The following is a 57,373-nucleotide window of genomic DNA, read 5'->3' on the forward strand; positions in this document are numbered from 1 at the left end:
CAGGACGATCATCCCCAGAATGAAGACACTGGCCATCGCGGCCTTGTTGCGGACAAAACGCATCCGTGCGTCCTGCCAGAGTGAGCGCCCCTGAATGACCGTATAATCGGTGATTTCTTCGGCCAGATGGGCGGCTTTTTGAGATTTTCCAAGCATTGCCTGCCCCTCAGTAACGGATTTTCGGATCGAACCAGGCATAGGCCAGGTCGGTAAGCAGGTTCACGACAACGGTCAGCGCGCCGTACAGGATCGTAACCCCCAGCAGCACGGCATAGTCACGCGACAGGGCCGAACCGACATAGGCCTGACCCAGACCGCCGGTTGAAAAGTAGATGTCGACAAACACCGAACCGGTCAGCACGTAAACAAAGACCGGTCCCAGATAGGACACGACCGGCAGCAGCGTGGGTTTCAGCGCATGGCGCCAGATCACGGTTCTGGTCGGCAGCCCCTTGGCGCGGGCGGTTCGGATGAAGTTCGAGTTCAGAACCTCCAGCATCGATGACCGGGTAATCCGCGCGATCGAGCCCATATAGGACGTCGCCAGCGCGATGACCGGCATGATCAGGTACTGCCACTGACCGCCATTCCAGCCGCCGCCCGGCAGCCAGCCCAGCCACAGGGTAAAGGTCAGGATAAGGATCGGGCCCATGATGAAGTTGGGCAGCGCTTGCGCCGCGATACCCAGACCAACCGCGAAATAATCGATCCAGCTATTGTGCTTGATCGCGGCGGCAATCCCAAGGCTCACACCGACTGCGGTCGCCACAAGAAACGACAGCGAACCATAGGTCAGCGAGATCGGGAAACCCTGCGCGATGATGTCGTTGACGTCCCGGTCCTTGAACTTGAAGGACGGGCCGAAGTCAAAATGCACGACGATGTTGTAGAGGTAGTCCCACAGCTGCTTCCACAGCGGCTGGTCCAACCCGTACCGCGCCTCGATATTGGCCAGAACCTGCGGCGGCAAAGGCCGTTCCGAGGTGAAGGGTCCGCCGGGCGCGAAGTGCATCAGAAAGAAACAGGCGACGATCAGCAACAGGATCGTCGGAATGGCGACGAGCAATCGCCGCAAGCTATAGGCAAGCATTTCATGCCCCCATTTTTATTGGCCCTGCCCCGGATGTGACCGGGACAGGGCGCGGTTCAAAAACGATTATTCAGCGAGCTTGTAGAGGTTTCTCGAGTACCAGTTCTGCTCGACATTGTTCACCGGCCAGTTACCGACGTCACTGTCCATCATGTAGACACCGGCGTAGTGATAGATCGGGATCACAGGGGTTTCCTGCGCGATAATGCGCTCGACTTCCGTGTAAAGCGGTGCCGGATCGTTCGAGGTTTTGGCCTCGGCCAGCAACTCGTCGACGCGCGCGTTATTGTACTTGCCGTCGTTATAACCGGAATCGGATTGCAGCAGGTCAAGGAAAGTGGACGCTTCGTTATAGTCGCCACACCATGCGCCACGAGCCAGATCAAAGTTCTGGTTGCCGCGCTCTTCCAGGAAGACTTTCCACTCCATGTTGGCAAGTTCGACCTGAACACCCAGTTTCTGTTTCCACATCTGGCTCAGTGCCACAGCAACCTTCTTGTGGTCTTCCGAGGTGTTGTAAACCATCTCGAAGCTCAGTGGATTGTCGGGGCCAAAACCTGCTTCGGCCAGCAGTTCCTTGGCCAGCTCGTCCCGTTCTGGCTGGGTCATCGAAGCCATTTCTACAGCCGGAACTGTGAAGCCGGCAGTGGCCTCGGGCGCAAAGGTGTATGCCTGCGGCTGTCCGCCCGCCATGACCTTTTCAGTGATAATTGCGCGGTCGACGGCAAGAGACAAGGCTTGACGGACGTTGGGGTCCTGGAATGATTCAGGGCCACCCTCGGACAGGTTGAACGTGTAATAGTAGTTACACAGACGCGGGAAGCTGATGGCTTCTTCAGGGTGTTCCTCTTTCAGGCGCGGATACTGACCGGCGGGAATTTCGGTGCGGTCAAGTTCACCAGCCAGATACCGGGTCAGGGCGACGTTTTCGTCGTTGATCACCAGCGACACAACCTTGTCGATGATGGTGTTGTCGTTGTCCCAGTACATTTCATTGCGTTCGCGAACCGAACGTTCCTGCGGCAAATGCTCGGTCAGGACATAAGCGCCGTTCGATACGATGTTTCCGGGTTTGGTCCATGCATCGCCGAACTCTTCGATCACTTTCTGCGGGGCAGGGAAGGTGGTCGAATGTGTGGTCATCTGCGGGAAGTATGGCAGTGGGGCGCTCAGGCGGACTTCCAGAGTCTTGTCGTCGATTGCCTTGACGCCCAGTTCATCCACGGGCTTTTCACCGGCAATAATTGCAGCGGCGTTCTCGATCGACATCAGTTCCATGAACCAGGCGTAGGGCGAGGACAGTTCAGGATCGACCGCGCGCTTCCAGGCATAAACGAAATCACCCGCCGTGACCGGATCGCCGTTCGACCACTTTGCATTGTCACGCAGTGTGAAGGTGTAGACGTCCTTGGTGTCATTGACGGAAAATTCCGTAGCCACACCGGGCACCAGGTTGCCGTCTTCGTCCTGGTTCATCAGACCCTCGAACAGGTCGCGAACGATTTCCGCGCCCGAGACATCTTCGACAACCTGCGGATCGACCGAGCTGTGTTCGTCCAGAATGCGATAGGTAAAGGTCTGGTCGTCGGCCAGTGCCTCACCGGTTACAGGATGGGTTCCGGCGGCAAAGGCCGCGCCTGCGATAATGGTCGAGGACAACAGCCCCGCCAGCGACATCCGAATAGTCTTTTTCATGTTATGTACTCCCGTTTTTTGAAGCAAAGGCGCAAAACCCTGGTCGGGGTGGCGCGCGCCTGCCTCGGTTGTCCGACTCCGAACAAAACCGGGAGGGGTCCATATGTCTTGTTACTGATCGCAATGAACACCGCGTCGCAGTCTTTCGGTATGCAGTCGGGAACTGTTTGCGAAAGTCGCCTTTCACTGCGGCAGAAGGTGACATTGTTTTCGAAAAGGTTAAAGCCTTGGTCGTTCGTTTGAACAACCAAAGGTGGATTACTTCCTAAACCGTGGGTGCGTCGGAAATTTTAGGAAGGAACCCCGGGGGGTCCGTGACATTTTCGTGAACCTGCATTCAAAATGCATCTTTGGAAAACCGCCAAGACCTGCGCATCCAAGGCCGGGAGACAGCGAATCGCTATGCCCTTGGTGCCGATCAAATGACGCTCAGCCCCTCAGGTCCGCTTTCATGTGCGCTTGCGGAAAGCAGGTGGGGGACTGACCTGTCGAAGACTGCCAGCGCCCGATTGACCGGCGCGTTTTGAATCCCGGCAATCCGTCCGCTCCACCGACATCGTGCCCCTGTTTCTCCAGCGCCCTTTGCATCGTGGCAACGTCTGATCGATAAAGCCCGCCGACCTTGCCCCAGCGCCCGGTGAAATCGCCGACCCCATATTGAATACGGTCGCCGACGTGGCCCACGAACAGGGCGTAGAGGTCGCTTTTGTTGTACTCTTTGAGCACATAGAAGTTGGGTGTCACGACAAAGGCTGGCCCGAACCGTCCCGCCGGCATCATCAGATACCCAACGCCGTCCCTTTCGTGGGCCGGAAACGGTTTGCCGGAGACGCGGTTGATCCCCATCGCCTCCCATTCATGGATGGGGCGACCCTGATCGGGGCCTTCAAGCGCACAGGAGACCGACCCGGGAACATCAACCTCGAACCCCCAGTCCCGCCCGGAGACCCAGCCATGACGGTGCAGATAGTTCCCGATTGACGCAATTGTGTCTTCCGCCGAGCCCCAGATGTCGGCGCGTCCATCGCCGTTTCCATCAGCTGCATAGGTCAGGAAGTTCGATGGCATGAATTGTGGCTGCCCAAGCGCCCCGGCCCAACTGCTTTTCATGGTGCGCGCAGGCATTTGGCCGGCCTGCGCGATCTGCAGGGCGGCGACCAGTTCGGCTGTGAAGTACTCGGCGCGTGTGCTCATGAACCCCTTGGTGCCAAGAACCCCGAACACGTCGTACCGGATCGGCACCTGACCATACCCGCTTTCACGACCCCATATCGCCAGAATGATCCGGCCTGGCACACCCGTCTGTCTTTCGACCCGGTCCAGTGTGGTGGAATGGCGGGCCGCCATTCTTCGCCCTTCCGATGTGGCGCCGTTTACGGAACCCGCGTTGAAGTAACGTCCCGGGGAGCCGAACTCGGCCTGTTTTTGCTGCCTGGGGGTTTTTGCCTTCGTACCGGGAGGGACGAGGTCGGGCAGATCCCAATTCAGGGTCACGCCCTCAAACGCCGCTTCCATCGTGCGACGCGAAACGCCTTTGGCGCGGGCCTGAGGCCATACCGTGGTGTTCAGCCAGGTTTGAAACTGTTTTTCAACCGTGGCGCGATCCTGCGCCAGCGTTACGGCTGGCAGGCTTAGAAGGCAAAGAACAAAAACAACCAGTTTCATCACCACTCCGGTTTCGACTCTGGCGCAGTGCAAGTCAACAGCCATGGCCTCCGTTTGTCGGCTTTGGTTGAGCCGCCAGCGCGCCGATCAATCTCCGGTACGGTAAAAAACCTTGAGAAAATCTGTGACAGTGTCGATAGTTGGGCGGAAAACAACGGCATGAGAGGACGGGCAGGCGTGACCAGTTTCAGGATCTCTCCTGCGCCAGTTTCTATACTGGCGGCATTGGTGGTTTTGTTTGCCTCGCCCCAATTGGCTGGCGCAAGCGACAGTTTCATGAACCCGCAAGGGCCAATTGCGGCTGTTCAGAAAACCCATCTGCTGCGCGCAACGGTATTGATCATGGTCGCTGTTATTCCTGTCCTCGTGCTGGTTCCCTTGATCGCCCTGCGTTACCGCCGCCACAAGGGCAGCACTGCCGAGTATCGACCAAACTGGGATTTTTCGTTCAGGCTGGAATTCCTGATGTGGGGGGTGCCTGTTGTCATAGTGGCGATACTGTCCTTCTACCTGTGGAAGGCGACCCATCGTCTTGACCCTTATGCCGCGCCTTTCGGTGATGCGCCCGCGTTGGAGGTGCAGGTTGTCGGGCTCGACTGGAAATGGCTGTTCATCTACCCCGACCTGGGCATCGCAAGTGTCGGAGAGCTGGGCATCCCGGTCAAGCAGCAGGTGGCGATGACGCTGACAACCGACACTGTAATGCAGTCCTTCATGATCCCGGCCTTGGCGGGTCAGATCTATGCGATGCCGGGGATGACAACCAAACTGCACCTTGTTGCTGACCATCCTGAACGGATGCAGGGGGAAAACACTCAGTACAATGGTCGGGGTTTTACAAAACAGAAGTTTCAGACTCTGGCGATGCAGCCCGACGACTTCAATGCGTGGGTAGAAGGTGTGCGCTCCAATGGTATCCCGCTTGACCCTGAAACCTATCGGACTTTGGCCAAGCGAACCGATCGGGTTGAGGTTCAGGCGGCGCTTGGCACGGCGCAAATGCCGGAAAACGCACTCTATTTTACATTGAAGGACAAAGATCTGTTCATGTCCATTCTTCACCGATACCACAGCGGCGAACCGTTGCCTCGGGATCAACAGCCGGGAACCGCGCAGTTCGGGCAGGAGGTCAGCCAATGACGACGGTCGGATCAGGGTTCTTTGGCCGCCTCGACTGGGATGCCTTTCCGATCAGCGGTCTGATCCGGGATCCCAACGCCAACGAAATCGTGGCCAATGTGGCGGCGGGCATCGTGATCGTCGGTGCCATTGCGGTTTTGGGCCTGCTGACGTGGTTCCGCCTTTGGGGGCCGTTGTGGCGGGACTGGCTGACCAGCGCGGATCACAAGAAGATCGGCATCATGTATATCGTCTTCGCCATCGTCATGTTGGCGCGCGGCGTGTTGGAGGGCGTTGTCATGCGCGCCCAGCAAGCGGCGGGACCGGGCGACGGATTTCTTGAGGCTGAACATTTCGCAGAACTGTTCAGCACCCATGGTACGATCATGGTGTTTTTTGTCGCCGTTCCGTTTGTCTTTGGGGTCGCAAATTATCTGGTCCCGTTGATGATTGGCGCGCGGGATGTGGCGTTTCCGGTGATGAACCAGATCGGGCTGGGACTGACCGTTTCGGCTGGCATGATGCTGATGGTGTCGTTGGTTGTGGGTGAGTTCTCGACGGGCGGCTGGACGGCCTATCCGCCCTATACGGGTGCGGCCTTCAATCCGGGCGTTGGACCGGATTACTGGATCTGGGCCATTGTCGTCTCGGGCGTCGGCACAACGCTGACGGGCATCAACTTTGCCGTCACGATTTACAAACTACGCGCGCCCGGAATGACGTTCATGCGGCTTCCGATGTACTGCTGGACGATCATCTGTAGTTCGATCCTGATCATCTTCGCCATGCCGCCGCTTGGGGTCGCCGCGCTGTTGCTGGCGGCCGATCGCTATCTCGACTTCCACTTCTTCACCAACGACCTTGGCGGCAACATGATGAACTATGCCAACCTGTTCTGGCTGTTCGGCCACCCCGAGGTCTACCTTTTGGTTCTGCCCGCCTATGGTATCTATTCCGAGATCTTCGCGACCTTTTCGGCCAAACGGTTGTATGGATATAACTCACTGGTCATCGCCACGATGTCGATTGCGGTGCTGTCCTTTACCGTCTGGTTGCACCACTTCTTCACCATGGGCCAAAGCGCCCTGATCAACGCGGTTTTCGGCATCGCGACCATGCTGATTGCCATCCCGACCGGCGTGAAGGTCTATGACTGGATGGCGACTTTGTACCGTGGCCGTATCCGGTTCTCGGTGCCGATGCTGTATGGCCTGTCGTTTCTGATGCTGTTTGTCATCGGCGGGCTTAGCGGCGTGATACTGGCCAATCCCACCGTGGATTATCAGGTACACAACACCCTGTTTCTGGTGGCTCACTTCCACAACGTGCTGTTGCCGGGTGTGCTGTTTGGCCTGTTGGCCGGATACAATTACTGGTTCCCCAAGGCGTTTGGCTTTCGGCTGAGCGAGTTTTGGGGCAGGGTGTCTGTGGCCCTGTGGACCGTTGGCTTCATGCTGACTTTCCTGCCGCTTTACTTTGTTGGCCTGATGGGTATGCCGCGCCGGTCCTTCAGTTGGGAGGATCCGAGCTTCCACCCCTACATGATCGTCGCGGTTGTCGGCTCGCTCGTCATTCTGATGGCGCTGTTGTCAGTGCTGGTGCAACTTTGGGTCAGTATCAGGGATCGCGCAAAGACACGTGTACCAGTTGGCGACCCGTGGGATGCGCGAACGCTGGAATGGGCGACACCGGCACCTCCACCGGCTTACAATTTTGCGGTCATTCCGCAGGTGTCCGACCGGGATGACTTTGCCGTGGCCAAGGAAAACGGAACGGCCTACCCATCCCCGGATGCCTATGAAGACATCGAGATGCCCCGCAATACGGCCATTGGCTTTGCGCTTTGCGTGCTCAGCGGTGTTTGGATGTTCGCTTTGGTCTGGTGGATCTGGTGGCTGGCCATCCTGATGACCGTTCTGATGATCCTGTCGGTCATCATCTGGACTTTTAACACCGACACCGAGGAGGTGATCCCGGCCGAAGTTGTTCGCAAACAGCATGAAGCCTGGCTGGATCTGGTGCGCAAATCCCAACCCGTGAACCGCGATCTGGAAACTGCATCGGAAAACCGCGGTCTTGCCGGCCCCGATCTGGAGGCCGCGACATGAGACGCGCACCCTCACACAGCTATCCGGGTCTGAATCTGGGTGAAAACCACGCCAGCGCCGATAAATCGAGCGAGGTCGTAACATTCGGATTCTGGGTCTTCCTGATGAGCGATCTGGTCTATTTCGGCCTGATGTTCGCGATCTATATCACGATGATCGACGCGCAGGCGGGTGGCCCCGGACCGCATGAACTGTTCGACCTTTACAGCATCTTCGCCCAGACCATGATCCTGCTGACCAGCAGTCTGACGGTTGGTCTGGCCATGCTGGCGTTGAAATACAACCGGCCGCGCGTGCGTGTCATATTCTGGTTCTGTCTGACATTGCTGCTGGGCATCAGCTTTCTGGTGCTTGAGGTTCGCGACTTCATGGCCATGGCGGAAAAGGGTGGGGTGCCACAGCGCAGCGGGTTTCTGTCTGCCTTCTTCGGGTTGGTCCCGCTGCACGGGTTGCATGTGGCCGCTGGCTGTGTCTGGCTCGTCGTGCTGGGCATTCAGCTTCGGGTGATGGGGATGACCGACAAGGTGATCTCGCGCGTCATAAGGCTGGCGCTGTTCTGGCATTTCCTTGACCTGATCTGGATCGGCATTATCACCATCGTCTACTTCGGAGGGCTGACTTATGGATAAGCAGACCGAGATGTTCCGCCGCGAACGCCGCCGTTATCTGATAGGGTATGGCGGGTCGCTGGTGCTGACCCTGGCCGTATTCATGATCGCCTATCGGTACGGTATCGAAACACCCGGGGTCTATCTGACCATTGGCCTTCTGGGTCTGGCGCAGCTGATCGTTCAACTGGTCTATTTTCTGCACATCGACCGTCGCCGCAGCAGTCGCGAGGATCTGGATCTGGTCCTGTTTTCGACATTGGTCCTGCTCATCATCATCCTTGGAACTGTCTGGATTCTGGGCAATCTGTCTGTGCGGATGCACACGATCCCGATGTGACGGACCCTCAACTTCGGCACTCATTTGGAACGGATCATGAAATCCCTGAAAACCGTCGCTGTCATTGCCGTGCTGGGCGCGATTGCCGCCGGACTGCTTTTGTACTGGCGCCATGAGGAGCGTTACCCGTCGACCAAGGACGCCTATATAGGGGCCAACATCATTTATGTTGCTGCGCAGGTCACAGGGCAGGTGTCCGGCCTTTCTGTCGTAGAAAACCAAAAGGTCAAAGCGGGCGATCTTTTGTTTGAAATCGATGCCACACAATTCAGCGCGTCGGTCGATCAGGCCCAGGCCGATCTGGACAGCGCCAGGCAGCAGGCTCAGTCCTATTCAACCCAGATCGCGGCGGCCGAAGCATCAGTGAAGTCAGCACAATCCGCGTTTGAAACAGCGCAGAAGAATTTGGAACGCTCCAAGGCGTTGTTCGCCAGCGGGGATGTCGCGCAGGTCTCGCTGGATCAGGCCACGACCGATGCTGCGCAGGCCTCGGCACGGCTGACGACAAGCCAGTCCAGCCTTCTGGCATTGCGCAGCGGATTGGCGGCGAAAAAGGACGATGTGCTGGCGGCACAGGCGCAGCTTGAAATTGCGAAGGCGAACCTGAACTGGACCAAAGTTTACGCCGCGGCAGACGGCTGGATCGCCAATCTGACCCTACGGCCCGGCTCAGCTGTATCTGCCAACGCCCCGCAATTTTCAATTATCGAGTCTTCCGATTGGTGGGTGGATGCCAATTTCAAGGAAACTGCATTGCCGCGTATTCGTTCCGGCCAACCCGTGACCGTCAGGGTCGATATGTTGCCGGGCATGTCCCTGACCGGCAAGGTCGCCTCGATCGGTCGGGGGTCGGGCGATACATTCTCTCTATTGCCGTCCGAGAATTCCAGCGGGAACTGGGTCAAGGTTACACGCCGGTTTCCCGTGCGCATCGCGCTGGATCCGACCGACGCACCCTTGCGCGTCGGTGGCAGCAGTAAAGTGACCGTGGACACAACGACTGATCAGGCTGAAAAGTGACATTTACGGTCGCCAGCCATGTGAATCCGGTGATCGTTATCGCCGTATTGCTGAGCGCCATCCTTGAGGTGCTGGACAGTACGATCGTCAACGTCGCTCTGCCTCATATTCAGGCGGCATTCGGAGCGACCACCGATCAGGCGACATGGATATTGACCAGCTATATCGTCTCGGCTGTTGTGGTTATGCCTTTGACCGGGTTTGTTGCGCGGCGAGTGGGCCGCCGCCGCCTGATCCTGACCGCTGTTACCGGATTCGCCACCATGTCGGTGATGTGTGGCCTGTCCTGGAGCCTTGAGACCATTGTCGCGTTCCGTCTGGCGCAAGGCATGTTCGGGGCGTTCCTGATCCCCCTGTCGCAATCCATCCTGTTTGATGCGTTTCCAAAGGAAAAACGCGGCAATGCTATGGCTGTATTCGGGTTGGGTGTGGTCGTCGCGCCGGTTCTTGGGCCTACAGTCGGTGCAATCCTGACCGAGTATTTCTCGTGGCGCATGGTGTTCTTCGTCAACCTTCCCGTGGCGGCCATGGCACTGTTGCTGCTGGCCGGGGAACTGCCTGATGACAAGACCGAAGACGTCCGGATTGACTGGAAAGGTCTTGCGCTGCTGGCGGTCGGGATCGGATGCCTTCAATTCATACTCGATCAGGGCGAGACCAAGGATTGGCTGTCCTCTCGGGTCATTCAGGTCGCGTTGATCGCCTCGGTTCTGGGCGCGCTGGGTTTTATTGTTCATGCCCTGTCCGCCAAAAACGCGGTTGTCGACCTGCGGCTGTTTGCGGATCGCAATTTCGCGCTGTGCAATCTGATCATCGCAGGTTTTGCGATTTCCCTGTTCGGAGGGATCGCGATCCTGCCGACCTTTGTCCAGAACCTTCTGGACTTTCCGGTCATCGAGTCCGGGCATTTGTTCATCCCGCGCGGGATTGCGGCGGGATTGTCGATGGTGTTGACGGGGTCCGTGCTGGTTACACGGTTCGATCCCAGGCTTCTGACCGGTCTGGGTTTATTGCTGACAGCCATCGGGAACTTCATGTTGGGCGCGCTCAATCTGAATGCCGGTTTCTGGCAATTGGCCTGGCCAGGTGCGGTCAGCGGATTGGGCATGGGACTGGTTTTTGTACCCATGTCCATTCTTGCCTTCGAAAGCATTAGCAAGGCCCGCCAGGACGAAGCCTCGGGGCTGTTCAACGTGACCCGGCAGTTGGGCTCGTCAGTTGGCATATCGCTGGTTGGTACTTGGGTCGTGCGTGGTCTGCAGACGAATACCGCGACCCTCAGCCAGAACGTGACGCCGTACAATCCCGCCGCACAGGCATATCTGAAGCCGCTTGGCCTGACACCGGACAGCCCGCAAGGGGCGGCAATTCTGGGGCAGGAGATCGCGCGGCAGGCTGAGATGATCTCTTATCTGACTGTATTCAACAACCTTGGGCTACTGGCATTAACCACGATCCCACTGGTATTCTTTTGTCGGGCGCCGAAACCGGGAACGGAAGTCAGCGTTCATGCACATTAGCGCATGACCGTCAGACCCAACCACAAGCTCGCCCAGCACAAAACAAGGCTGAGCAGGATATTCCCGGCTGCCAAAGCGATTGTCCGTTCGCGGTGCAGTTCCAGCGACTGATAGGCGAAGCTGGAAAAGGTCGTGAACCCGCCGCAAAACCCAAAAACCAGCCGTTTTTCTTCTTCGCCCATGTCTGCGGCACCGCCCAGATACCCTATCCACAGGCCCAAAAAGAGACTGCCCAGAATATTCACGATCAGCGTGGACAATGGCAGTTGGTGCGTGACTTTAAGCGCAAGCCAATGTCGCATCACGGCGCCAATACCCCCACCCAGGCCAAACATTGCGTGCAGATACAGGTCGGTCATGTCCGGGAACCACCTGATTGGAACCGCCGCCCCGTCATCTCACCCAGAATTGCGGCTCCCAGACCGACAGCAATTTCCGCCACGGCGGCGACAGCGGCCATCCAGCCGCTGGACATTGCCATGACTTCAAGATCGGCAACGAAGGAGGAAAAGGTCGAAAGCCCCCCGCAAAACCCGACCGCACCCAGATGCAGCACATGTGCATGGACACGGTGGCGTACGGAGTACAGCCAGCCCAGAACAAAGCACGCGACCACGTTGATCCCGAAAGTTGAGGTTAGGTAGGGCAACCCGGGTAAGTTGACGGCAAACACCTCGCGCAGCAGCGACCCTGCCGCTCCGCCTACGAATACGGCAGTGAACATAAGCGCATGGTGCCGGTATGTTGCCTGTTTCGCTCGCTCTGCCAAGGGTCGGGCCTGTTCTGGTGTCTGTTTGGCATACAGACTGGCAGGTGTGGGATCAACCAAAGTCGGGACCCATCGCGGATCATCACATTTCCGTCTGATCAGAATGCAGGACATACAAGGGCTTGCAATCCATAACCAAAAAGCCTCTCGTTAAGCCAAGCAAACCCCGGCCCGCCAAGCGCAAGGAGACCGAAAATGATCGTTCGCAGGCTTTATTTCGTGCTCAGTTGCGTCGTTTTGCCGTTGACCCTGCTGCTGGGATTTTTCTGGTCTCCGATCCATTGGCTGCTGGTCCTGCTGGTGCCCTATGCCGCGGTTGGGGCATATGACTTGATGACAACCCGGCACAATGTGCTGAACAACTATCCGGTCCTTGGGCACTTCCGCTATATGCTGGAATTCGTAAGCCCGGAAATCCGCCAGTATTTCGTGGAAACCAATGAAAGCGGTCGGCCTTACAACCGGATCGTCCGGTCGTTGGTCTATTCCCGCGCCAAGGGTCAGGTGGATACGCAGGCCTTCGGGACACAATACGATATCCTCACTGTTGGCTACACTCGCGCGGCGCATTCACTGGCACCCAAACACGTGCCCGAAAGCGAGGAGAGGGTGACGCTGGGCGGGCCGCAATGTGACCAACCCTACAGCGCGTCCCGACTGAATGTTTCTGCCATGAGCTTTGGGGCCCTCAGCGCCAACGCGATCCGGGCGCTGAACGGCGGAGCCAGGGATGGTGGGTTTGCGCATAACACCGGCGAAGGCGGGCTGTCGCCGCACCATCTGGCCGAAGGTGGGGATATCATCTGGCAGATCGGGACCGGTTATTTCGGATGCCGCACCCCGGAGGGTGGTTTTGACAAGGATCTCTTTGCCGAAAAAGCAAAAAAAGAGGTGGTCAAGGCCATAGAAATCAAGCTGTCACAGGGGGCAAAGCCTTCGCATGGTGGCGTTCTGCCCGCGGCCAAGGTTGATGAAGAGATTGCCGAGATTCGTGGTGTGCCGGTGCACCAGGATGTCATCTCACCCCCCACGCATTCTGCGTTTGAAGGCCCGACGGGCCTGATGCATTTCGTTCAGCACCTGCGGGAAATGTCGGGTGGCAAACCGGTGGGGTTCAAGCTGTGCATCGGCAAACCGTCCGAATTCATGGCGATCTGCAAGGCCATGCTGGAGACCGGTATTCTGCCCGATTTCATTACCGTTGACGGTGCGGAGGGTGGCACCGGGGCGGCCCCGGTCGAGTTTACCAACCGGTTGGGCATGCCTCTGAATGAGGCTCTGATCTTTGTGAACAACTGCCTGCGCGGCGTAGGTTTGCGCGACCAGATACGCGTCATCTGCTCGGGCAAGGTAGCGACTGGTTATGACATGATCGAGAAATTTGCGTTGGGGGCGGACATGTGTAACGCGGCGCGGGCCATGATGTTCGCGGTGGGCTGTATCCAGGCCTTGCACTGCAACACCAACCGCTGTCCTTCGGGCGTGGCGACACAGGATCCGGTCCGGGGTCGGGCCGTGAACGTCCCGCAGAAGCGTCAGCGAGTTCACCGGTATCACGACGCCACGTTGGAGAGCTTTCGCGAATTGCTTGGCGCGATGGGTAAAGAAAAGGTTGCTGACCTGCGTCCTTCGGATATTCACCGCCGCACGGCGGATGAGTGCGAGCGGACATATGCAGAGCTTTATTCGTTCATCGACGACGGTGCTCTGCTGACTGAAGCGATACCCCAGATGTTTGCAGAAGACTGGAAAACAGCCTCGGCCGCTCATTTTTGATTCTTTTTCGGAACGCGCCAAGGATTGACGCCTGGTATCCGTCTTATCAACGTGATGCGGATGACGACGTCTGACGAAAATCTGGCAAAGGCGGCAGCCAAAGGCGACGCGAACGCGTTCGCCACCTTGTTGGCGCGCCACTATGATCTCGTCTTCCGATTGGCATTTCGGCTGACCGGTCAAGCGGACAGGGCCGAGGATCTGACGCAGGATATCTGTGCCGCTCTACCGGTCAAGATCAAGGGGTTTCGGGCGCAGGCAAAGTTCACCACGTGGCTGTACCGCGTTGTGGTCAACGCGGCAGAAGATGCGCGGCGACGCCGGGCAAGCCATGAAAAAGCCGCGGCGGGGTGGGGCGATGTCGAACAGATGCGCCGCGCGGAGTCGGCAGAAACCACAGAAGCCATGGATTGGCTGCAACGGGCTATGCGGTCGCTGCCGCAGGAGCTGCAGGACACATTGGCACTGACGCTTGAGGATGAAATGACCCACGCCGAGGCGGCTCAGGTCCTGGGTGTCTCGGAAGGACGATATCCTGGCGGATGTCGGATGTCCGCAAACGCCTGAAGGCAATGCGGCAAGAGGAGTTGGCGCAATGACCGACGATCTGGATGATCTCAAGGCGCTGATGGATGCGGCAACCCCCGCACCGGATGCCCGGCACCGGGCTGAAAATCTGGCCATGGCCCAAAAAACTTTCTCCCGCGCCCAAGGATCGGGCAATGGGGCGCGTCCCAATGTCAAGCGAGGCCTCTTGGCCCGCATGACTGAAGGAGCGAAATCAATGTTGACTGCCCTCTCCCACCGTGGCGTGCTGACCGCGACCACGGCGATAGCCGCTGTTGCCCTGATCCTGATCGTGCCGCAGGTGCAGGACATCGTGGTCAATCCGTTGTCCCGCGGCGAAAGTGACGGGTCATCTCCACAAGTAGGTTCAAAACCGGAGGCAGATATTGCCCATGCTGTGCCCCAGCCCCTGCCGGAGGAGCCGATTGCCGATATCCCCGAGGCAGAGACCTTAGTGCCGCCGTCTGCAAAACCCGAGAGGGGCATGGCCGAGGCGCTCGTTGGCGGTGTCGTCCTGGGATATGCGACCGGCGCGTCCGAACATTCTGCGAAACGCATGCTTGCACCGGTTGCCGAACAAGAACAAAACACAGAAACCTTTTCCAACACCGAAACCAACCCGTTGAAGATCACCACCGACGATCCGGTCTCTACGTTCTCAATTGATGTGGATACGGCGTCCTATGGCATCGTCCGATCCTCTCTGATGAACGGTCGGCTGCCGTCCAAAGATGCGGTGCGGGTCGAAGAGATGGTGAACTATTTCCCCTACACCTATCCCGCTCCCGAAGGGGATGCGCCTTTCCGGCCGACGATCACGGTGACACCGACGCCCTGGAACGAGGGCACTCAGCTTGTGCATATCGGTATTCAGGGCGAGTTGCCGCAGATTGAAGATCGGCCGCCGCTGAACCTTGTTTTTCTGATCGATACGTCCGGGTCCATGCAGCAGCCGAACAAGTTGCCATTGCTCAAGCAATCCTTTCGCCTGTTGTTGTCTGAGCTTCGTCCCGAAGATCAGGTCTCGATCGTGACATACGCCGGCAGTGCGGGTCAGGTTCTGGAGCCGACCGCAGCGGCGGATCGGACCAAGATCATGAACGCCCTTGATCAGTTGGAGGCGGGTGGATCGACGGCCGGTCAGGCGGGGTTGCAGCAGGCTTATCAGGTTGCCGAGTCCATGGCAGATGACGGGGACGTCACGCGCGTGATCCTGGCGACGGACGGTGATTTCAATGTGGGTCTGTCCGACCCGGACGCGCTGAAGGATTTCATTGCCCGCAAACGGGACAGCGGAGCCTATCTGAGCGTGCTTGGTTTTGGCCGGGGTAATCTGGATGACGCGACCATGCAGGCGCTGGCGCAATATGGAAACGGCCAGGCGGCCTATATCGATACGCTGGGCGAGGCGCGTAAAGTTCTGGTCGATCAACTGATCGGGGCGCTGTTCCCCATTGCCAATGACGTCAAGATACAGGTCGAGTTTAATCCTGCACAAATCGCTGAATACCGCCTGATCGGCTATGAAACCCGCGCCCTGCGACGCGAGGATTTCTCGAACGATAAGGTGGACGCCGGAGACATCGGTGCGGGCCATAGCGTGACCGCGATCTACGAGGTGACGCCCACAGGCTCGGACGCCATTCGAAACGGACCGCTGCGCTATCCAAATGAAACCGCGCCGGACGGCTTGGATGAGATCGGGTTTTTCAAGTTGCGCTACAAGGTCCCGGGTGCCAGCCAAAGCCAGCTGATTGAACAGCCAATTCTGCCGGGGCAGGGGGTGCCGACCGATGATGCACGCTTTTCAACTGCGATTGCCGGGTTTGGCCAGTTGTTGCACGGCGGCGAATATTTGGGCACCTGGTCCTACGACGACGCCATTTCACTGGCAAACGCAGCCAAGGGCGATGACCCGTTCGGCTACCGTGCGGAAGCCGTGACGCTGATGCGGCTGTCCGAGTCGCTGTCCGAGTAGTCTTTGGTGCAGGATCAGAATGCGCGGGGGTTGCTGGCCGCGTGATTGTTGATCCTGCGGACACTCCATTCCACGGCGTCGCGCATGGTTTTTCCCAGTGCGACGTCAAAAGCCTCGACCAGATCTGGCGTCTGGTCGCTGGCTGAGACGACAAATTCCTGGAACGAGTTCGAAGCGATGATCTTGTCGTCGAAATCATCGATGATCTTGATGTTCATCCGCACTTCGACACGCACGGTTTTGGTGTTTTCGGTATCGGCGACCACGATCCCCTGAAACTCGCGCAGATCAGGCACAATCACATAATCAGCGCGCAGACCGACTGTGGACCGACCCACTGCGGCTACCTTGTTGCTGTTTTCAAAGCTCTCCACCAAAAGGGCCTGAACGATCAACGGCGCACGGTCGACCCATCTGGCACGTGGAAGGTATTGGACCTGCAACGGGTTAGGCTGCACCGCAATCTGGTCGGTGTTGACGGCCGCCGTTGCCGTTGGCTCCTCGACGACGATCTGCTTGCTGATGCGCGGCAGCGATGACGAAAACGTGCTTTTGGGCGTCAGCAGATATAGATCGTTCGGCTTCGACGCCTGTTTCAGCGTGCCCAACCCCGTGCAACCGCCAAGCGCCCCGATCATCAGAGCCAGAGAGAGGCGTTTAATCATTGGCGAAACTCCGAAGCTTGTGTGCCCAGCAGGAAGCGCGCCGGGTCACGCTCGACCTTGTCGACCAGGCGATCCAGACTGATGACCAGACGCTGGGATTCCTCGATGAAGCGGACGAATTGCGGCAATCCGACCCGCAGGAAATCCGAGACCTGCCGGCGGTTGTCCTGCACGATGCCATCGATCGTTTCCAGCAATTCGGATGCGGATTTCGAGGCATTGAGAATGTCGTCAGATATCTTGTCGATCCGCTCCGTGACATTTGAAACCGTCTCCGCCACCTGATTGGCTGCGTTCCGAATGTCTTCCACGACGACCGAAACATCTTCGTCCATGACACGGTTGGCTGAATCAAAAGCACGCTCGGCCGAAGCGAGCGCCCCATTGGCCGTGTCCATTGTCGATGAGATCGTGGCCAAGGTCGAATTTGCGTTCAGCACCGTTTCCGAAATTACGCCCAGTGCCACGCTGCCCTCGTCAGACAGGCCGATCAGACGTTCGGCCAGTTGTGAGCCACGATCCAGGAACGGCTTGATGTCCTGCTTCAACACCTGATCGGCCGTGGCCAGAGTTGTCTTGGCCTCATCCAATGCGCCGACAGCTGAATCTGAGGCGGTTTTTATGCTTTGCAGCGTGTCCGTGCCCGCCTTCAGGGTGGTGTCCGCGGTGTCTGCCAACTGGTCCAGCCGATCGGTAAACGCGCCGATGTTCTTTGCGGCTCCGCTGATGTCTTTTGAAAGGCTTTCGAAATCCGACAAAGTGTTATCCAGCCGCCCGGACGCTGACGCCAGATTGTTCAGAATATCCGAGACTGCCTTGCGGTTTTTTTCGTCCACCACGGCGCTCAGGTCTTCCAAAAGCACGATCGCCTGATCCAGAACCTTCGGGGCTCCTTCGAACAGTGACTGTATCGTGCTGCGCTTGCTTTTGATGACGCTGTTTTCCGGCAGCCGCTGCGCATTGACCGATCCCCCGGTCAGTTCGACATAGCCAACTCCCGTGACGCCAAGCGACTGAAGCTGGGCGACGGTTTCCGATGTTACGGGAATGTCGGCGTCCACCTCGAGCTTAACGCGGACTTTTGAGGGATCGCCCTCATCCAGCCTGAGCGAAACCACCTGACCAACGGGCAGACCATTGAAACTGACGCCGCCAGCTGCTGACAGACCTGACACGTTTTCGAACAGAACGTCGTAATAGGCGTATTGGCGATTGACCTCGAACTTGGCCAGCCACAGGAAAAACCCAAACACGCCCAAGATGCCCGCCAGGGTAAACGCGCCGATCAGGATATAGTTCGCCCGAGTTTCCATCGCCTCTACCTGTCCTGCCCCTTCTGTTGCGCTGCGCGCGCGCGGGGGCCTGTGAAATACTCCTGCACCCAAGGATGATCTACTTTGACCATATCCTCAATCGGACCTTCAACCAGCACGCGTTTTTCTGCAAGCACGGCAATGCGGTCGCAAATCGCATAAAGGCTGTCCAGATCATGCGTTACCATGAAGACCGTCAGCCCAAGCGCCTGCTGCAATTCACCGATCAGATCGTCATAGGCAGCAGCCCCGATCGGGTCCAGCCCGGCGGTCGGCTCATCCAGAAACACGATCTCGGGGTCCAGTGCCAGAGCCCGTGCCAAGGCCGCGCGTTTGCGCATACCGCCTGATAACTCGGACGGAAACTTGCCGCAGCTCAGTTGTGGCAATCCGACAAGACTTATCTTCAGGCTTCCCAATGCCTCCATCAGCTTTTCGCTGATCCCGGTGTGTTCACGCAGCGGGGCCATGACATTCTGCAGCACGCTGAGCGACGAAAACAAAGCCCCATCCTGAAAGGCCACCCCCCAGCGTTTTTCGATCCGCTGACGTTCTTCATCGGGCGCGTTCAGTACATCGACACCCAGAACCTCGATACTACCAGCGGCGGGTCTGTTCAGCCCCACAATGGTTCGCAACAGCACCGATTTCCCGGTGCCCGAACCCCCGACAATGCCCAGTACCTCACCGCGCCAGACATCAAGATCCAGGCCGTCATGCACAACCTGCGGTCCGAACTGGTTTCTCAATCCGCGCACTCGGATTACCGCTTCGCGCTGGGTATTCGTCTGTTGGGATTTCTGAGGGGCCGTACCGTCCATGTCAGACCCCGATCTCGGAGAAGAAGATCGAAAACAGGGCGTCGATGGCGATCACCAAGAAAATGGACTGCACGACGGACGCGGTTGTTCTCTGGCCCACGCTTTGGGCTGATCCTTTCACCTGCATTGCCTGCCAGCAGGAAATAATGCCGATCACAAAGGCGAAAAACGGGGCCTTGATCAGTCCGACCGCCAGTTGCCAGACACCTGTGTTTTCCTTCAGGCGCGTCAGAAACATTCCCGGGCTGACACCAAGGTCGATCCAGCTCATCAACGCGCCGCCGATCAGGCCGGCCATGTCGGCGACGAAGCCGAGGATCGGCAACATGATCAACAGCGCCAGCACACGCGGTACCACCAGTACCTCAATCGGATCCAGGCCCAACGTGCGCATGGCGTCGATTTCTTCCTGTACCTTCATTGACCCGATAGACGCGGTAAAGGCCGAGCCGGACCGACCCGCAACGATGATGGCCGTCAGCAGGATGCCCAGTTCCCGCAGAACCGAGATCGAGATCAGTTCGACCACAAAAATTTCGGCGCCGAACTGTTTGAGCTGCGTCGCCCCCTGAAACGCCAGAACCACGCCGATCAGGAAACCCATCAATCCAACAATTGGCAGGGCTTTGAAGCCGGTCTCCTCCATATGGGTGACCAACGCCGCGCGGCGCAGGCGCCATGGTTTCACCAGTGTCCGGGTCAGGCGGTGCAAAGTCAGCCCCGTGAATTCCAGAATCGACAGGGCATCTCTTCCTGCGCCAACGGTTTTCTCGCCCAGATGACCGACCCAGTCGACAAAGCTGCGGCGCCCCTCCACCGTGCTGGACTTTTCCGGCATGTTTCGGGATACGGTATCGATCAGCGCGGAATGAGCGGGAGAAGCGCCCAAAAACTGCGTTTCAGCCCCCGCAGCCTTGTATCGGCGCGCGAGATCGGCCACCAGCCATGCGCCGCCGGTATCCAGAGAGTCAACGGCTGACAGGTCCAAGGTCACGTCTTTGCCTGACGGGGGCATCGCGGCAAAGGCGCGCTCGATGTGTTCCAACGACTGAGTCACCAGATCACCGGCCACTGATATGCGCAGGCCGTCGCCGTTTTGCTCTGATGTGATCGTTGGCAGAGTCATGGGCGTATGTGATTGTAATTGCGCGGTCGCTGCAACGGCAATGTGCAGGGTCTTCCGGTTTTCGCGCGGCGCAATTGCGTCAGAGTGACAGTTTGGGATTCCATTGTGTCACGCAGCCGGTCCGCCCAAATCCAGCACGTCGTGCCGCCTGACACCACAGAGAGAAGCGCGTTTGCAACGTGGCCGCACCCAGCAAGGGCACTAACTCCTGAGTGCTGCACGCAACTCACGTTCCAGCGCGTCCAGAAACCGCGACCGGTCCGCTTTTCCAAACGGTTTTCCGCCGCCTCCCGAACCCAGGGGATTGGCGGCCCGCAGATCCGCCATCAGGTCCCGCATGGCAAGTTGCTGTCCGATATTGGCGGCAGTGAACGCTTCGCCATTGGGGCGCAGAACCCGTGCGCCTGCTTCAACGCATTTCGCAGCCAAAGGAATGTCTGACGTGATCACCACATCCCCCGGCCCGCTCCGTTCGGCGATCCACTTGTCTGCCTCGTCGGCCCCTTCGGCGACGATGACGATCTGCACCAAGGGGTTCGCCGATGGACGAAGTCCGCCGTTCGACACCAGCGCCATGGGCACCTTGTGTCGCGTGGCCACTCGTTCAGCCTCAGCCTTTACGGGGCAGGCATCGCCATCGACGTAAAGGGTCGTCACGCCTTTGTTGCCTCTTTCTTGGAGGGTTCAGTAGATTTCTTGCGGACCTTGAACTCTTCGGGGATGGGCATCCGGTTGAACGCGTCCAGACCGGCGATTTTGTAGGCCTCGGCCAACGTCGGATAGTTGAACGTGTTCTGAACAAAGTAGTCCACCGTGCCTTTCAGGTTCAGCACCGCCTGTGCGATGTGGATCAGTTCGGTCGCACCTTCGCCGACGATCTGAACCCCCAGAACCCGGCGGGTTTTCAACGAGAACAGCATTTTCAACATGCCATGCTCGAGCCCCATGATATGCCCACGCGAAGTCTCTCGGAATCGGGCCACGCCGACTTCGTAGGGAATACCGCGTTCCTGCAACTCTTCCTCGGACATGCCGCAGGTGGAAATCTCGGGAACAGAATAGATGCCGTAAGGATACCAGGGGCTTTCCGGCAGTGTGGGCGTCTCGAGTGCGTGGCAGGCGGCGACGCGGCCCTGTTGCAACGAGGTCGAGGCCAGCGACGGATGCCCGATCACATCGCCTGTGGCATAGATATGGGGCACAGCGGTCTGATAGGTTTTCCGATCCACTTCAATCCGGTTGCGATGGTCGGTTGCCAGCCCGACCGCGTCCAGATTAAGGGCCGAAGTCGCGCCCATGCGACCGGCGGCAAACAGCAGCATCTCGGCCCGGACGTGGCGTCCATTGTCCAGCGTGATCTCGACATGCCCGCCGGCATCCTCGATCTTTTCGACCGCCGAACCAAGACGAAGATCGACGCCGTTTTCGCGAATCTGATGGGTGAAGTCGTGAATCAGGCGTTTGTCGATGAAGTCGAGGAACGTCTCGCGCGGTTCGATCAGCGTGACACGCACGTCCAGAGCCGAAAACATGGTGGCGTATTCCACACCGATCACCCCGGCACCGATCACGCAGAGTGAACGTGGAATTTCGGCCATCTCCAGAAACTCGTCGCCATCGACAACCGTTCTGCCGTTGAAGGGAACGTAATCGGGGCGATATGTTTTAGTGCCTGTGGCAATCAGAAATTTGGCGGCGGTCAGTCGCGTTGTTTCACCGGCGTCGGTCGCAACTTCAAGCTCGTGCGGGCCGATGAATTTCGCCAGACCGTTGAGGGTCTCCACGTGGTTGCGATTGAACTGGTGCTCCAGCACATCGACCTCGTGGTCCAGTGTCATGTGCAGTCGCGCCTTCAGATCCTCGGCGCGGATCTGGTCCTTGACCCGGTACGAGCGCCCGTAAAAGCTGCGCTCGCGCCAGCCGGACAGGTTCAGAACAGTTTCGCGCAAGGTCTTTGACGGGATCGTTCCAGTGTGAACGGAAACACCTCCCAACCGGTCCTTGCGGTCGATCACCAGAACACGGCGTTGCAGTTTGCCCGCCTGAATTGCCGCAGCACGACCCGAAGGGCCGGACCCGATGATGATCAGGTCATAGTCAAACTTGCTCATTCCTCAGTCTCCGTACAGGGCCTCGGCATGGAAGGTGATGTGGTCTTCCATGAATGTGGACACGAAGAAATACGAATGATCATAACCAGGTTGCAGGCGGCAGATCGCCTGTTGACGGCGCTCGGCGATGGCCTGCGCCAGCGTTTCCGGGCGTAGAAGATCGATGAACTGATCATCGGTTCCGGTATCGATCAGGATTGGGCCGTCAAAGCCCTTTTCCTTCATCAGCAAGGACGCGTCATGTTTGGCCCATACCGCTTCGTCATCGCCCAGATAAGCGCCAAGCTGCTTGCGGCCCCAATCTGCGCCGGTCGGGTTGGAGATTGGTGCAAAAGCCGAAACCGACCGGAACCGGCCGGGCAGATTCATCGCCAGCGTCAACGCGCCATGCCCGCCCATGGAGTGACCGGTGATGGCTTGCCGATCACTGTCGACGGCGAAGGTTTCAGCCAGCAGGGCGGGCAGTTCCTCGGCAACGTAGTCCCACATGTTGAAATGCGGTGCCCAGGGGGTCTGGGTTGAGTTCACGTAGAAACCCGCGCCTTGGCCCAGATCATAGTCTTGATGATCGGCGACGCCTTCGCCCCGGGGTGATGTATCAGGAAATACCACGGCAATGCCCTGTTCCGCGGCCCAGGCCTGCGCACCGGCCTTGGTCATGGCGTTTTCGTGGGTGCAGGTCAGGCCAGACAGATACCACAGGACAGGAACCGGGCCGTCCTTGGCCTCGGTCGGCAAAAACAGCCCAAAGGTCATGTCACATTTGCAAGCGGTTGAGGCATGGCGATAAACGCCCTGTACGCCGCCGAAACAGGCATTCTCGGAAAGGGTTTCCATCAGGTATTGTCCTCGTATTGGGTTCGACCCATGGCTAACGGTCACAGGCCCTGCCGTAAAGTGCAGGTGCCTTCGGCGAGAGTATTTTTCGAAAAGGTGAAGATCAGAGAGTGCCCACCCAGGCAATGACAAGCGGTATCGTCAGGATGCTGGTAATCGTCGACAACAAAATCGCGGCCGAGGCCCGATGTGGTGCGACCCCATAATGGGCTGCCAACATATATACGTTGCCTGCAACAGGAAGGGCGGCAGCGGCGATTGCAACCGAAGCGGGGAAGGCGGCGACAGGGATCAGCCAGATCAGGGCAATGGCCACGCAGATCGGATGCGCAATCAGTTTGCAAAAGCTCAGCCAGGCGGCGATTTGCACGCGTTCAGCCGATTTGCCCGCCAAAGATGCGCCGATGGCAAACAATGCACCCGGTGTCGCTGCACCTCCGAGGATTGTCAGGAAGTCATTCAACGGCGCAGGCACGGGGACCTGCAGGGCAGACCATATCAAACCCGCGGAGATTGACACGATCATCGGGTTTTTCAGAAGACCCATGCCGATCAGTCGAAGGGTTGCGGGTTTCAGCGCACCGTCCCGGCCGCCATTGATCAGGATTACGATCAGCGACGAAAACACCACAAGGTCAACCGTCAGGACCAGCATGACAGGGCCGATTGCGGCCTGCCCGAAAAGCATCGCCAGCATAGGCAAACCCAGAAAGCCCACATTTCCGATGGCCGCGCATTGCGCCTCGACCGCGGCGGTCGGAACATCCAAACCACGCAGCCACGCCACAAACGTGGCCAGCAAGTAAACGGTGACAGTGCCAATCAGATATCCCAGAACCAGCCGTCCGTTGAAAATCTCGGCAAAGGGCAATGTGGCCGCAAATCGGAACAACATGGCCGACAGCGCGAAGTAGAAAACGAACTTGGTTAGATATGCGGTCGCTTCCTCGGAAAAAAACCGACTGCGCCCGGCCCAGTATCCCAGGCCGATAATCGCGAAGAAGGGCAGCGTGCGCAGGAAAATATCGACCATCGGTTGACTGGTAGCACGGATTTTCCGCGTCGCAAGCCTTCGGCATATAAAGTTCGGATTTTCGGAAGGGCTTGTTGTTCTTTTAGCGGGGAAATGGCACTCGGTTCGTTGCAATTGTCGGTTTGAACCGCTTGGAAACACGAGAATCGTTGTATCTGAACTGAACGGTTAATAAATTCAGGTCAGGCACCACCTCAGGAGAAGACATGACCCAAGCCGCCACAATTCTGCGCACAGGCCGAAAATTCGATCAGGTTCTGCGCGGCGCCCGAGAGGTTTTTTTGGCGGATGGGTTCGAGGGTGCAAGTGTCGACGACATAGCTCGGGTGGCCGGGGTTTCGAAGGCAACATTGTACAGCTACTTCCCGGACAAAAGGCTGCTGTTCATGGAGGTCGCCCAAACCGAATGTACCCGCATGGCCGATCGTGTGGTTGCGATGGTGGACGACAGCAAACCGGCAAGGGAAGTGCTGACTATCGCGGCAACACAACTGACGGAATTTCTGGTTTCGGATATCGCTCAGCAAATGTTTAGGATCTGTGTTGCTGAACGTGACAGATTCCCTGAGTTGGTGCGGGCGTTTTATGATGCGGGTCCCCGAAATGGTCAGTGCCAGTTGGCGGAGTATCTTGAGAAAGCGGTGTCCAAGGGAGAATTGGCTATCGACGATGTCCTTATCGCCGCCGAACAATTTTCGGAGTTGTGCAAGGTGCGGATCTGGACCCGGGCGATTTTTGGTTTTCAAAAATGCTTCACCCAGGCCGAAATCGATGAAGTCGCGCAGCAGGCCGTTGACATGTTCATGGCGCGCTACGGGGCCTGATTTTCACACATTTTCACAAAGATCCTGATGCCGACGCGGAGTTGCATTCCGCAGTCTGTTTCAAGGGATTTTATTTCGATGTCGCGCAAAGACATTAGAATTCTCGGTGAGGATAATTGAAAGGTTTTTCGGGAAATCCAAGGCTGCAGCAGCATGTCAGTTGACAATGGATATTGTATTTTGGATACATTATCGGAAATTATTCGCATCGACCTGTGCTGTCACTGAATGCTCTGACGACAAAGAGCCCTGCGACTGTCTTGAGAAGTCCATTTCTGGGAGAAAATTATGAAATTCAAATTGCTGGCCGCTACCACGGCGATTGCCCTGACGGGTGCCGTGGCGCAGGCAAACACTCTGGTCTATTGTTCAGAAGGATCACCTGAGGGGTTCGACCCGGCGCTGTTTACGGCCGGAACAACCTTTGATGCCTCGTCACACCCGATCTATAACCGACTGCTCGAGTTTGAAACCGGCACGACGAATGTGATCCCCGGTATGGCCGAAAGTGTCGAGGCCCGCGATGATGGTCTGGTCTATACATTCAAACTGCGTCAGGGCGTGAAATTCCATTCCAATGACGAGTTCACCCCGACCCGTGATTTCAACGCAGATGACGTGATTTTCTCGTTCATGCGCCAGAAAGACGAAAGCCACCCCTATAATCAGGTTTCGGGCGGCACCTGGGAATATTTCCAGGGTATGGGTATGCCCGATCTGGTCGAGTCGGTGAAAAAGATCGACGACTACACGGTGAAATTTACACTCTCCAAGCCCGAAGCGCCGTTTGTGGCCAACATCGCGATGGACTTCGCCTCGATCCTGTCGGCGGAATATGCGGACGCGATGATGGCGGCCGGGACACCTGAAAAGCTGAACACAGCGCCCATCGGCACCGGGCCGTTCTCGTTCGTGGCCTATCAGAAGGACGCGATGATCCGTAATGCTCAGAATGCCGATTACTGGAAAGATCCGGCGCAGGTTGAGAACCTGATTTTCGCGATCACTCCGGATGCGTCGGTACATTATCAGAAACTGAAAGCGGGCGAATGCCACGTGATGCCGTATCCGAACCCTGCCGATATTCAGGCGATGAAGGATGACGCCGACATCAACATGATGGAGCAGGAAGTTCTGAACTTGGGTTATTTGGCCTACAACACCACCATGGCACCGTTCGACAACCCGAAAGTGCGCAAGGCGCTGAACATGGCGATCGACAAGCAGGCGATCATCGACGTGGTCTTCCAGGGCTCGGGCCAGGCGGCCAAGAACCCGATCCCGCCAACCATGTGGGGCTATAACGATGCCATCGAAGACGACGCCTATGACCCGGAAGCGGCCAATGCGATGCTGGAAGCTGAAGGCGTGTCTGATCTGTCGATGAAGGTCTGGGCGATGCCTGTGCAGCGTCCCTACAACCCGAATGCACGTCGTATGGCCGAGCTGATCCAAGAAGACTTTTCCAAGGTCGGTGTGGACGTCGAAATCGTGTCCTACGAATGGGGCGAGTACCTGTCGCGCTCGAAAGAGCTGAACCGGGATGGCGCGGTTCTGCTGGGTTGGACCGGTGACAATGGCGACCCGGACAACTTCTTGGCCGTGCTGCTGGGCTGTGACGGTCGCGAAGCGTCCAACCGCGCACAATGGTGCCACGAGCCCTTCGAAGAACTGATCTTGGAAGCCAAGCAAAGCACTGATCAGGCCGAGCGTACCAAACTCTACGAAGACGCGCAGGTTATCTTCAAGGATCAGGCGCCCTGGGCAACCATCGCGCATTCGGTCGTCTACATGCCGATGAGCAACAAGGTGCAGGGCTACAAGGTGCACCCGCTGGGCGGCCACATCTTCTATGGTGTGAGCGTCGAATAAACCACCACTCACTTGCCAGAGTCGCCTGATATGGCGGCTCTGGTTTTCTTGTTGTTGGAGGCTGACCAAAATGCCGAATTTGTCCGAATACAGCCAACTGGCACGCGACATGTCAGTTGATGCCGTGGCGCTGGTGCCCGGCCCAAATTTCACCCGCGCGCTGGGCAAGGCCTTCATGAGCCACGAGCGCCCCTTTCTGGTTGTGATCCCCGCAAAGGGCGTACCGGCGGCCATCGTACCCAATCTTGAACTTGGTTCGTGGGAACTGGTTGGATTTGAGGGCGCAGTGTTCGACTGGTTTGATCAGACCGGTTATGATGGTGCTTTTGCGGCGCTGGCTGAACACATGCCACTGTCGTCCGTGGCGGTAGAAGGCCAGGTGATGCGGGTGTTTGTGTCCAAAGCGCTGACCCGCGCAATGCCGAACCTGAAGATCGTGGATGGCGAGCGTGAGATTTCAGGGTTGCGGATCGTCAAGACCGACGATGATATCGCGGCTTTGCAGGCGGCAATCGATGTTTCCGAACGCGCGCTGGAGAAAGTCATCGAAAATGTGCACATCGGCCAGACCGAAAAGCAGGTTGAGCAGGCGCTGATACAGGCATTGTTCGCCGAAGGGGCGGAGACGCTGCCATTCAACCCAATCGTGGCGGCCGGGGACAACTCGGCCCGTCCGCATGGCAAGGCGCGAGCGGACTACAAGATACAGTCAGGAGATGCGCTGCTTTTCGACTTTGGAGCCCGTAAGCACGGCTTTGCAGCGGATATCACACGTACATTTTTTGTAGGCGAGGTCTCGGACGAGGGCAGGGCGGTTTATGACACCGTGCTGCGGGCAAATCTGAAGGGATTTGAAGTGTGCCGCCCGGGCGTGACAGCTCATGACATCGACGACGCGGTTACCGGCGTGCTTGAGGCATCGCCATTCGCCGGCCGTATCCGTACCAAGACCGGCCACGGGCTGGGCCGTGACGTTCACGAGGCACCCTATATCATGCGCGGGAACGATCAGGTGATCCGTGCTGGCATGGTCTGGACCAATGAGCCCGGCCTTTATGAACTGGGCAACTTCGGTGTGCGCATCGAAGATGACGTACTGGTGACGGATGATGGTTGCCGGTCGCTGACCAGCTTTCCCAAGGATCTCAGAATCATAGGTCACTGATGTTTGGCTATTTCCTTACCCGACTGGGTATGTTCATCCCGACCTTTCTGAGTGTGACACTGATTTCCTTCATGTTCAACTGGGTTCTTCCGGGCGATCCCATAATTGTCATGGCAGGTGAACGTGGCATGACTGAGGAACGCTATCAGGAAATGGTCGAGAAGCTGGGCTTCGACAAACCGGTGCTGCAGCAGTACTGGGACTATCTGGCTGGTGTTCTTCAAGGCGATCTAGGCGAAAGCTTTGTCACCAAAAACCAGTCTGGGATGAGTTCTTTGCCCTGTTCCCCGCAACTCTGGAATTGTCGCTCTGCGCGATGATATTTGCGGTAGTCCTTGGGCTGCCGGCGGGCGTTATTGCGGCGGTAAACCGGGGCAAGTTCTTTGACCGGGCACTGATGTCCTCGGCTCTGGTGGGTTATTCAATGCCCATCTTCTGGTGGGCGCTGCTGCTGATCATCGTTTTTTCCGGCAATCTGGGCTGGACACCGGTCTCGGGGCGGATCGATCTGCTGTATTACTTCCCAAGAGTCACGGGCTTCATGCTGATCGACAGCCTGTTGTCCGGTCAGTCGGGTGCGTTTGGATCGGCCGTACGACACCTGATCCTGCCGACCATCGTTCTGGGTACGATCCCCTTGGCGGTGATTGCCCGGCAGACACGTTCCGCGATGCTGGAAGTTCTGGGCGAAGACTATATCCGGACTGCTCGTGCCAAGGGTCTGTCACCGGCTCGGATCAACGGGCTGCACGCATTGCGCAACGCGTTGATTCCGGTGGTTATGGTGATCGGTCTGTCCGTCGGCACTTTGTTGGCCGGTGCGATCCTGACCGAGACGATCTTTTGCTGGCCGGGCATCGGCAAGTGGATGGTCGACAGCATTTTCCGCCGTGACTATCCGGTGGTGCAGGGCGGTCTGCTGATGATTGCGGTGATCGTGATGCTTGTGAACCTGCTGGTCGATGTCCTTTACGGCGTCATCAACCCCAAGATCCGGAGGCGGTGATGGCCGAGCTTTCCGCAACCCAACCCAAATCCGAAAGCCGCCCCAGCGCACTGCGTGAGTTCTGGTATTATTTTAGCGAGAACCGAGGCGCGGTCATCGGTTTGTGGGTCTTTGCCGTCTTTGTCTTTTGTGCAACCTTCGCGCCCCTGTTGGCCCCCTATGACCCAACCGAACAATTCCGCGAACACATTCTGCAACCTCCCGCCTGGCAAGAGGGCGGTAGCTGGGCTTTCCCGTTGGGTACAGACCCACTCGGCCGGGACATGCTGTCACGGTTGATCATGGGGTCACGTTATTCCTTCTTTGTGGGGATTGTCGTGGTCTGTGTCGCAGTGTCGGGCGGGGTGATGATCGGATTGCTGTCAGGGTTCGCACCGAAATGGGTGGACACTCTGATCATGCGGGTGATGGACATCATTCTGGCCTTCCCGTCATTGCTGTTGGCTCTGGTTCTGGTTGCCATCCTCGGGCCTTCGCTGACCAACGCGATGATCGCCATCGCCATCGTGTTCCAGCCGCATTACGTGCGTCTGACCCGGGCTTCGGTTTTGGCAGAACGCCAGAAAGACTATGTCACTTCCGCCCGGGTGGCCGGAGCGGGTAAAGCGCGGCTGATGTTCATCACGGTGCTGCCCAATTGCCTTGCGCCGATCATCGTGCAGGCAGCGCTGTCGTTTTCAACTGCCATTCTGGATGCGGCCGCTCTGGGCTTTCTGGGCATGGGCGCACAGCCGCCAACACCGGAATGGGGCACCATGCTTGCCGAAGCGCGCGAATTCATTCTGCGCGCCTGGTGGGTGGTCACTTTTCCGGGTCTGGCCATCCTGATCACGGTACTGGCCATCAACCTGATGGGCGACGGGCTGCGCGACGCGCTGGACCCGAAACTGAAACGGAGCTGATCGCATGAGCCTTTTGCAGATCCGCAATCTGACAGTGGAATTCGCCACCGCCTCGGGCAAGTTCCGCGCCGTCGACGGTGTCGACCTGTCGGTCAACAAGGGCGAGTTGCTGGCCATCGTGGGTGAAAGCGGTTCTGGCAAATCGGTGTCGATGCTGGCGCTGATGGGCCTGTTGCCGTGGACAGCGACAATCACGGCTGATGAGATGAGCTTTGAAGGGCGCGATCTTGTCGGTATTTCGGCCCGCGAACGGCGCAAGATCATCGGCAAGGATATGGCGATGATCTTTCAGGAGCCAATGTCATCGCTGAATCCTTGTTTCACGGTCGGCTTCCAGATCAAAGAAGCGCTGCGCATCCATCTTGGACTGAATCGCAAGGAACGGTACGAACGCGCGATCGAACTGTTCGATCAGGTGGGTATTCCCGCTCCGGCCAGCCGTCTGAACACGTTTCCGCACCAGATGTCCGGTGGTATGAATCAGCGGGTCATGATCGCCATGGCCATCGCCTGTAAGCCCAAGCTTCTGATCGCGGATGAGCCGACCACGGCGCTGGACGTGACCATTCAGGCGCAGATCCTCGATCTGCTGGTCCGGTTGCGGGACGAGCAGGACATGGGGCTGGTCCTGATCACCCACGACATGGGTGTGGTGGCAGAAACCGCCGAGCGGGTTCAGGTTCAATACGCCGGGCAGAAGGTCGAGGAACAGCCGGTGGGCGATCTGTTCCGCACGCCGCGCCACCCCTATACTTCGGCTTTGCTAAGCGCTCTGCCTGAACGGGCGACGTCCAAAACGCTGCCAACAATTCCCGGCGTGGTGCCGGGGCAGTTCGACCGGCCCAAGGGTTGCCTTTTCGGCCCGCGTTGCCGTTTCGCCGACGAAACCTGTGTCCAGACACCCCCGACACCGCATAGTGACGCATTCGGCAAGGCGAGATGCCATCATGTCGAAAAGATTGCAGCCGGAGAAATCGCATGACTGCACTTATCGTACGGGCGACCGCGCTTGCGCGTTTCTACACCGTCAAGGGCGGGCTGTTGTCCAGACCGGCAACGGTCAAAGCCTTGTCTGGGGTCGATTTTGATCTGAAACCCGGAAAAACACTGGCCGTTGTCGGCGAATCGGGATGCGGCAAGTCAACTTTGGCCCGGCTGGTAACGATGATCGAAGAGCCGACTTCGGGAAGTCTGACAATTGATGGGATCGACATAACACCGTCGAAATGGGCGCAAATGCGCGAAACGGTGCAGATCGTGTTTCAGGATCCATACGGCTCCTTGAATCCGCGTCAGAGGATCGGCCAGATCCTTCAGGAGCCATTGATCATCAACCGGCCCGATATGTCCGCTGCGGATCGCGAAGCCAGCGCGCGGAGAATGATCGAGATGGTTGGCCTGCGACCAGAGCACTATAATCGTTATCCTCACATGTTCTCGGGTGGTCAGCGTCAGCGGGTCGCCATTGCCCGCGCATTGATGCTGAACCCCAAGGTTCTGGTGCTGGATGAGCCGGTTTCGGCACTGGACGTTTCCATTCAGTCGCAAATCCTGAACCTTCTGGTGGATTTGCAGGAGAGGCTGAACCTGGCTTACCTGTTCATTTCTCACGACCTTTCGGTTGTCAGGCATTTTGCTGATGACGTGATTGTCATGTATTTGGGCCGCGCAGTGGAAAAAGCCCCCAAAGAGCAGCTGTTCGCCGCCCCGCGTCATCCCTATTCCAAGGCGCTCTTGTCCACGACACCGCGTGCCGATCCGGATGCCCGCAAGGAAAGGATCAAGCTGGAGGGGGAACTGCCATCACCGATGAACGTTCCGAAAGGTTGCGCATTTGCCCAGCGGTGCTGGCTGGCAACTGACCGGTGCCGAGCGGCTCCACCGGATCTGCGCGGTACCGACCATCAGGTCGCCTGCCTTTATCCGTTGTCCTGATCAATCAGCGGTCTTCGGCAGCACGTGTGGCGACGACCATCTCCAACAGTTGATCCTTGGTGCGCTGAATGTGTCTGGTCAGCAGATCGCATGCTTCGTCTACACGACCTTCGAGTGCCAGAGACAACAGCTGCTGATGGTCCTTTTTGGCGGGCTCGCGCTGTTTCATGACGCTCAGATGCAGCCGGACATAACGGTCCGACTGACGATTGACCCGTTGCAGAATTTCGTTCGTCAACCCACGCCCCGCGGCGGCGTAAAGGGCCATGTGATATTGATAGTTTAGGCTGCCCCACCGCCCGACATCATAAGCGTCATAAGACTTTTCCATCTCATCCAGCAGTTTTTCGCATTTGGAAAAATCAGCTTCGGTCATATGTGGAATCGCGCGCTTGAACAAATCGACCTCCATCAAAACGCGCAGGTCGAAGATTTCACCGATCTCGGACAGGGAGTGCGTTGTGACGGACGCGCCCCGGTTGTTGGTCAACTGCACCAGCCCTTCGGCATCCAACCGTTTCAGTGCTTCGCGAATGGGCATGCGGGATACGTCGTATTCTTCCGCCAGCGCTTCCTGCCTGATGGTTTCACCCTCGGCCATTTCCCCGTTCAGTATTCTTTCGCGCAAGTCGTTGGTGATGACATCCGGTAGGCTTTGTCTTGGAATTGCGCGCGTTTGGGGCATTGCTTGCTCTCGAACTTGGGTGATTTTGTATCCAAAATACAAAATGGGCGCTGAATTTCAAAGAGGTTTTTCGGCCAGGTGTTCCAGGTAACAAAATGTTGGCCTCAGGAGTTCGGCGATTAGATGGCCGCAAACGATGCAATCGATCTATTCACCTTTGCCGGTGGGTCAGTAACCCTTGGTTAGAATGGAGTAGAGCCCTTGCCTGTGCCGCGCGGCTGTGGCGTCTTCTTCCTTTTTTAGGCGGCCTGCGGCCATGTCTTGCTCGGCGATGGGAATTTCGTGCACCGGCTGGCCCGAGGCGCGCGCCAGTACAAAGGCTTTAGCGCATTTTTCCAGCAACTCGGCGTTCAGCAACAACCTTTCAAGGCCTGTTCCGAAGCAAAACGTAGTATCGTTGCAGACAAAGGCGTTGTTTTGTCCTGCGATAGTAGGGATCAGAAGGTCATCGTCGCTTGAGATGCCGAGACAGGGAACAGAGCGTCCCAATCGGATCATCTGTTCATCGAAAACTGAGGGCATTGTGGCGCGCATTTCATGCATGGCGCGGGTCCAGATCAGATCGAACTGCAACACCGCGCCGATATCTGAACGCGCCGCGTAGATACGCGCATGAGTGTTTCCGGATGCTTCGATTTTGCTGCGGCTGATCGAGCCGTCCGCATGTACGCTGACCGTCCCATTCTCGTCAGGCACCCGCATCGACATCATGTCGCCGGATTGCAGCAAGCCTTTGCCCGCCAAGCGAGACGCAGCCAACTGCAATTGATGTTCGACGCCCTCATTGCTGGTCATGACGTGAGCCCTTGTTCGTGGAACATGCTCAGCGTTTCAGATACCAACTGACGAGTCATCTCAGGCAATTCATTGGAGTTCCGGATCAAAGCAGCAAGGTATTGCGCGGCGGCAAATTCGATTGCAGCCACCAGTTCCGCGCCTTTTTCCAGAGATGAGGCCGAAGCGATGACACCATGGCTGGCAAGAAGGTAACAAAACACATTCCGGCGCAAAGCCTGTTTCAGGGCGTTGACCAGTTCTTTGGTGCCAGAGAACTGGTATTCCGCAAGCCCGACGTGATCCCCGTTCAGTTCCGTGTCCGTGCCTTCTGGCCACTCAAGTCGCTGATGCAGCAGCGCAACGGCACTTGCCACCGGTTGATGCGTGTGAATGCAGGCCCGGCGGCCGGGGAATGCATGGTGCAATTGCGCGTGCATCGCTTTTTCAATGGAGGCCGGTTTGGTTCCATCCACTTGTTCCAAAGTATCCAGCCTCAGCACCGCGATGTCTTCCGGTGTCAGCGACGGATATTCCGTGGCTGACGGTGTGATGGCAAATAGTTCATCACTCAGACGCAAGGAGGCATTGCCGCCGGTGCCCGCAAGATACCCTTCACCGGCTAGGCGCAAACAGGTTTTGATTACTGATTGTCGTTGCTGCTCGAATTCAACCATATCCGCTCTCCACTGGCAGGCTCAGTTGGAAAACTGACGGCGCTTAGCGGCCCTGATTTCCCGGGCCTGTTGTTCCTGCCCTGTCCGAAACGACGTTTCCACAAAGTCCATATGGTTTCGCGCGGCGGCCTCGGCCCTGTCCGGGTCGCCATCCAGAATAGCCTGCGCAATGTCCTTGTGCTGTTGCAACAGCACTTCTCCAGTCCCGTCCATCGTGCGCAAAAACCTTCGATTGTAGAATACGCCCTGGCGCGTCAGATCGTAGATCGAGGCCATCATATGAATAAGGGTCGTGTTCTGGCTGGCGTCGACCACGGCGGCGTGCAGGCGAAAATCAGCTTCCTGGCTGGCGTCGGTATCATCTTCTTCCCAGGCTTTCTGCATTTCCGCGATAATGTCCGAGATGCGTTCTTTGTCGGATTGTGTCGCGCGCTGCGCCGCAAGCCGGCTGGCAAAGGCTTCCTGTTCGCGTCGGTACTCAAGATAGTCATAAAATGCGCCGCCATGACGGGCGTAAAGCGACAGCAGTGCGGGCGACATAGCCCGCCCAGTCAGAGGCGCGATAAATGTCCCTTCGCCGTGGCGGACAGTTACCAGCCCCTGTTGCTCCAGAGTTTGCAACGCTTCACGCAGTTTTGGGCGCGATACGCCCATCGCTTCTGCAAGATCCCGTTCCGACGGCAATCTGCGCCCTTCCTTGAGGATGCCGTCGACGATCATCGTCTCGATTTGTTCGACCACCGCGTCGGCGATTGATTCGTGGCCGACAGGTTCAAAAGGCCCGCTGGTGCTCAATTCTTTTCCTCGCTTGCCGGAAATCACAAAAATCCAGTTGTCTTTAAAATTTACCACTGAGCGCCTGTAATGCAAGGAAAAATACCCAAAAATACGGATGGGTGTGAGCGGCGTATATCTCTGTAAAATTTAGAAAATAAACTTTCTTGATCAATTTCGGTTTTTCGAAAGCGAATAGTCGCCTGAGCTCGAAAACGGAGAATGTGGCGTCAAGAGGTAAATAAAATTGTTGACTGAACAAAGTGGTCAACAATATTTACCGCATATACCGCCACTGCGGTGAGACCGGTCAGATCTGATGGCTGACCTGCACTTTGGAGGAGTACACATGAAAACCACCCTGACCTCGCTCGCCGTTGCGGCCTCGCTTCTGGCCGCACCCGCCGTTCAGGCCGCTGACAAGATGTTGCTGAAAACCCCGATTGCGTTTTCCACGGCGCTTCCGGGCCTTGGCTCGCCGATCCCGCGCGTGGCCGAGCAACTGGACCTGATGTCCGGCGGCACTTTGAAAATGAAAGTTTATGAGCCAGGAAAGCTGGTTCCGCCGTTTGAAATTCTGGACGCCGTATCCTCGGGTAAGATCAATTCGGGCTACACCACGGCGGGGTACTGGGCTGGCAAAATTCCCGCCGCTCCGCTGTTCTCGGCCGTGCCTTTCGGCCCGGAAGCTGGCGAATACATGGCATGGCTTTACTATGGCAACGGGCTGAGCCTGTATCAGGAGATGTATGATCAGGCCGGATTCAACGTCCATGTCATCCCCTGCGCGATCATCGCACCGGAAACCTCGGGCTGGTTCGCAAATGAAATCAACAGCCCCGAAGATCTGAATGGCCTGAAGATGCGCTTCTTCGGTCTGGGCGGTGAAGTTATGCAGAAGCTGGGCGTTGCCACGTCGCTGCTGCCTGGTGGTGAGATCTTCCCGGCGCTGGAAAAAGGCGCGATTGACGCGACTGAATTCTCGATGCCTGCCATCGATGCGCGTCTGGGGTTCCACAAACTGGTCAAGTACAACTACTTCCCCGGCTGGCACCAGCAGGCGACCGTGTTTGAACTGATGATCAACAAGGATGTGTGGAGCGAAGCCAGCGATCAGCACAAAGCGATCATCGAAAACGCATGTAAGGCGTCGATGGCGGACAGTTTTGCCGAAGGCGAGGCGATCCAGCACGCAGCACTGATCGACAACGTCGAAAACAACGACGTGCAGATCAAACAGTGGAACGACGAGATGCTGGCCACCTTCCGCACCACCTGGGAAGAGGTTGCCGCCGAACAGGCCGCTAATGACGAATTCTTCAACAAGGTTCTGACCGATATGAACGAATTCCGGGATGGCTATGCCGTATGGAAAGAAAACGCGTTCCTCCCTCGCAAGTGACCTGAGCACTTGCGCCTCCCTGGGGGCGGCTTATTTCGCCGCCCCCACCTTTCCCGACTTTCGTCATTTCCAAACTGACACGGGCGTATTCCCGCCCCGAAGCCTGCATCTTTAGGAGGAGACCATGGCTGAGACCAAGCGGACACATCACGACCCGATCGAAATCTACGAGGACATTCTTGAACACGATGAGCCTGACCGTCAGAAACTGGCAGTCGCCGTTGACGATGTGGTCAAGACCGTGGGTCACGTGGTCATGTGGGCCAACCTGTTGCTTGTTGCCGCCATCGTTTCGCAGGTAGCCCTGCGCTATCTGCTGAACCAGAACTACCCGAAGCTGGATGAAATCCAGTGGCATTTTTACGGTCTGGTCACGATGATCGGCATCTCTTATGCGCTGGTCACGGACAGCCATGTGCGCGTGGACCTGCTGCACATGCAACTCAGCCAGCGTGCCCGCCGGATTATCGAGATCATCGGGATCTTCACGCTGCTGGTGCCGTTCATCTGGCTGATGATCGATCAGGGCTATGACTATTTCTATGAAAGCTGGCGTGTAAACGAGTCGTCGGACAGCCCGACTGGTCTGCCTGCGCGTTGGGCCTTGAAGGGCGTGATCCCGGCCAGTTTCATTCTGCTGGCTCTGGCAGCAGGCGCGCGGCTTATCCACGACATCCACGCTCTGTTCATGAATTTGGATGAAGAGCGTCAGGGCAAGGGCCTGCGCCTGATCATCTGGGCGCTCTTGGGCTTCGCCGTCGTGGCGACCGCGTTGACCTTCCTGGTTGAGACGACCGAGGAAAAGCTGGTCATCGCCATGTTCCTGACCTTCATCGCGCTGTTGTTCACCGGTTTCCCGGTGGCGTGGACGCTGGCTGGCGTCGGGGTCGCGTATTGCGGACTGGCCTATCTGTTCGACAACGGAATGATGAATTGGACAGGTCTGGAGGAAACTCTGACCGGACTGGATTATCTGACGCTGGGCGCCGTGGTAAACCGTGTCTACGCCACGATGTCGAACGCGGTTCTGGTGGCCTTGCCGATGTTCATTTTCATGGGCCTGATGCTGGACGAATCCGGCGTGGCCGAGCGGCTGATGTCTTCGATGCAGCGCCTGTTCGGCACGGTGCGCGGCGGGCTGGCGATCACGGTGACAATGATTGGTATCATTCTTGCTGCTTCAACAGGCATCATCGGCGCCTCGGTTGTTTTGCTGGGTGTGTTGTCTCTGCCGTCGATGATGGAGCAGAAATACAGCCCCTCGCTGGCCGCCGGTGTGGTTAGCGCATCAGGCACGCTGGGTATCCTGATCCCGCCCTCGATCATGCTGGTGATCATGGCGGACCAGATGGCCCTGTCAGTTGGCGACCTGTTCATGGCCGCGGTGTTCCCCGGCGTGATCATCGGAGTGTTGTATCTGACTTACATCTTTGTGATCGCCCTGATCAAACGCGAAGTCGCTCCGGTGCCCGAAGGGGCGACCCGCCCGGATTGGGCGGCGGTCAAGGATGTGCTGATTGCTGTACTGCCGACCCTTGCCCTGATCCTTGCCGTGCTGGGTTCGATCTTTGCGGGCCTGACGACACCGACCGAAGCCTCGGGCGTGGGCGCATTGGGTGCGACGCTGCTGGCGCTGGGATATCGCAAACTGACGCTGGCAAAACTGATCAATGTTCTGAAAGCTACGTTCAACACCACCGCTTATATCTTTGCGATCTTCCTGGGTGCGACGGTGTTTTCCTATGTCCTGCGGGAACTGGGTGGCGATGCACTGATCGAAGACATGATCCACGGCACGGGTCTTGGTCCCAACGGCACTGTCTTCATGATCCTGTTCATCGTTTTTCTTCTGGGCTTTGTTCTGGATTGGATCGAGATCACCCTGATCGTTCTGCCCCTGATGCGCCCCATTGTGAACGGGCTGGGTCTGGATATCGAAGGCTTTGGCGTCATCGACGAACCGGCGCTGGTATGGTTTGTGATCCTTGTCGCGGTCACGCTGCAAACCTCGTTCCTGACGCCGCCCGTGGGGTTTGCACTGTTCTACCTGAAAGGCGTGTGCCCGCCTGAAATCAAGTTGACCGACATTTACAAAGGCATCGTTCCTTTTGTGATCCTGCAGTTGACCGGCCTGTTCTTCGTGTTCCTCTGGCCGCAACTGGCCACGTGGCTGCCTTCGGTGGCTTACTGAGGAGTTCCGGATGACCGATACCGATCTGATCAAGCGCTTTCAGGCCATTTGCGGGCGGCGTCATGTGCTGACAACCGCCCGCAGCACCCGCCGTTTTCGCCGGGGATTCAGATCGGGGGAAGGGGACGCGCTGGCGGTGGTGCGGCCTGCCACGTTGCTGGAACAATGGAAGGTGCTTGAGGCCTGTGTTGAGGCGGACAAGATCGTCATCATGCAGGCGGCCAACACCGGGCTGACCGAAGGCTCCACTCCAAAGGGGCGCTATGATCGCGATGTTGTGCTGATCAACACCCGCCGGATGGACGGCCTGCATCTGATAAACGAAGGCAAACAGGTTATCAGTTTACCCGGCTCGACCCTTTTCGCACTGGAAAAGTTGCTGGACCCGATCGGACGGCAACCGCATTCGGTGATCGGTTCGTCCTGTATCGGGGCGTCGGTTGTCGGGGGCGTGTGCAACAACTCGGGTGGGTCGCTGGTCGAACGTGGCCCATCCTATACCGAACTGTCGCTATTCGCGCGTATTGCGCAGGATGGAACGCTGGAGCTGGTCAATCATCTGGGCATCCACCTGGGCGACACGGTCGAAGAGATTCTGACTCGCTTGCAACAGGGCGACTTCGGGCCGGGCGATACTGAAACCGACAACCGAAAAGCCTCGGATACGGACTATGCCAGGCGTGTGCGGAATGTCGACGCGGATACACCGGCGCGCTTCAATGCCGATAAGTCGCGGCTCTACGAAGCGTCCGGTTGCGCCGGGAAACTGGCTGTTTTTGCAGTCCGGCTGGACACCTACCCGAAGAACAAAAATGCGCGCACATTCTATATTGGCGCAGTGGACACCGATGTTCTGACCGAACTGCGACGCCATATCCTGTCAGACTTCAAGACCTTGCCGGTCAGCGCTGAATACATGCACCAGGAGGTTTTCGATATCTCGGACCGATACGGCAAGGATACCATGGCTATGATCGACAAGCTGGGAACGGACCGGCTGCCGACTTTCTTTGCCATCAAGGGCGCGGTAGATGCGCGGCTTGAAGGTATTCCCGGTCTGACAAACTTCACCGACCGCTTCATGCAGTTCGCAATGCGATTCTGGCCGGATATCCTTCCGCAGCGGATGCGCGGGTTTCGCAAGCGATACCCGCACCACTTGATCCTGAAAATGCGCGACGGCGGTATCGACGAGGCCCGTGCCTTGCTCAGCGATATGGCGGGAAAGAAAAAGCTGGACTACTTCGAGTGTGATCCGCGTGAAGCGAAAATCGCGGGATTGCACCGTTTTGCAGCGGCTGGTGCCGCTATTCGTTACATGAAGGTACATGCGCATGAAGTTGAAGACATCATTGCGCTTGACATAGCGCTACGCCGCAATGACACCGACTGGTTCGAAGAATTGCCTTCGGAACTGGCCAAGCAACTTGTGGGCAAGCTTTATTATGGTCACTTCATGTGCCACGTTCTGCACCAGGACTATATTGTTAAGAAAGGTGCTGATCCCATAGCGATCAAAGCCGAGATGCTTAAGATCCTCGACCGCCGCGGCGCCGAATACCCGGCCGAGCACAATGTTGGCCATCTGTACCCCGCCAAACCCAATCTGGCTGATTTTTACAGATCTGTCGATCCCACGAACAGCATGAATCCGGGGATCGGCAGGATGTCCAGGAACAAGCATTATTCCTGATCCAGTTTCCAATGTTCTGCACACAGATGCCCTTAAATGTTTCGGGTATCAGCCTTTCTGTGCTGTAACGCCTGCCAAACCAGACCCTGAGCGTTTCTGGACAACTCGACTTCAATCTTAGGTTTCGGTTTTCAGTCAGGCTTAGGTCCCAATGTGGTCTTTGATCCGCCGGAGGAACTGACGTGAATTGCCGGTTCACAAGGCACGGAAACAGTGAGCATCCCGGGAATTGCTGGCGCAACAGAGGCAATAGACGCCGTTCTGACGTTTAGGCAAGTTGCACAAACCCATCACTATTCACTTGTTGAGACATGAAATTTCAGAACTGAAACTGAAGTGGCGAAAAAATTGCTCTTGAGTTCAGTCCTCCTCGTCGCGGTGGCTGTCCTCGGACTGATACCCGATCTGTCAGACGCACAATATGATCTTACGCTTGTCAATTTCGGGGCGGTGCAGCACGCGCACAGGTGCTTTCACTGCCACTAACGGTGGTGCTGGTCTTGATGACCATGGCGCGGGTAAGGTGGCGGAAAGAAGACAATCCGACCGACGGACTGGAAGACCGCAACGACGTGCGTATTCCCATCTCGCCAACCAAACCAACGCCGGGAGAGGCAACCGTGTCACAACTTATTGCTTCGCCTTTCGGCACCGTCATATTGTCGGAAATCTGCCACGAAAACGTGCTGGAACGGATGTTTGGCGAGAGCATGCCTAAAAGGCCGCCACGCAATCCGCGGTTACCAGCAGTGGGTGTCTATGAGATTTCAGTTGTCTTTATCCTGCTGATGGACTGGCCCGGTGTGCGTAAGGGTGACATCGAAGTGAAATACAGTAACGATACCTTGTCGATCTGCGCCGAAGCAAAGGGGCTGCAGCGGGATGATGGGCACTGGATTCTGCACGAACGCCGGATTGGCCGCTATGTGCGCGGAGTCAATCTGGTTCGCGCGATGGACCCTTCAAACATATCGGCCGGGTATACTGACGGGAATTTGCACCTGCCGATCAAGAAGCCCGCCAGTGATGTCGCAGATGCGGTCGACACTGTGAAAGGTTGAGCCAGCCATACTCCACCGGGGCGGAGTGGCCACCCCGGAAAGCGCGTACGCTGCTGCTATACCTGAGCTCTGGGTGCCGGGAAGAAGCTGTCTGGATGCATAATAATATCGAAATGGTGCATCCCCTTTTGCACGTCAAATGATACATCCCGACCGGCCTTGCGTAGTAGCGCAGCAAAATCCCGGCTTTGCCGGATAAATTCGCGTGTATCACGTTCGGCGACTGTGACGCGGGTGCGAACATCCGCTGGTGGCAGGTGATGGATCGGTGACAGGCTGGCGATATCTTTGTCGGTCAACTGCAGGGGTTTGTTGACCGATGTCTGCGCGATCGGCTCCAGATCATAGATGCCGCTGATCAGAACCAGGTCTCGGATCACCAAATCCGTCTGCTTCAGGTCTTCGCCAAATCGGTACAGTGCCATTGCCGCCAGATGCGCCCCGGCACTGTGGCCGGACAAAGTGATCCGGCCGGGGTCAAACCCCAGTTTCTCGGCCCGTTCTGCAAGCCACAACAGCGCCCGGCCGCATTCCGTGATCATCTCGTCCAGACGCGCTTTGGGGGCCAGTGTATAATTCAATGTTGCAAAGGCCTGACCCGCGCGAACCAGCGGCTTCGCGACCAAAGCTGACTCACGCTGGCTGAGCGCCTGCCAATACCCGCCGTGGACGAAAACGTGCAGCGGCGCGTTGGCTTCGCTTGCGGGAAAGAAATCCAAAATATTGGACTTGAGGTTCCCGTATTTCAGGTTTTCCAGCACTTCCAACTCGACACGTGCGGCTGCACTCATATCCGCGTAGGCCGCCAGATAATGAGAGATATCTCCGCCTACCATGACACTTGGTGAGTATTGTCTTTCCAGCTCGTCCGGGGAAAACCCGCGATAGGTCACTTCTTTTCTCCGCCCGCATAGAAAAGCTCGGAACGCATGTCGTACAAGTCGTGGAAGAACTTGAGCTCCAGCGCCTTTTTCAGGAAGGCGACACCGCTGGACCCGCCTGTGCCCGGTTGCATTCCGATAACCCGCTCAACGGCTGTTGCGTGGTCAAAGCGCCATCTTTGGAACAGTGTTTCGACATCCATCAGCTTTTCAGCCAGGGCATATAAGTCCCAATACTTGTCTTTGTTCCTGTAAACTTCGACCCAGATGTTCACGATGCGCGGATCACCCGCATATGGCTGGGAAAAATCCCGTTCGACAAGGTCCTGCGGAACATCGAAGCCCTGACGCGCCAGCATCATGATGACCTCGTCGTACAAAGACGGCTTGCTCAACGCGGCGTTCAGCTCCTCCATGACCTCGGGGTCGTGTTCATGAACCTTGAGCGTCGAGGTGTCCTTGTTGCCCAGAATGAACTCGATCTGGCGATAGCCATAGCTTTGGAATCCCGATGAACTTCCCAGCGCATCGCGGAACGTCATGTAGTCTGCCGGGGTCATGGTCAGCAGCGTTTCCCAGGCCGCAATCAGCTGACGCTGGATTGCCTTGATCCGATCAATGTTCTTGAGAGCGGGGCCAAAGGCGTCCTGGCGCAGAAAACGCCGGACTTCCACAAGTTGGTGATGCATCAGCTTCAGCCAAAGCTCGCTGACTTGGTGAATGATCACAAACAACAGCTCATCCGGTTCCGCAGGGTCCTGAAAGGTCTTCTGAATGCTCAGCAGGGTCTTGAGTTCCAGAAAGTCTCCGTAGCTGCTGCGGTGCTTGGTTGCGAAATCGGTAACCAGAGTGTCCTCGATGCCGCGCTTCAAAAGCCGCTGGTCCTTTTCCTCACTCGCCATTTTTGATCTCCTGAAAGCGGCGTTAACGCTATGCGTTTTCTATTCTTAACCTCTCTATGCCGACTTGGGCTGTGAGGCTACCGCGACATGCAGGGTCCGTTTCCTAATTGGCGTGATTAAGCCGCGTCGTTACGACCTATACGGGACGGTCCAATCCGAAGCCTAAATGAAACAGGAACCCGACCGTGTTTAAGGCCTGAATTTTGCGGTGCCACTTCAAAGTTGGGAGTTGGCTGGCGAGCGTGGACGACCTCGAAATTGAGGCTCCATGTCAACCGTTTAACCTGAGGTATCGGCGCGCCAGTTTTCTGGTGTTTTCCACAAATCGGCTGTTCCGATCTTCTGAGCCATCTTCGTGCAACCGGGTCGAAACCCAGCCTACATAAGTTGCCGATCTCAATGCCAGAAACAGATCAAGATGGTCCGTGTCAATCGGACGCTGTGATCGGTATCCGGCCAAAAGCGCAGCTTGCAGTTGATCATAATCGGGTTCCGCGAGGTTTTTGATCATACTTGTGGCGATGTCAAAAAGGCGAAAACCGAAACCGGAATCGTCAAAATCGATCAATGAGACCTGGCCATTCGCAATCATTACGTTCTCGCGCACCGGATCTGCATGGATCAGGCCATAGTCCAGTTCCGATTCAATGCGTTTCAAATCCCGCTCTGCCGTTTCACGGAAGCGCATGAACAGCGCTCGATCTTCATCGCCAAGCGTCGGGTTTTCCCAGAACGGGCCCCAAACGGGTTCCTGACCGACCAATCCCGGTCGGTCCCAGGACCAGCGCGAAAACCCTGCAGGGCGCTCCCACTCGTCGCTGATGGAGTGCAGGCGGGCCATTTCCCGGCCCAAGGAGTGGAAAAGGCCGATGCGGTCTTCGTGGTCGATCCCGGTTGTTGTCGACCCCAGTGGCCGCCCCGGCAACCAGGTCAGAACATCGACTTGCATGTTCTCAATGACCTCGAGAAAGTTGCCCCGGGTGCTGGCAATGGGTTCAGGTACCCCGACATGTTCTGCGGCCAACACACCCATCCATTCCAGTTCCGACCACAGTTCGGCATCTGTGCGATAGCCGGGACGATGCAATCGCAGCGCAAAGCTGCGTCCATCCAGCTGTACCTGATAAACGTGGTTTTCGCGGGCCGCTGCCAACGTGCAAACTGCGTCTTGAAACCCCCAAGGCGCCAGTGCCTTTTCTGCCGCGTCTATCATGAGCAAATCGGTGTTTCGGCCAGAACGTCGTCCAGTGTGTCAAACAGCAAGTCGGCATTCTCGACCGAGAAAGGCATCGGAGGGCGGATTTTCAGAGTGTTCTTGTGACGCCCCAGTTTGGAATGAATGATCCCACGCTGCCGCATTTCGTTGATCACCCGGTCCGTGAAGGCGCTGGCGGGTTCCTTGCTGTCCCGATCCAGCACCATTTCCGCTCCGAAGATCAGGCCCGAGCCGCGCACGTCGCCGATGAACTCGTACTTCCGGGCCAAAGCCCCCATGCGCGATTGGGCGTGTTTCCCGACCGTTCTGGCATTTTCCAGCAATTGCTTGTCTTCGATCTCTTCCAGCACGGCCATAGCCGCTGCGCACGAGACTGGGTTGCCGCCAAACGTATTGAAATAGCGATAGCCCTTGCGGAATTTGGTCAGTATTTCGGTGCGTGTGACGACACCACCCACCGGGTGACCATTGGCCATCGGCTTGCCAAGTGTCATGATATCCGGCACCGCGCCCATTTTCTGATGCGCCCACATATGGGTGCCGGTGCGGCCAAAACCGGATTGTACCTCGTCGCAAATCAGTAGCCCTCCGGCCTTGCGGACAACATCGGCGGCGGGCTTCAGCCAGCCATCGGGATGATCCGGAAAGCCTTCGTTCAGGAAGTAGGGGCAGACAATCAGGGCTGCAAACCCAAGACCGGACTTCTCATGTTCGGCGATTTGTTCGGCCACCGCATCCGCGAACCTGGCGCCGTCCGGGTCCGGGGTGCGAAAGCTGTCGGGCGCTTCGACAAAGCGGAAATACTGGCCCAGCCCAAAACCCACGGCGGGGATGTTCGATTTGCTCAACTGACTGACCAGCGAGGTGTTGCCGTGATAGGTCGCATCGGTTGCGATGATACCGCGCCTGCCAGTCATGCCCTCGGCCATGCGCAGGGCGATGTCATTGGCCTCGGAACCGGTGCAGGTCAGGATCGCCGTGTCCAGCGAGACATCCATTGTCCCGGTGAGCCTTTCTACATAATCAAGAATACCGTCATGCAGGTATCGCGTGTGCGTATTGAGCGTGCTTGCCTGTCGGCAGATCGCCTCGACCACGCGCGGGTTGCAGTGGCCCACATGTGGAACGTTGTTGTAGCAATCCAGGTATCTGCGCCCTTCGGCGTCCCACAGCCAGACGCCTTCGCCTTTCACGAAATGAACAGGCTCGTCATAAAAGGTCGAGACGTTGGGACCCAGCAGCCTGGTTCTGCGTTCGATCAGTTCTGCGGATTGTTCAGACAACATTTCAGAGCTTTATCCAGGCTGTTTTCAAGTCCACATATTTTTCAAGCGCGTGCAGTGATTTGTCGTGCCCGTTGCCGGATTGACGTACCCCGCCCAGCGGCACCGTCAGATCGGAACCGCCATAAGTATTCACATGCACGATACCCGCCCGCACGCCTGCCACCATGCGGTGCGCCCGGCTGAGGTTTGACGTCCAGACGCCTCCGGCCAGCCCGTATACAGTGGCATTGGCCAGGCGGATCGCTTCTTCCTCGTCCTTGAAGGGTGTCACCGCAAGAACCGGGCCGAATACCTCGTTCTGAAACAGGTTATCGGTCTCTTTCACACCCGCCATCACCGTCGGCGCCATATAGTAGCCGCCGGATTCGGTCAGGATACGGTAACCGCCGGTGCGGCGTTCGGCACCTTCAGCTTCGGCCCTGGTGACGAAGTCCAGATTGGCTTCCAGCTCGGGCAGGCTGTGAACGGCGCCGATCTGGCTGTTCAGATCCAGCGGATCACCCACGCGGAAACTCTCGGCGTGGCGCGAGATTTCGGCCACGAAGTCTTCATAGATGTCTTCCTGCACCAGCAGGCGAGACCCCGCAACGCAGACCTGTCCCGAGTTGCGGAAGATACCCGCTGCCGAAACCTTCGCGGCCTCGGCCAGATCGGGGGCATCGTTGAAGACGATGTTGGCGGATTTTCCGCCAAGTTCCAGATAGCAGCGTTTCAAGTTCGACCGTGCGGAATATTCCAGCAGACGGCGGCCTGTTGCGCCTGATCCTGTGAACACCATGATGTCCACGTCCATCGACAGCGCCAGCGCCTCGCCCACGACTGATCCGCGCCCCGTAACAACGTTGAACACGCCGTCCGGAACGCCTGCCGCAGCCGCAAGTTCGGCGATTTTCAGCAGGCTGAGAGAGGCGCTCTCTGCCGGTTTCAGAACAATGGAATTGCCCGAAGCCAGAGCAGGTGCGATCTTCCAGCTTCCGATCATCAGCGGAAAGTTCCAAGGCACGATTGCACCCACGACACCCACCGGAGCGTGGTGGATCAGTCCCAGTACGTCATGTCCGGTCGGGGCGACCTGACCGTAGACCTTGTCTATCGCCTCGGCATAATAGCGAAAGGTGCCAGCGGCCGAGAGCGCCTCGGCCTTATAGGCCATGTTGATCTCGGTTCCGTTGTCACGCACGCCCAGAACGGCGATCTCGAGTGCGTGGCTTTCGATGAGATCGGCCAGCTTCAGCAGCACTTTCTTGCGGCCAGCAGGCGACATACGGGACCAGCGGCCATCTTCGAACGCCAGGCGCGCGGCGTGCACCGCCGTGTCAACGTCCGAAAGCGTTCCCTCGGCAATGCGTGCCAGGGGCTGACCGTCGATGGGCGACAACACTTCCTGCTGCGCCCCGTTCTCTGCGGCCTGATAGGCACCATTGATGAAATGACCACGAGGGGAGATTTCCTGCGCGCGCAGCTCATCAATCGAGGTCTGGTCCATGAGGGTTATCCTTGCTGTGTCGAGTCTTCGTCGCCAATCGGCTGCGGTTTGATCCGTTCCTTGTGTTCCTTCACCAGCGTGCGGATATGCAGCAGAATGATGCCAAGGATCATTATGAACAGGATCGCTGCGATTGGCCTGTCAATGAAATCGAGCGGCGTTTTGACCCGCGCCATGGCGCTGCGCAGCTTGACCTCCATGATGCCGCCCAGAACCATGCCCAGAATGATCGGCACGATCGGCAGGTTCAGACGTTTTAGGATCAGACCAAACACTCCGAACCCTGCAGCGATGGCGCAGTCGGTGACCGAATTGCGCAGACTGAACACCCCGACAAAAGACAAAGTCAGGATCATGATGCCCAGGAACCGGGTCGGGATCTGAATGATCTTCAGCAGCAGATTTGTCGAGAACAAGAGAAAGACCAGAACGATCACGTTCAGCAGGATCAGCGACATGTACAGTGCCAGAACAAAATCCATCTGCTCGGCAAACAGTTGCGGCCCGGGGACCACGTTGTGGACATAAAAGACCGACAGCATCATCGCCGTCAGCGCCTCACCCGGGATACCCAACGCCAGCAAGGGGATCATTGCGGCACCTGGGACCGCATTGTTAGCAGCCTCAGATGCAACCAGACCTTCGGGAGAGCCATTGCCGAAAGCCTCCGGAGTTTTCGAGCTTTTCTGCGCATAGGTGTAGGACAGGAATTGCGAAGTGAATTCGCCGGTTCCGGGGATCATGCCCATCAGGACACCTAACGAAGACGACACCGTCGCGATGCGCTTGATGCCCAACAGTTCTTTGAGGCCGGCGAAGATGTTGCCTCGAACATGCGCCTCACCGGGCGCGTGTTCCTTGTCGACCAGAAGCAATAGGGCCTGGCTGATGGCAAACAAACCCAGCACAACGACAATAAGGTCGATCCCCGAGGACAACCAGCTTTGGTCAAACGTAAAGCGCTTGGTGTATTTGACGGGCTCCAGCCCGACCGTGTTCAGGAAGATGCCGAAGAAGGCCAGCATTGCCGCCGAAAATGTCTGGCCACGATGGGCCAGGATCACCAGAAGGATGCCCAGAAACGCGGCCAGAAAGATCTCGCGGCTGCCGAAATGCGGGGCGACCCATGCCAGAACCGGGGACAGGATGATCAGGCAGAGGATCGAGAAGATGCCGCCAAAGAAAGACGCGGAATAAGCCAGCGACAGCGCGCGATGGCCCTCGCCCCGCTTAGTCATTGGATAACCGTCATAGGTTGTCAGCGCATTCACTGCCGTGCCCGGCGTGTTGATCAGAATTGCAGGGATTGCGCCGCCGTACATCGATGAGCCGTAGATACCCAGCAGCAGGGTCAGACCAACAATAGGCTCGAAGGCGAACGTAGCAGGCAGCAGAATGGCGATGGCGACAGCCGCCCCGACGCCGGGCAGTGCGCCGATGATGACTCCGCCAACAGACCCGATGAGCAGTGCGATCAAAACCTGCCATTGGGCCAGAATTGCAAAGCCGGAAATCAGATTGTCCATAGCGGCCTCACAGATAGGTCAGGGCAAAGACGCGGACGGAGTCCGGAAGGAACTCGTAAACCCGACCTGCCGGGATATTCACCTGAAGAAATGCTCTGAAAAGAATAGCGACGCTGGCGCCGAACAGCAGTGAAATCCCGATTGCGCCCGGCGTTCGAAAACCGGTGCGCACGGCCAGAAAAGCGGCGAACAGCATGGTTGAGGGCAAGTACCCCAGCCACGGCACGGCCACCACGTAGATCAGGAAATAGACAACATATTCAAGAGACATGAGCCAGAAAGTAAGCTCTCTCCAGCGCCCGGGAATACGGGGGGAAACGGCTGAGCCGATCAGATGCAGGGCGCTGAAAATCACCATGCCCCATATGGCGATGGTCGGCCACAGCGACGGCTGCGCAAACCATTTGGTGCGCTTTACCAACTTTGTCTCGGTGCCCAACTGGCTGAGCAGGAACAACGAGAAGGCAAGGAAAAAGACGGCAAAGATGATGTCGCCAGGTCGGCGATACCTTCTGAACATGTCCTGAAGCGTTTTTGCAATCATCATGTCCCTCCCCGACATGCAACAAGGCGCGGGCTTTCCACCCGCGCCCTGTTAGGTGCTTATTCGCCCAGAATCTCTTCGATTTTCGCGAACGACGCTTTGTCCTGTTCGATTTGCGCATTTGACGCGTCAGGATCCTGCCAGTAGATCAACGCACCGGTCTCTTCAGCCAGCTTTTTGGCCTTGTCGGATTCCAACGCCTTTTGCGCGGCGGCAGTGATCTTTTCACGGGCATCTGCCGGAGTATCCTTGTGCACGAACAATCCGTTCCACAACGCAAGCGGCAGATCCGGGTTCATTTCGACAACCGTTGGTGTGTCCGGTACAAGCGAAATACGTTCGCCACCGATGCTGGCCAGGATGTTCACGTTGTCGAGGCAGGGCAGCACGAGTTGCAGCGTGGTATTGATGACGTCCACGTCACCTGACGCCAATGTGTTGCAGTCCAGCGCGTCGAACGCCGCTTCGCTTGCAAAGTCGAAGCCGCTGCTGACCGCAGCCGCAAACGTAACCTGCGTGGGCGGCAGGACCGAGCCGAAATGGCCAAGCGCCACATCGTTTTCCTTGCCATATGCAACAAGTTCGCCCCAATTCGAGAATGGCGCATCTTTGCTGGATGCGATCACGAACGGATAGGTCAGGAAAATTCCGATAGGGTCGAATGGATTCGGGTTCAGCTCCGGGATTCCGATCTCGGGCCCGATGACCGGAACGCCAATAACGAATGAACCGATGGTGTAGCCATCCGCCGGAGCCGTTGCGACCTCAACCGCGCCGGGGAAGGGGCCGCCGCCGCCGCCGGGTTTGTTCACTACCGCAGCGGGAACACCGTACATGGCCTGGAATTCATCCGCGATCATCCGGGTCAACACGTCTTCCAGATCGCCCGGAGGCCACGGAACCACAAAGGTCACCGGCTTTTCCGGGTATTCAGCAAGTGCTGCTGTTGCAGAGGCTGCAAAAACGGCAGCGGTTAGAAATTTTTTCATTGACGCCTCCCTGGCTGGTTCATTATTTGAACCGAAGTAACAACAATAATGTTGCTTTGTTAAATGCTTTCTGTCAAGTATTACATGCGAAGGAGAGAAAAACGCATGGGCACCGCTCTTAATGCTTTGAAATTGCTCGAGTTGTTTTCAAGTGCTCAGCCGGAGATCGGTCTGAGCAACCTTGCCAGGCTGTCCGGCATGAACAAGGCAACGACTCTCCGCCACCTTCGCGCGTTGGAAGAGTTTGGCCTGATCGAACAAAACCCGCACTCCAAGTCCTATGCGATCGGACCGGCTGTGGTGCGTCTTGCCGCGCTGCGGGAAATCGCAAATCCGGGGCTTGAGGGCGCGCGCGCAAGGATGCAGTCCGCCATGCAGGTAATCGGCGAAAGCATGCACCTTTCGCTGCTGCAACAAGGCAAATTGCAGACCGCTCTGGCGCTGGAAACCACGCGGTACACCGTGCGGGTCAGCCTTGATCCGGCGGAAATTTTGCCGATCAATGCAACGGCCTCCGGCCTGTGCCTGCTGAGTTTTGGCCCCGCTCACCTGCTTGAGGATCTGGATGGCCAGGCCTTGACGTCCTACACAGCGGAAACCCTAGTGTCCCCTGACCTGATACGTGAACGGGTTTCTGAGATCAGGCGCAAGGGCTGGTCAAACAGCGCAGGCGGGTTTGAAGCAGGCGTTTATGGATACGCCGCGCCTGTCTTTGGAATTGATCAGGTGGCAATAGGCACAATCGCAATTGCGGTGCCTGAAATTCGTGCAAACGGCGATCATCTGCCTTTGATCCTGACGACATTGCATTCCCTTTCGCTCGAACTGACTGCGAATTTCGGTGGTCAGTTTCCGCGAAACTTCCCAACCGCGTTCCAGCCCTGACCGATGGGCGGACAAGATCATCGGAGACCCGTGATATGAAAGACTCCAATTTCCTGAAGGAAAACAACGCGCGCCATTTCTGGCACCCAATGGCACATCCTGCCGACAGTCAAAACAATCCGCCCACCATCCTGACCGGAGGGGAAGGGGTCAGCATCATCGATATAGACGGCCACAAGGCCATCGACGCGGTTGGCGGGTTGTGGAACGTCAATCTGGGTTATTCCTGTGATCCGGTGAAGCAGGCCATTACCGATCAGTTGAATACGCTGCCGTATTACTCGACCTTCCGGGGCACCAGCAACGACAAGGCGATTGAGCTGTCCTATGAGTTGGCGCAGTTTTTCGAGCCTGATGGTCTGACCCGAGCTTTCTTCACTTCGGGCGGATCGGATTCAGTTGAAATCGCGCTGAAGCTTGCGCGACAGTATCACAAAGTGCGGGGCGAGGCCGGCCGGACAAAGTTCATCAGCCTCAAGCAAGGATACCACGGCACCCATTTCGCGGCCGCTTCGGTCAATGGCAACCAGAAGTTCCGCGCGGCTTACGAGCCGATGATGCCAGGCTGTTTCCACGTGCCTGCGCCTTGGACCTATCGCAATCCGTTCGACGAAACAGACCCCGAGCGTCTGGCGCAGCTTTGCGTCAAGGCGCTGGAGGCCGAGATCGCATTCCAGGGGGCAAATACCGTCGCCGCATTCATCATGGAGCCGGTTCTGGGCGCAGGCGGCGTGATCCCACCACACAAAAGCTTCATGCCGATGGTGCGCGAGGTCTGTTCGAAAAACAGTATTCTTCTTATATCGGACGAGATCATCACTGCTTTTGGTCGTACCGGCAGCGAAAGCGGCGCGCGGCATTGGGGTGTGCAGCCCGACATCATGACGACAGCCAAGGCGATCACCAACGGCTATTTCCCATTCGGTGCGGCAATGATTTCGGGCGCAGTCGCCGAGGTTTTTGAAGGCGACACCACCGGCAGGGCGTCTGTCGATCAGGGCTATACCTATTCCGGCCATCCGGTCGGCGCAGCGGCTGCGCTGGCGGCTCTGTCTGAAATCAATCGTCTGCGTGTTTGGGAAAATGCCGCGGCCCGCGGTGAAGAACTTTTTACCGGATTGAAAAAACTGGCTGAAAAACACGACGCAATCGGAGATGTGCGCGGGGGTGAGGGCCTGATGTGTGCGCTGGAACTGGTATCCGATCGTGCAACCAAGGCGCCGATTGCCAAGCATCTGCCCTTGCAGGTGCAGAAGGCAGCATATGAAGATGGCGTGATGGTCCGTGTGTCGGGCAACAACATCATTCTGTCGCCACCGCTGGTCATTACGTCCGATGATGTGGCCAAGATCCTGTCGGCACTGGATACCGGTCTGTCGACGCTGTAGATGCGTGGCTGGCCCCGTCCGGTTTGGCCGGGGTCAGACCTTGACGGCCTGCAACTCCTCAAGCAGGTCCAAAAGTTCGTCTAGCTTGTCCTGACCCATCTGCTCTTCAATGCGATCATAAATTGCAAGGGATGTCGGAAGGTTTTCGGTCAGGATTCCACGGCCTGTATCCGTGATCTTCACCATGGACCGGCGCTTGTCCTGACTGTCCTGGCGGCGTGTAATCTGTCCGTCTGCTTCCATTGCGCGCAGAATGCGGGTGAGGCTGGGTAGCAGAAGGCAGGCCTCTTTCGAGATGGCGCTTTGTTCCATTTCACCAAATTCGTCCAGAACGCGAAGAATGCGCCACTTCTGTTCTGTAAGCTGAATGTTGTTCAACATGTCCCGAATGGGCGCCATGACTGTTTCGCGGGCACGCAGCAGCGCAATCGGAAGCGCGCGGGAAGTGCTTTTGGTGTGGCTTTGTGTGGTCATGCCGTTTTCTAGAGCGCTGCTTCCGGAATTGCAAAGATTAACAAGTCAAGTTCTTGACACTTGGTAGCATAATTACTAAACATGTTTAGTAATTGAGGAGAAGGGAACCATGCCGCATTTCCACATCGATTACTCTGGCAACCTTGAAGACTGGGTCGATATGGATGGTTTGTGCGAGTGTGTGCGCGCAACGGCCGCCGCAATTGACACGTTTCCGGTGGCAGGTATTCGCGTACGCGCCACGCGGGTCGATCACTATTCCATTGCCGACGGCAACCCGGCGCATGGTTTTGTCGATATTTCGATCCGACTGCGCGCCGGTCGCCCCGAAGACGTCAAGCAGGACGCAACGCAGCGCATATTCGAAGCGGTAAGGGCGTATCTTGAACCGGCCCTTTCGAAGCACTCCATCGCTCTGTCGCTTGAGATGCGCGACATCGATCCGGACCTTTCGCCCAAGACCGGCACTATCAGAGAGCATCTGGGCCGGGACCAATTGGCTGCAACCCAGCAGGAGACCTGAACCATGAGCGCCTTGGACAACAATATCGAAAAATTGGCGGGGTTTCTGGCCCGGTTCAAAGAGACAGGCATCAAGAACCGCATTGCGGGCGAAGATCGCGACGGGGCGGCGGGGGTGTTTCAATCCACTTCGCCAGTGGACAAGTCCGTGATCTGCGATGTTGCCCATGGAACGGCGGATGACATCGATGCGGCGGCCAAGGCAGCCCACTCGGCATTCGCCGCGTGGCTCGATATGCCCGCTACTGAACGCCGCCGCATCCTGCTGAACGTGGCCGACGCGATCGAGGCGCGTGCCGAGGAAATTGCCCTGTGTGAGTGCTGGGACACCGGTCAGACCCTGCGTTTCATGTCCAAGGCGGCGTTGCGCGGTGCCGAGAACTTCCGTTATTTCGCCGATCAGGTGGTGCAGGCAAGGGACGGACAGCATCTTAAGTCGCCGACCCTGATGAACATCACCACTCGCGTTCCAATTGGCCCGGTTGGTGTCATTACGCCGTGGAACACGCCGTTCATGCTGTCGACCTGGAAGATCGCGCCGGCACTGGCAGCGGGTTGTACCGTCGTTCACAAACCGGCCGAAGATTCACCGCTGTCGGCGCGTTTACTGGTCGAAATTTCGGAAGAGGCCGGTCTGCCCAAGGGTGTTCTGAACACCGTGAACGGGTTTGGACCGGATGCCGGTAAGGCGTTGACCGAACATCCGCTGATCAAGGCCATTGCTTTTGTCGGAGAAAGCCGCACCGGCAGCATCATTACCAAGCAGGGCGCGGATACGCTCAAGCGAATGCACCTGGAACTGGGCGGCAAGAACCCGGTGATTGTCTTCGATGACGCCGACCTGGACCGCGCGCTGGATGCTGTGATTTTCATGATCTACTCGATCAATGGGGAACGTTGCACATCGTCTTCGCGTTTGCTGGTCCAAGACACCATCAAAAACGAGTTCGAGGCCAAGCTGGTAGAACGCGTGAACAACATCAAGGTCGGTCACCCACTGGACCCGGCGACCGAGATCGGCCCGCTGGTAACGGAAGAGCACTACAATAAAGTCACCTCGTATTTCGACATCGCCAAAGACGATGGCGCGACTATCGCAGCCGGCGGCGTCAAAGTGGGGGACGAAGGGTATTTCGTGCGGCCAACCTTGTTTACAAATGCCAACAACCAGATGCGCATCGCGCGCGAGGAAATATTTGGTCCGGTTCTGACGTCCATCCCGTTCTCGACCGAAGAAGAGGCGCTACAGATCGCAAATGACACGCCTTACGGCCTTACCGGTTACGTCTGGACCAACGACCTGACGCGTGCCCTGCGGTTCACGGATAAACTGGAAGCAGGGATGATCTGGGTGAACTCGGAAAATGTGCGCCACCTGCCCACGCCCTTCGGCGGGGTCAAGGCGTCGGGTATCGGCCGGGACGGCGGCGACTGGAGTTTTGAATTCTACATGGAACAAAAGCATGTTGGCTTTGCCACCGGTCAGCACAAGATCATGCAACTTGGAAAATAATATCGTGCAACCTGATCCCTTGGCAGGGGTTGGCTGACTATAGTTGAATCAGGAATTGCGCATCATTGGTCCATCAAACGCTCGGACCATAGGACGTTCTGGCAGTCAGGCCTGACGTCACGATCATAAGGAGGAACCGTCATGGGAAAGATTGTACAGGCCGCGAAAATCACGCATGTGCCCAGCATCTGGATGTCCCACACGATGCCGAAATACAAAGGCATCCGGCAACCTGCCATCGACGGATATGCGCGCCTGCGACAGGATGCAATTGACCGCAAGGTAGATACGTTTGTTGTGTTCGACACCCACTGGATCACCAATCAGGGTTTCCATCTGAACACAAAAGAACACCACAAAGGCCGTTTCATCAGCCACGAGTTGCCGCACATGCTGGCGGACATGGAGTTTGACTATCGCGGGGATCACGAATTGGGGGAAACCATCCTAGACGTCTTGCGTGAGCGGGGGGAGAGGGCCCTTGGCCATTCACATCCAGATATGGGCATGGAGTACGGCACCCTTTTGCCCATGCATTTCATCAATGACGGTGTAAATGCGCGGGTGCTACCCGTCGCGGTCAACCAGTTCTCGTCGATTGCCGAAAACCGTGTCTGGGGCGAGGCCATCGCCGAAGGTATCCGCCGTTCCGACCGCAATGTGTCAATTCTCGCATCGGGTTCGCTGAGCCATGACTTTACGCCCAACGAGCGCTCGGTCGAAGGGCTGAACGCCGTGAATGGCGAGTTCAATCGTCAGATGGATATGCGTGTGCTGGAACTGTGGGAACAGGGTCGGTTTGAAGAGTTCCTTGAAATGCTTCCCGACTACGCCAGGAAATGCACGGGTGAGTGCGCGATGAACGACACCGCATTGCTGTTCGGCGCGCTGGGTTGGGGCAGCTACAAGGGCCAGATCGATATTTACACACCGTATTTCGGAAGCTCCGGCACGGGGCAGGCCAACATCAGCTTCTCGGTCTGAGGTCGGGACGCGGGTTCGTATGCTATGTTTTCTCTGCATGGGTGGCAGCAAGGCCGCCGAGGAGGCCTGATGCGTTTTGCAACTTACACCGCCAATGGCGAAACCTTTTTCGGTGCCATTACCAAGGACGGCGCAATTGCGCTTAACGGCGAATTTCCTAGCCACAGCAGTTTGTTCGAAGTTATCGCCGCAGGTGCGTTCGACCAACTGGTCGAAAAAGCGGACGGCAAACCCGTAACTCACGAAGATTTCACCTATGAAATGGTGATGCCCGACGCCCGCCGTATCCTCTGCGTCGGCGTGAACTTCCCTGACCGCAACGCGGAATACAAGGATGGCAGCGCGCAACCGAAATACATGTCTTTGTTCCCGCGTTTTGCCAGTGGCTTTACGGGACATGACTGCCCTCTGATCCGCCCGCCGGAGAACCACACGCTGGATTACGAAGGCGAGGTGGCCATCGTGATCGGCAAGGCGGGCCGCAGGATTTCGCAAGACGACGCCTATGATCACATCGCGGCACTGACGCTTTGCAATGAGGGTACGATCCGCGATTGGGTGCGCCACGCCAAGTTCAACGTCACACAGGGCAAGAACTGGGACAGAACGGGCGCGATCGGCCCATGGTTGGTACCGTTCACTGATGCAGCGCAACTGGATGACGCCCGCATACAGACCCATGTAAACGGAGAATTGCGTCAGGACGATACGTTGAGTCGGATGATGTTCCCGATCCGGCGCGAGATCGAGTACATCTCGACCTTCATGACGCTACAGCCCGGCGATATCATTGTCACCGGGACGCCAACCGGCGCAGGTGCACGGTTTGACCCGCCGAAATACCTGGTCCCCGGCGATGTGATCGAGGTTTCGGTCGACGGCATCGGCACCCTGCGCAACACCGTCGAGGATGAACAGGTATGACCCCCGAAGATCACGCTCGCGCCGCCGCCGATCTGTTGCGGGCCGAGCAGACGCGCGAACAGATCGGTCTGCTGACACAGCGGCATCCCGACATGGGAATGGACGATGCCTATGCGGTGCAGAACGCCATCCATCGCGCCAAACTGGCCGAAGGGCGCAAGGTGATTGGCTGGAAAATCGGGCTGACCTCGAAGGCGATGCAATACGCGCTGAATATCGACATTCCAGACAGTGGCATCCTGTTCGATGACATGGCCTTTGAAAATGGTGGCACAGTGCCTGCGGGCCGTTTCATCCAGCCTCGGATCGAGGCCGAGATTGCCTTTGTCATGAAAACCGCCTTGGCTGGGGAACATGTAACCCGCGCGGACGTCATTGCTGCGACTGATTATGTCGCGCCGTCCATCGAAATTCTCGACACTCGCATTCAGCGGGTCGATCCAAAGACCGGGAAGGCACGCACCGTGTTTGACACGATCAGCGACAACGCCGCCAATGCCGGCATCGTACTGGGTGCAGAACGCCGCGCCATCGACACTTTCGATTTGCGCTGGGTTGGCGCACTGACATTCCGTAATGGCGAGATCGAAGAAACCGGCCTGGGTGCAGGTGTTCTGAATGATCCTGTCGAAAGCGTTGTCTGGCTTGCCCGGCGCATGGCACAATATGGTCAGAGCATCGAGCCGGGCCAGGTGATCCTGTCGGGTAGCTTCATTCGCCCTGTCGAATGT

52 protein-coding genes and 2 pseudogenes (2 of these 54 only partly in view) are annotated in these 57,373 nt (G+C 57.4%); 27 read left to right on the top strand and 27 right to left on the bottom strand.

Annotated elements, in window-relative coordinates:
- From ACR0JW_RS14835 to ACR0JW_RS14850, 4 genes are all read right to left on the bottom strand, one after another.
- Positions 1-156, bottom strand: the beginning of a protein-coding gene (locus ACR0JW_RS14835) for an ABC transporter permease subunit (RefSeq protein WP_170611380.1). Its footprint begins 774 nt before the window's first position; the window shows 156 of its 930 coding nt (coding positions 1-156); the start codon lies at positions 154-156; its stop codon lies beyond the left edge, outside the window.
- A gap of 10 nt (positions 157-166) precedes the next feature.
- Entirely contained in the window at positions 167-1,090 is a 924-nt protein-coding gene (oppB, locus tag ACR0JW_RS14840; protein ID WP_039543927.1) for an oligopeptide ABC transporter permease OppB, read from the bottom strand.
- A 66-nt stretch (positions 1,091-1,156) separates the two neighbouring features.
- Positions 1,157-2,785, bottom strand: coding sequence for a peptide ABC transporter substrate-binding protein (locus tag ACR0JW_RS14845; RefSeq protein ID WP_170681234.1), 1,629 nt, complete (start codon positions 2,783-2,785; stop codon positions 1,157-1,159).
- Positions 2,786-3,214: 429 nt separating this feature from the next.
- The gene (locus ACR0JW_RS14850) at positions 3,215-4,450 is read right to left on the bottom strand and encodes a lytic murein transglycosylase (protein WP_480714162.1); all 1,236 of its coding nucleotides are present in this window, start codon (positions 4,448-4,450) and stop codon (positions 3,215-3,217) included.
- 177 nt (positions 4,451-4,627) lie between these two features.
- Here ACR0JW_RS14850 and ACR0JW_RS14855 point away from each other — a divergent pair, with 177 nt between their 5' ends.
- From ACR0JW_RS14855 to ACR0JW_RS14880, 6 genes are read left to right on the top strand one after another with little or no spacing between them, the layout of a single operon-like run.
- On the top strand, positions 4,628-5,590 hold the full coding sequence (locus tag ACR0JW_RS14855) for a cytochrome ubiquinol oxidase subunit II (RefSeq protein ID WP_170681235.1): 963 nt from the start codon (positions 4,628-4,630) through the stop codon (positions 5,588-5,590).
- Positions 5,587-7,677: a cbb3-type cytochrome c oxidase subunit I gene (locus ACR0JW_RS14860; protein WP_170681236.1), complete on the top strand. Its 2,091-nt coding sequence runs from the start codon at positions 5,587-5,589 to the stop codon at positions 7,675-7,677. Before ACR0JW_RS14855 ends, ACR0JW_RS14860 begins: the two co-directional genes overlap by 4 nt.
- Positions 7,674-8,306 (top strand): cytochrome c oxidase subunit 3, encoded by a 633-nt coding sequence (locus ACR0JW_RS14865; protein ID WP_170611372.1) that lies wholly within the window; start codon positions 7,674-7,676, stop codon positions 8,304-8,306. The genes ACR0JW_RS14860 and ACR0JW_RS14865 overlap by 4 nt, the downstream gene beginning before the upstream one ends.
- Positions 8,299-8,625 carry a cytochrome o ubiquinol oxidase subunit IV gene (locus ACR0JW_RS14870; RefSeq protein WP_480523335.1) on the top strand — a complete coding sequence of 109 codons (327 nt, stop codon included), beginning with the start codon at positions 8,299-8,301 and terminating at the stop codon, positions 8,623-8,625. The genes ACR0JW_RS14865 and ACR0JW_RS14870 overlap by 8 nt, the downstream gene beginning before the upstream one ends.
- Before the next feature lie 36 nt (positions 8,626-8,661).
- Positions 8,662-9,645 carry an HlyD family secretion protein gene (locus ACR0JW_RS14875; protein ID WP_170681237.1) on the top strand — a complete coding sequence of 328 codons (984 nt, stop codon included), beginning with the start codon at positions 8,662-8,664 and terminating at the stop codon, positions 9,643-9,645.
- Positions 9,642-11,165: a DHA2 family efflux MFS transporter permease subunit gene (locus ACR0JW_RS14880; protein ID WP_170825027.1), complete on the top strand. Its 1,524-nt coding sequence runs from the start codon at positions 9,642-9,644 to the stop codon at positions 11,163-11,165. The genes ACR0JW_RS14875 and ACR0JW_RS14880 overlap by 4 nt, the downstream gene beginning before the upstream one ends.
- Here the strand turns inward: ACR0JW_RS14880 and ACR0JW_RS14885 are convergent.
- Both ACR0JW_RS14885 and ACR0JW_RS14890 read right to left on the bottom strand, forming a co-directional pair.
- On the bottom strand, positions 11,162-11,524 hold the full coding sequence (locus tag ACR0JW_RS14885; RefSeq protein ID WP_170611366.1) for a FluC/FEX family fluoride channel: 363 nt from the start codon (positions 11,522-11,524) through the stop codon (positions 11,162-11,164). The two genes, ACR0JW_RS14880 and ACR0JW_RS14885, sit on opposite strands and share 4 nt — an antisense overlap.
- Positions 11,521-11,889, bottom strand: a complete 369-nt coding sequence (locus ACR0JW_RS14890) for a FluC/FEX family fluoride channel (protein ID WP_170611364.1) — start codon at positions 11,887-11,889, stop codon at positions 11,521-11,523. The genes ACR0JW_RS14885 and ACR0JW_RS14890 overlap by 4 nt, the downstream gene beginning before the upstream one ends.
- 240 nt (positions 11,890-12,129) lie before the next feature.
- On the opposite strand from ACR0JW_RS14890, the gene ACR0JW_RS14895 reads away from it, so the two are divergent.
- The 3 genes and pseudogenes from ACR0JW_RS14895 to ACR0JW_RS14905 all read left to right on the top strand — a co-directional run bounded on the left by ACR0JW_RS14895 (position 12,130) and on the right by ACR0JW_RS14905 (position 16,255).
- Complete coding sequence (locus tag ACR0JW_RS14895; protein ID WP_170681239.1) at positions 12,130-13,710, top strand: FMN-binding glutamate synthase family protein; 1,581 nt, start codon at positions 12,130-12,132, stop codon at positions 13,708-13,710.
- Positions 13,711-13,770: 60 nt separating this feature from the next.
- A pseudogene (locus ACR0JW_RS14900) lies at positions 13,771-14,309 on the top strand (RNA polymerase sigma factor).
- Complete coding sequence (locus tag ACR0JW_RS14905) at positions 14,306-16,255, top strand: vWA domain-containing protein (protein WP_480714125.1); 1,950 nt, start codon at positions 14,306-14,308, stop codon at positions 16,253-16,255. The pseudogene ACR0JW_RS14900 and the gene ACR0JW_RS14905 overlap by 4 nt, the downstream one beginning before the upstream one ends.
- 14 nt (positions 16,256-16,269) lie before the next feature.
- Here the strand turns inward: ACR0JW_RS14905 and ACR0JW_RS14910 are convergent, their stop codons facing one another.
- The 8 genes from ACR0JW_RS14910 to ACR0JW_RS14945 all read right to left on the bottom strand — a co-directional run bounded on the left by ACR0JW_RS14910 (position 16,270) and on the right by ACR0JW_RS14945 (position 24,161).
- A complete protein-coding gene (locus tag ACR0JW_RS14910) occupies positions 16,270-16,920 on the bottom strand; it encodes an ABC-type transport auxiliary lipoprotein family protein (protein WP_170611356.1) in 651 nt (216 codons plus the stop codon).
- On the bottom strand, positions 16,917-18,233 hold the full coding sequence (locus ACR0JW_RS14915) for an MlaD family protein (RefSeq protein WP_170611354.1): 1,317 nt from the start codon (positions 18,231-18,233) through the stop codon (positions 16,917-16,919). The genes ACR0JW_RS14910 and ACR0JW_RS14915 overlap by 4 nt, the downstream gene beginning before the upstream one ends.
- A 5-nt stretch (positions 18,234-18,238) precedes the next feature.
- Complete coding sequence (locus ACR0JW_RS14920) at positions 18,239-19,054, bottom strand: ATP-binding cassette domain-containing protein (RefSeq protein WP_170611352.1); 816 nt, start codon at positions 19,052-19,054, stop codon at positions 18,239-18,241.
- Position 19,055: 1 nt separating this feature from the next.
- Entirely contained in the window at positions 19,056-20,180 is a 1,125-nt protein-coding gene (locus ACR0JW_RS14925; protein WP_170681241.1) for an ABC transporter permease, read from the bottom strand.
- A gap of 201 nt (positions 20,181-20,381) precedes the next feature.
- Entirely contained in the window at positions 20,382-20,837 is a 456-nt protein-coding gene (locus tag ACR0JW_RS14930) for a YaiI/YqxD family protein (protein ID WP_480714126.1), read from the bottom strand.
- Positions 20,834-22,291 (bottom strand): Si-specific NAD(P)(+) transhydrogenase, encoded by a 1,458-nt coding sequence (gene sthA / locus ACR0JW_RS14935; protein ID WP_170681244.1) that lies wholly within the window; start codon positions 22,289-22,291, stop codon positions 20,834-20,836. Before sthA ends, ACR0JW_RS14930 begins: the two co-directional genes overlap by 4 nt.
- 3 nt (positions 22,292-22,294) lie before the next feature.
- Entirely contained in the window at positions 22,295-23,128 is an 834-nt protein-coding gene (gene fghA, locus ACR0JW_RS14940) for an S-formylglutathione hydrolase (protein WP_170681246.1), read from the bottom strand.
- Between the two features lie 103 nt (positions 23,129-23,231).
- Positions 23,232-24,161, bottom strand: a complete 930-nt coding sequence (locus ACR0JW_RS14945) for an AEC family transporter (protein ID WP_170681248.1) — start codon at positions 24,159-24,161, stop codon at positions 23,232-23,234.
- A gap of 206 nt (positions 24,162-24,367) precedes the next feature.
- Between ACR0JW_RS14945 and ACR0JW_RS14950 the strand changes: the two genes are divergently transcribed.
- From ACR0JW_RS14950 to ACR0JW_RS14980, 7 genes and pseudogenes are all read left to right on the top strand, one after another.
- Complete coding sequence (locus tag ACR0JW_RS14950) at positions 24,368-24,985, top strand: TetR/AcrR family transcriptional regulator (protein ID WP_170681250.1); 618 nt, start codon at positions 24,368-24,370, stop codon at positions 24,983-24,985.
- Between the two features lie 288 nt (positions 24,986-25,273).
- Entirely contained in the window at positions 25,274-26,857 is a 1,584-nt protein-coding gene (locus tag ACR0JW_RS14955) for an ABC transporter substrate-binding protein (RefSeq protein ID WP_480714127.1), read from the top strand.
- Between the two features lie 70 nt (positions 26,858-26,927).
- Positions 26,928-28,022, top strand: a complete 1,095-nt coding sequence (locus ACR0JW_RS14960; protein WP_170681254.1) for a M24 family metallopeptidase — start codon at positions 26,928-26,930, stop codon at positions 28,020-28,022.
- Positions 28,022-29,028 (top strand): annotated as a pseudogene (locus ACR0JW_RS14965) (ABC transporter permease subunit). Before ACR0JW_RS14960 ends, ACR0JW_RS14965 begins: the two are co-directional and overlap by 1 nt.
- Positions 29,028-29,930 carry an ABC transporter permease subunit gene (locus ACR0JW_RS14970; protein ID WP_170681256.1) on the top strand — a complete coding sequence of 301 codons (903 nt, stop codon included), beginning with the start codon at positions 29,028-29,030 and terminating at the stop codon, positions 29,928-29,930. The pseudogene ACR0JW_RS14965 and the gene ACR0JW_RS14970 overlap by 1 nt, the downstream one beginning before the upstream one ends.
- Before the next feature lie 4 nt (positions 29,931-29,934).
- On the top strand, positions 29,935-30,912 hold the full coding sequence (locus tag ACR0JW_RS14975) for an ABC transporter ATP-binding protein (protein WP_170825022.1): 978 nt from the start codon (positions 29,935-29,937) through the stop codon (positions 30,910-30,912).
- Positions 30,909-31,865 (top strand): dipeptide ABC transporter ATP-binding protein, encoded by a 957-nt coding sequence (locus tag ACR0JW_RS14980; RefSeq protein WP_480714128.1) that lies wholly within the window; start codon positions 30,909-30,911, stop codon positions 31,863-31,865. Before ACR0JW_RS14975 ends, ACR0JW_RS14980 begins: the two co-directional genes overlap by 4 nt.
- Before the next feature lie 4 nt (positions 31,866-31,869).
- On the opposite strand, the gene ACR0JW_RS14985 is transcribed toward ACR0JW_RS14980, so the two are convergent.
- The 4 genes from ACR0JW_RS14985 to ACR0JW_RS15000 form a co-directional block, all read right to left on the bottom strand.
- Positions 31,870-32,550 carry a GntR family transcriptional regulator gene (locus ACR0JW_RS14985; RefSeq protein ID WP_170681263.1) on the bottom strand — a complete coding sequence of 227 codons (681 nt, stop codon included), beginning with the start codon at positions 32,548-32,550 and terminating at the stop codon, positions 31,870-31,872.
- Between the two features lie 168 nt (positions 32,551-32,718).
- Positions 32,719-33,345 carry a class II aldolase/adducin family protein gene (locus ACR0JW_RS14990; RefSeq protein WP_170681265.1) on the bottom strand — a complete coding sequence of 209 codons (627 nt, stop codon included), beginning with the start codon at positions 33,343-33,345 and terminating at the stop codon, positions 32,719-32,721.
- Positions 33,342-34,001 (bottom strand): class II aldolase/adducin family protein, encoded by a 660-nt coding sequence (locus ACR0JW_RS14995; RefSeq protein ID WP_170681267.1) that lies wholly within the window; start codon positions 33,999-34,001, stop codon positions 33,342-33,344. Before ACR0JW_RS14995 ends, ACR0JW_RS14990 begins: the two co-directional genes overlap by 4 nt.
- A 21-nt stretch (positions 34,002-34,022) precedes the next feature.
- Positions 34,023-34,796 carry a FadR/GntR family transcriptional regulator gene (locus tag ACR0JW_RS15000; RefSeq protein ID WP_480714129.1) on the bottom strand — a complete coding sequence of 258 codons (774 nt, stop codon included), beginning with the start codon at positions 34,794-34,796 and terminating at the stop codon, positions 34,023-34,025.
- A 328-nt stretch (positions 34,797-35,124) separates the two neighbouring features.
- Between ACR0JW_RS15000 and ACR0JW_RS15005 the strand changes: the two genes are divergently transcribed.
- The 4 genes from ACR0JW_RS15005 to ACR0JW_RS15020 all read left to right on the top strand — a co-directional run bounded on the left by ACR0JW_RS15005 (position 35,125) and on the right by ACR0JW_RS15020 (position 41,122).
- Positions 35,125-36,177: a TRAP transporter substrate-binding protein gene (locus ACR0JW_RS15005; protein ID WP_170611325.1), complete on the top strand. Its 1,053-nt coding sequence runs from the start codon at positions 35,125-35,127 to the stop codon at positions 36,175-36,177.
- A 124-nt stretch (positions 36,178-36,301) separates the two neighbouring features.
- Positions 36,302-38,368 (top strand): TRAP transporter large permease subunit, encoded by a 2,067-nt coding sequence (locus tag ACR0JW_RS15010; protein WP_170611323.1) that lies wholly within the window; start codon positions 36,302-36,304, stop codon positions 38,366-38,368.
- A 10-nt stretch (positions 38,369-38,378) separates the two neighbouring features.
- Positions 38,379-40,061, top strand: coding sequence for a D-lactate dehydrogenase (gene dld, locus ACR0JW_RS15015; protein ID WP_170681269.1), 1,683 nt, complete (start codon positions 38,379-38,381; stop codon positions 40,059-40,061).
- A 509-nt stretch (positions 40,062-40,570) separates the two neighbouring features.
- Positions 40,571-41,122 carry an Hsp20/alpha crystallin family protein gene (locus ACR0JW_RS15020; RefSeq protein WP_480714130.1) on the top strand — a complete coding sequence of 184 codons (552 nt, stop codon included), beginning with the start codon at positions 40,571-40,573 and terminating at the stop codon, positions 41,120-41,122.
- Between the two features lie 56 nt (positions 41,123-41,178).
- Here ACR0JW_RS15020 and ACR0JW_RS15025 read toward each other — a convergent pair whose 3' ends face one another.
- From ACR0JW_RS15025 to ACR0JW_RS15060, 8 genes are all read right to left on the bottom strand, one after another.
- Positions 41,179-42,015 carry an alpha/beta hydrolase gene (locus ACR0JW_RS15025; RefSeq protein WP_170681273.1) on the bottom strand — a complete coding sequence of 279 codons (837 nt, stop codon included), beginning with the start codon at positions 42,013-42,015 and terminating at the stop codon, positions 41,179-41,181.
- Positions 42,012-42,905: a tryptophan 2,3-dioxygenase gene (locus ACR0JW_RS15030; RefSeq protein ID WP_170681275.1), complete on the bottom strand. Its 894-nt coding sequence runs from the start codon at positions 42,903-42,905 to the stop codon at positions 42,012-42,014. The genes ACR0JW_RS15025 and ACR0JW_RS15030 overlap by 4 nt, the downstream gene beginning before the upstream one ends.
- A gap of 271 nt (positions 42,906-43,176) precedes the next feature.
- Positions 43,177-44,118 (bottom strand): phosphotransferase, encoded by a 942-nt coding sequence (locus ACR0JW_RS15035; RefSeq protein ID WP_170681277.1) that lies wholly within the window; start codon positions 44,116-44,118, stop codon positions 43,177-43,179.
- Positions 44,115-45,407 (bottom strand): aspartate aminotransferase family protein, encoded by a 1,293-nt coding sequence (locus ACR0JW_RS15040; protein ID WP_480714131.1) that lies wholly within the window; start codon positions 45,405-45,407, stop codon positions 44,115-44,117. Before ACR0JW_RS15040 ends, ACR0JW_RS15035 begins: the two co-directional genes overlap by 4 nt.
- 1 nt (position 45,408) lies before the next feature.
- A complete protein-coding gene (locus ACR0JW_RS15045; RefSeq protein ID WP_170681281.1) occupies positions 45,409-46,893 on the bottom strand; it encodes an aldehyde dehydrogenase in 1,485 nt (494 codons plus the stop codon).
- A gap of 5 nt (positions 46,894-46,898) precedes the next feature.
- The gene (locus ACR0JW_RS15050) at positions 46,899-48,419 is read right to left on the bottom strand and encodes a tripartite tricarboxylate transporter permease (protein ID WP_170611302.1); all 1,521 of its coding nucleotides are present in this window, start codon (positions 48,417-48,419) and stop codon (positions 46,899-46,901) included.
- 7 nt (positions 48,420-48,426) lie between these two features.
- Positions 48,427-48,966, bottom strand: a complete 540-nt coding sequence (locus ACR0JW_RS15055; RefSeq protein WP_480714132.1) for a tripartite tricarboxylate transporter TctB family protein — start codon at positions 48,964-48,966, stop codon at positions 48,427-48,429.
- 56 nt (positions 48,967-49,022) lie between these two features.
- Positions 49,023-49,952 (bottom strand): tripartite tricarboxylate transporter substrate binding protein, encoded by a 930-nt coding sequence (locus tag ACR0JW_RS15060; RefSeq protein ID WP_170681283.1) that lies wholly within the window; start codon positions 49,950-49,952, stop codon positions 49,023-49,025.
- A 105-nt stretch (positions 49,953-50,057) separates the two neighbouring features.
- On the opposite strand from ACR0JW_RS15060, the gene ACR0JW_RS15065 reads away from it, so the two are divergent.
- Together ACR0JW_RS15065 and ACR0JW_RS15070 are read left to right on the top strand one after the other, a co-directional pair.
- A complete protein-coding gene (locus tag ACR0JW_RS15065; protein WP_170681285.1) occupies positions 50,058-50,837 on the top strand; it encodes an IclR family transcriptional regulator in 780 nt (259 codons plus the stop codon).
- Positions 50,838-50,872: 35 nt separating this feature from the next.
- Complete coding sequence (locus ACR0JW_RS15070; RefSeq protein ID WP_170825020.1) at positions 50,873-52,225, top strand: aminotransferase class III-fold pyridoxal phosphate-dependent enzyme; 1,353 nt, start codon at positions 50,873-50,875, stop codon at positions 52,223-52,225.
- Between the two features lie 33 nt (positions 52,226-52,258).
- Here the strand turns inward: ACR0JW_RS15070 and hpaR are convergent, their stop codons facing one another.
- Complete coding sequence (gene hpaR, locus ACR0JW_RS15075) at positions 52,259-52,699, bottom strand: homoprotocatechuate degradation operon regulator HpaR (RefSeq protein ID WP_170681289.1); 441 nt, start codon at positions 52,697-52,699, stop codon at positions 52,259-52,261.
- A 109-nt stretch (positions 52,700-52,808) separates the two neighbouring features.
- Between hpaR and ACR0JW_RS15080 the strand changes: the two genes are divergently transcribed.
- The 5 genes from ACR0JW_RS15080 to hpaH all read left to right on the top strand — a co-directional run.
- Positions 52,809-53,222, top strand: a complete 414-nt coding sequence (locus ACR0JW_RS15080) for a 5-carboxymethyl-2-hydroxymuconate Delta-isomerase (protein WP_170681291.1) — start codon at positions 52,809-52,811, stop codon at positions 53,220-53,222.
- A gap of 3 nt (positions 53,223-53,225) precedes the next feature.
- The gene (gene hpaE / locus ACR0JW_RS15085) at positions 53,226-54,734 is read left to right on the top strand and encodes a 5-carboxymethyl-2-hydroxymuconate semialdehyde dehydrogenase (protein ID WP_170681293.1); all 1,509 of its coding nucleotides are present in this window, start codon (positions 53,226-53,228) and stop codon (positions 54,732-54,734) included.
- 141 nt (positions 54,735-54,875) lie between these two features.
- Positions 54,876-55,718 carry a 3,4-dihydroxyphenylacetate 2,3-dioxygenase gene (hpaD, locus tag ACR0JW_RS15090; RefSeq protein ID WP_170611288.1) on the top strand — a complete coding sequence of 281 codons (843 nt, stop codon included), beginning with the start codon at positions 54,876-54,878 and terminating at the stop codon, positions 55,716-55,718.
- 69 nt (positions 55,719-55,787) lie between these two features.
- Positions 55,788-56,642 (top strand): fumarylacetoacetate hydrolase family protein, encoded by an 855-nt coding sequence (locus ACR0JW_RS15095; protein ID WP_170681294.1) that lies wholly within the window; start codon positions 55,788-55,790, stop codon positions 56,640-56,642.
- A protein-coding gene (gene hpaH / locus ACR0JW_RS15100; RefSeq protein ID WP_170825017.1) for a 2-oxo-hept-4-ene-1,7-dioate hydratase crosses the window boundary here: on the top strand, positions 56,639-57,373 show its 5' portion. It continues 66 nt past the right edge of the window; the window shows 735 of its 801 coding nt (coding positions 1-735); its start codon is at positions 56,639-56,641; the stop codon falls past the right edge of the window. The genes ACR0JW_RS15095 and hpaH overlap by 4 nt, the downstream gene beginning before the upstream one ends.

Source organism: Ruegeria sp. BG6 (assembly GCF_056538465.1).

Coding starts and splice junctions, on each gene's coding strand:
- oppB (WP_039543927.1), bottom strand. CDS start 1,090: ATGCTTGCCTATAGCTTGCGGCGATTGCTCGTCGCCATTCCGACGATC.
- ACR0JW_RS14845 (WP_170681234.1), bottom strand. CDS start 2,785: ATGAAAAAGACTATTCGGATGTCGCTGGCGGGGCTGTTGTCCTCGACC.
- ACR0JW_RS14850 (WP_480714162.1), bottom strand. CDS start 4,450: ATGAAACTGGTTGTTTTTGTTCTTTGCCTTCTAAGCCTGCCAGCCGTA.
- ACR0JW_RS14860 (WP_170681236.1), top strand. CDS start 5,587: ATGACGACGGTCGGATCAGGGTTCTTTGGCCGCCTCGACTGGGATGCC.
- ACR0JW_RS14865 (WP_170611372.1), top strand. CDS start 7,674: ATGAGACGCGCACCCTCACACAGCTATCCGGGTCTGAATCTGGGTGAA.
- ACR0JW_RS14870 (WP_480523335.1), top strand. CDS start 8,299: ATGGATAAGCAGACCGAGATGTTCCGCCGCGAACGCCGCCGTTATCTG.
- ACR0JW_RS14875 (WP_170681237.1), top strand. CDS start 8,662: ATGAAATCCCTGAAAACCGTCGCTGTCATTGCCGTGCTGGGCGCGATT.
- ACR0JW_RS14885 (WP_170611366.1), bottom strand. CDS start 11,524: ATGACCGACCTGTATCTGCACGCAATGTTTGGCCTGGGTGGGGGTATT.
- ACR0JW_RS14890 (WP_170611364.1), bottom strand. CDS start 11,889: ATGTTCACTGCCGTATTCGTAGGCGGAGCGGCAGGGTCGCTGCTGCGC.
- ACR0JW_RS14895 (WP_170681239.1), top strand. CDS start 12,130: ATGATCGTTCGCAGGCTTTATTTCGTGCTCAGTTGCGTCGTTTTGCCG.
- ACR0JW_RS14905 (WP_480714125.1), top strand. CDS start 14,306: ATGACCGACGATCTGGATGATCTCAAGGCGCTGATGGATGCGGCAACC.
- ACR0JW_RS14910 (WP_170611356.1), bottom strand. CDS start 16,920: ATGATTAAACGCCTCTCTCTGGCTCTGATGATCGGGGCGCTTGGCGGT.
- ACR0JW_RS14915 (WP_170611354.1), bottom strand. CDS start 18,233: ATGGAAACTCGGGCGAACTATATCCTGATCGGCGCGTTTACCCTGGCG.
- ACR0JW_RS14920 (WP_170611352.1), bottom strand. CDS start 19,054: ATGGACGGTACGGCCCCTCAGAAATCCCAACAGACGAATACCCAGCGC.
- ACR0JW_RS14925 (WP_170681241.1), bottom strand. CDS start 20,180: ATGACTCTGCCAACGATCACATCAGAGCAAAACGGCGACGGCCTGCGC.
- sthA (WP_170681244.1), bottom strand. CDS start 22,291: ATGAGCAAGTTTGACTATGACCTGATCATCATCGGGTCCGGCCCTTCG.
- fghA (WP_170681246.1), bottom strand. CDS start 23,128: ATGGAAACCCTTTCCGAGAATGCCTGTTTCGGCGGCGTACAGGGCGTT.
- ACR0JW_RS14945 (WP_170681248.1), bottom strand. CDS start 24,161: ATGGTCGATATTTTCCTGCGCACGCTGCCCTTCTTCGCGATTATCGGC.
- ACR0JW_RS14950 (WP_170681250.1), top strand. CDS start 24,368: ATGACCCAAGCCGCCACAATTCTGCGCACAGGCCGAAAATTCGATCAG.
- ACR0JW_RS14955 (WP_480714127.1), top strand. CDS start 25,274: ATGAAATTCAAATTGCTGGCCGCTACCACGGCGATTGCCCTGACGGGT.
- ACR0JW_RS14960 (WP_170681254.1), top strand. CDS start 26,928: ATGCCGAATTTGTCCGAATACAGCCAACTGGCACGCGACATGTCAGTT.
- ACR0JW_RS14970 (WP_170681256.1), top strand. CDS start 29,028: ATGGCCGAGCTTTCCGCAACCCAACCCAAATCCGAAAGCCGCCCCAGC.
- ACR0JW_RS14975 (WP_170825022.1), top strand. CDS start 29,935: ATGAGCCTTTTGCAGATCCGCAATCTGACAGTGGAATTCGCCACCGCC.
- ACR0JW_RS14980 (WP_480714128.1), top strand. CDS start 30,909: ATGACTGCACTTATCGTACGGGCGACCGCGCTTGCGCGTTTCTACACC.
- ACR0JW_RS14985 (WP_170681263.1), bottom strand. CDS start 32,550: ATGCCCCAAACGCGCGCAATTCCAAGACAAAGCCTACCGGATGTCATC.
- ACR0JW_RS14990 (WP_170681265.1), bottom strand. CDS start 33,345: ATGACCAGCAATGAGGGCGTCGAACATCAATTGCAGTTGGCTGCGTCT.
- ACR0JW_RS14995 (WP_170681267.1), bottom strand. CDS start 34,001: ATGGTTGAATTCGAGCAGCAACGACAATCAGTAATCAAAACCTGTTTG.
- ACR0JW_RS15005 (WP_170611325.1), top strand. CDS start 35,125: ATGAAAACCACCCTGACCTCGCTCGCCGTTGCGGCCTCGCTTCTGGCC.
- ACR0JW_RS15010 (WP_170611323.1), top strand. CDS start 36,302: ATGGCTGAGACCAAGCGGACACATCACGACCCGATCGAAATCTACGAG.
- dld (WP_170681269.1), top strand. CDS start 38,379: ATGACCGATACCGATCTGATCAAGCGCTTTCAGGCCATTTGCGGGCGG.
- ACR0JW_RS15020 (WP_480714130.1), top strand. CDS start 40,571: ATGGCGCGGGTAAGGTGGCGGAAAGAAGACAATCCGACCGACGGACTG.
- ACR0JW_RS15030 (WP_170681275.1), bottom strand. CDS start 42,905: ATGGCGAGTGAGGAAAAGGACCAGCGGCTTTTGAAGCGCGGCATCGAG.
- ACR0JW_RS15035 (WP_170681277.1), bottom strand. CDS start 44,118: ATGATAGACGCGGCAGAAAAGGCACTGGCGCCTTGGGGGTTTCAAGAC.
- ACR0JW_RS15040 (WP_480714131.1), bottom strand. CDS start 45,407: ATGTTGTCTGAACAATCCGCAGAACTGATCGAACGCAGAACCAGGCTG.
- ACR0JW_RS15045 (WP_170681281.1), bottom strand. CDS start 46,893: ATGGACCAGACCTCGATTGATGAGCTGCGCGCGCAGGAAATCTCCCCT.
- ACR0JW_RS15050 (WP_170611302.1), bottom strand. CDS start 48,419: ATGGACAATCTGATTTCCGGCTTTGCAATTCTGGCCCAATGGCAGGTT.
- ACR0JW_RS15055 (WP_480714132.1), bottom strand. CDS start 48,966: ATGATGATTGCAAAAACGCTTCAGGACATGTTCAGAAGGTATCGCCGA.
- ACR0JW_RS15060 (WP_170681283.1), bottom strand. CDS start 49,952: ATGAAAAAATTTCTAACCGCTGCCGTTTTTGCAGCCTCTGCAACAGCA.
- ACR0JW_RS15065 (WP_170681285.1), top strand. CDS start 50,058: ATGGGCACCGCTCTTAATGCTTTGAAATTGCTCGAGTTGTTTTCAAGT.
- ACR0JW_RS15070 (WP_170825020.1), top strand. CDS start 50,873: ATGAAAGACTCCAATTTCCTGAAGGAAAACAACGCGCGCCATTTCTGG.
- hpaR (WP_170681289.1), bottom strand. CDS start 52,699: ATGACCACACAAAGCCACACCAAAAGCACTTCCCGCGCGCTTCCGATT.
- ACR0JW_RS15080 (WP_170681291.1), top strand. CDS start 52,809: ATGCCGCATTTCCACATCGATTACTCTGGCAACCTTGAAGACTGGGTC.
- hpaE (WP_170681293.1), top strand. CDS start 53,226: ATGAGCGCCTTGGACAACAATATCGAAAAATTGGCGGGGTTTCTGGCC.
- hpaD (WP_170611288.1), top strand. CDS start 54,876: ATGGGAAAGATTGTACAGGCCGCGAAAATCACGCATGTGCCCAGCATC.
- ACR0JW_RS15095 (WP_170681294.1), top strand. CDS start 55,788: ATGCGTTTTGCAACTTACACCGCCAATGGCGAAACCTTTTTCGGTGCC.